General features: G+C 43.5%; 55 protein-coding genes and 1 tRNA gene (2 of these 56 cut by a window edge). 5 read left to right on the forward strand and 51 right to left on the reverse strand.

Translation table 11 applies throughout. The annotated features are described in order from the left end of the window. The 6 genes from OCV65_RS07220 to OCV65_RS07245 form a co-directional block, all read right to left on the reverse strand. Positions 1-446, reverse strand: the 5' portion of a protein-coding gene (locus tag OCV65_RS07220) for a potassium channel family protein (protein WP_262581495.1). 199 nt of this gene lie to the left of the window's left edge; the window shows 446 of its 645 coding nt (coding positions 1-446); the start codon lies at positions 444-446; its stop codon lies beyond the left edge, outside the window. Between the two features lie 16 nt (positions 447-462). Next, positions 463-1,845 (reverse strand): TrkH family potassium uptake protein, encoded by a 1,383-nt coding sequence (locus OCV65_RS07225; protein ID WP_262581496.1) that lies wholly within the window; start codon positions 1,843-1,845, stop codon positions 463-465. A gap of 87 nt (positions 1,846-1,932) precedes the next feature. Next, complete coding sequence (locus tag OCV65_RS07230) at positions 1,933-2,292, reverse strand: cupin domain-containing protein (RefSeq protein WP_262581497.1); 360 nt, start codon at positions 2,290-2,292, stop codon at positions 1,933-1,935. A 120-nt stretch (positions 2,293-2,412) separates the two neighbouring features. Then, positions 2,413-2,985, reverse strand: coding sequence for a cell wall hydrolase (locus OCV65_RS07235; protein ID WP_262581498.1), 573 nt, complete (start codon positions 2,983-2,985; stop codon positions 2,413-2,415). A 179-nt stretch (positions 2,986-3,164) separates the two neighbouring features. Then, positions 3,165-6,362 (reverse strand): carbamoyl-phosphate synthase large subunit, encoded by a 3,198-nt coding sequence (gene carB, locus OCV65_RS07240; RefSeq protein ID WP_262581499.1) that lies wholly within the window; start codon positions 6,360-6,362, stop codon positions 3,165-3,167. A 1-nt stretch (position 6,363) separates the two neighbouring features. Next, positions 6,364-7,440 (reverse strand): carbamoyl phosphate synthase small subunit, encoded by a 1,077-nt coding sequence (locus OCV65_RS07245; protein WP_262581500.1) that lies wholly within the window; start codon positions 7,438-7,440, stop codon positions 6,364-6,366. A 205-nt stretch (positions 7,441-7,645) separates the two neighbouring features. Here OCV65_RS07245 and OCV65_RS07250 point away from each other — a divergent pair, with 205 nt between their 5' ends. After that, on the forward strand, positions 7,646-8,926 hold the full coding sequence (locus tag OCV65_RS07250; RefSeq protein ID WP_262581501.1) for a peptidoglycan-binding protein: 1,281 nt from the start codon (positions 7,646-7,648) through the stop codon (positions 8,924-8,926). Positions 8,927-9,000: 74 nt separating this feature from the next. Here OCV65_RS07250 and OCV65_RS07255 read toward each other — a convergent pair whose 3' ends face one another. The 15 genes from OCV65_RS07255 to OCV65_RS07325 form a co-directional block, all read right to left on the reverse strand. Then, positions 9,001-9,525, reverse strand: a complete 525-nt coding sequence (locus OCV65_RS07255; RefSeq protein ID WP_262581502.1) for a nuclear transport factor 2 family protein — start codon at positions 9,523-9,525, stop codon at positions 9,001-9,003. A gap of 538 nt (positions 9,526-10,063) precedes the next feature. Beyond that, on the reverse strand, positions 10,064-11,095 hold the full coding sequence (gene rseP, locus OCV65_RS07260; RefSeq protein ID WP_262581503.1) for an RIP metalloprotease RseP: 1,032 nt from the start codon (positions 11,093-11,095) through the stop codon (positions 10,064-10,066). Positions 11,096-11,151: 56 nt separating this feature from the next. Beyond that, positions 11,152-11,952: a phosphatidate cytidylyltransferase gene (locus tag OCV65_RS07265; RefSeq protein ID WP_262581504.1), complete on the reverse strand. Its 801-nt coding sequence runs from the start codon at positions 11,950-11,952 to the stop codon at positions 11,152-11,154. Beyond that, positions 11,945-12,661 (reverse strand): isoprenyl transferase, encoded by a 717-nt coding sequence (locus OCV65_RS07270; RefSeq protein ID WP_262581505.1) that lies wholly within the window; start codon positions 12,659-12,661, stop codon positions 11,945-11,947. Before OCV65_RS07270 ends, OCV65_RS07265 begins: the two co-directional genes overlap by 8 nt. 73 nt (positions 12,662-12,734) lie before the next feature. After that, a complete protein-coding gene (gene frr, locus OCV65_RS07275) occupies positions 12,735-13,286 on the reverse strand; it encodes a ribosome recycling factor (protein WP_118384182.1) in 552 nt (183 codons plus the stop codon). Between the two features lie 19 nt (positions 13,287-13,305). Further along, positions 13,306-14,001 carry a UMP kinase gene (pyrH, locus tag OCV65_RS07280; protein WP_118384183.1) on the reverse strand — a complete coding sequence of 232 codons (696 nt, stop codon included), beginning with the start codon at positions 13,999-14,001 and terminating at the stop codon, positions 13,306-13,308. Between the two features lie 88 nt (positions 14,002-14,089). Beyond that, entirely contained in the window at positions 14,090-14,575 is a 486-nt protein-coding gene (locus tag OCV65_RS07285) for a cytidylate kinase-like family protein (protein ID WP_118384184.1), read from the reverse strand. Positions 14,576-14,647: 72 nt separating this feature from the next. Continuing rightward, positions 14,648-15,586, reverse strand: coding sequence for a tRNA dihydrouridine synthase (locus tag OCV65_RS07290; RefSeq protein ID WP_262581506.1), 939 nt, complete (start codon positions 15,584-15,586; stop codon positions 14,648-14,650). Between the two features lie 115 nt (positions 15,587-15,701). Then, a complete protein-coding gene (locus tag OCV65_RS07295) occupies positions 15,702-17,213 on the reverse strand; it encodes a CoA-transferase (RefSeq protein WP_118452041.1) in 1,512 nt (503 codons plus the stop codon). A 75-nt stretch (positions 17,214-17,288) separates the two neighbouring features. Further along, positions 17,289-18,185, reverse strand: a complete 897-nt coding sequence (locus OCV65_RS07300) for an ABC transporter permease (protein ID WP_262581507.1) — start codon at positions 18,183-18,185, stop codon at positions 17,289-17,291. Further along, complete coding sequence (locus OCV65_RS07305; RefSeq protein ID WP_262581508.1) at positions 18,182-19,096, reverse strand: ABC transporter ATP-binding protein; 915 nt, start codon at positions 19,094-19,096, stop codon at positions 18,182-18,184. The genes OCV65_RS07300 and OCV65_RS07305 overlap by 4 nt, the downstream gene beginning before the upstream one ends. A 382-nt stretch (positions 19,097-19,478) precedes the next feature. Then, positions 19,479-20,405 carry a translation elongation factor Ts gene (tsf, locus tag OCV65_RS07310; protein ID WP_262581509.1) on the reverse strand — a complete coding sequence of 309 codons (927 nt, stop codon included), beginning with the start codon at positions 20,403-20,405 and terminating at the stop codon, positions 19,479-19,481. Between the two features lie 30 nt (positions 20,406-20,435). Continuing rightward, on the reverse strand, positions 20,436-21,170 hold the full coding sequence (rpsB, locus tag OCV65_RS07315; protein ID WP_147590763.1) for a 30S ribosomal protein S2: 735 nt from the start codon (positions 21,168-21,170) through the stop codon (positions 20,436-20,438). A gap of 222 nt (positions 21,171-21,392) precedes the next feature. Then, positions 21,393-22,562, reverse strand: a complete 1,170-nt coding sequence (locus OCV65_RS07320; protein ID WP_262581510.1) for a C40 family peptidase — start codon at positions 22,560-22,562, stop codon at positions 21,393-21,395. 123 nt (positions 22,563-22,685) lie between these two features. Next, positions 22,686-23,618: a CPBP family intramembrane glutamic endopeptidase gene (locus OCV65_RS07325; protein WP_262581511.1), complete on the reverse strand. Its 933-nt coding sequence runs from the start codon at positions 23,616-23,618 to the stop codon at positions 22,686-22,688. A 172-nt stretch (positions 23,619-23,790) separates the two neighbouring features. Here OCV65_RS07325 and OCV65_RS07330 point away from each other — a divergent pair, with 172 nt between their 5' ends. Next, complete coding sequence (locus tag OCV65_RS07330) at positions 23,791-24,282, forward strand: prolyl-tRNA synthetase associated domain-containing protein (RefSeq protein ID WP_118382336.1); 492 nt, start codon at positions 23,791-23,793, stop codon at positions 24,280-24,282. On the opposite strand, the gene OCV65_RS07335 is transcribed toward OCV65_RS07330, so the two are convergent. After that, positions 24,266-25,414: an alanyl-tRNA editing protein gene (locus tag OCV65_RS07335; protein WP_262581512.1), complete on the reverse strand. Its 1,149-nt coding sequence runs from the start codon at positions 25,412-25,414 to the stop codon at positions 24,266-24,268. The two genes, OCV65_RS07330 and OCV65_RS07335, sit on opposite strands and share 17 nt — an antisense overlap. Positions 25,415-25,434: 20 nt before the next feature. Further along, the gene (argS, locus tag OCV65_RS07340; RefSeq protein WP_262581513.1) at positions 25,435-27,201 is read right to left on the reverse strand and encodes an arginine--tRNA ligase; all 1,767 of its coding nucleotides are present in this window, start codon (positions 27,199-27,201) and stop codon (positions 25,435-25,437) included. A gap of 118 nt (positions 27,202-27,319) precedes the next feature. Here argS and OCV65_RS07345 point away from each other — a divergent pair. Continuing rightward, positions 27,320-27,391, forward strand: a tRNA-Arg gene (locus OCV65_RS07345). Between the two features lie 42 nt (positions 27,392-27,433). Here OCV65_RS07345 and OCV65_RS07350 read toward each other — a convergent pair. The 16 genes from OCV65_RS07350 to OCV65_RS07425 form a co-directional block, all read right to left on the reverse strand. Next, a complete protein-coding gene (locus OCV65_RS07350; RefSeq protein ID WP_118452723.1) occupies positions 27,434-28,324 on the reverse strand; it encodes a DUF5688 family protein in 891 nt (296 codons plus the stop codon). Between the two features lie 175 nt (positions 28,325-28,499). Then, positions 28,500-29,066 (reverse strand): elongation factor P, encoded by a 567-nt coding sequence (gene efp, locus OCV65_RS07355; protein WP_262581514.1) that lies wholly within the window; start codon positions 29,064-29,066, stop codon positions 28,500-28,502. Between the two features lie 70 nt (positions 29,067-29,136). Further along, the gene (locus tag OCV65_RS07360; RefSeq protein ID WP_262581515.1) at positions 29,137-29,655 is read right to left on the reverse strand and encodes a YqeG family HAD IIIA-type phosphatase; all 519 of its coding nucleotides are present in this window, start codon (positions 29,653-29,655) and stop codon (positions 29,137-29,139) included. A gap of 2 nt (positions 29,656-29,657) precedes the next feature. Then, positions 29,658-30,440, reverse strand: a complete 783-nt coding sequence (locus OCV65_RS07365) for a shikimate kinase (protein ID WP_262581516.1) — start codon at positions 30,438-30,440, stop codon at positions 29,658-29,660. Positions 30,441-30,492: 52 nt separating this feature from the next. Then, positions 30,493-33,090, reverse strand: coding sequence for a cation-translocating P-type ATPase (locus OCV65_RS07370; RefSeq protein WP_262581517.1), 2,598 nt, complete (start codon positions 33,088-33,090; stop codon positions 30,493-30,495). A gap of 298 nt (positions 33,091-33,388) precedes the next feature. Further along, on the reverse strand, positions 33,389-34,087 hold the full coding sequence (locus tag OCV65_RS07375; protein WP_118382329.1) for a peptidoglycan recognition protein family protein: 699 nt from the start codon (positions 34,085-34,087) through the stop codon (positions 33,389-33,391). A gap of 111 nt (positions 34,088-34,198) precedes the next feature. Then, positions 34,199-35,224 carry an aldose epimerase family protein gene (locus OCV65_RS07380; RefSeq protein WP_262581518.1) on the reverse strand — a complete coding sequence of 342 codons (1,026 nt, stop codon included), beginning with the start codon at positions 35,222-35,224 and terminating at the stop codon, positions 34,199-34,201. A 70-nt stretch (positions 35,225-35,294) separates the two neighbouring features. Further along, positions 35,295-36,749, reverse strand: coding sequence for an IMP dehydrogenase (guaB, locus tag OCV65_RS07385; protein ID WP_118452717.1), 1,455 nt, complete (start codon positions 36,747-36,749; stop codon positions 35,295-35,297). 101 nt (positions 36,750-36,850) lie between these two features. Beyond that, positions 36,851-37,342 (reverse strand): DUF6106 family protein, encoded by a 492-nt coding sequence (locus OCV65_RS07390; protein ID WP_118382327.1) that lies wholly within the window; start codon positions 37,340-37,342, stop codon positions 36,851-36,853. A gap of 131 nt (positions 37,343-37,473) precedes the next feature. After that, the gene (groL, locus tag OCV65_RS07395; protein WP_118382326.1) at positions 37,474-39,096 is read right to left on the reverse strand and encodes a chaperonin GroEL; all 1,623 of its coding nucleotides are present in this window, start codon (positions 39,094-39,096) and stop codon (positions 37,474-37,476) included. Positions 39,097-39,109: 13 nt separating this feature from the next. After that, positions 39,110-39,394, reverse strand: a complete 285-nt coding sequence (locus OCV65_RS07400) for a co-chaperone GroES (protein WP_118382325.1) — start codon at positions 39,392-39,394, stop codon at positions 39,110-39,112. Between the two features lie 116 nt (positions 39,395-39,510). Then, positions 39,511-39,816 (reverse strand): hypothetical protein, encoded by a 306-nt coding sequence (locus OCV65_RS07405; protein ID WP_118382324.1) that lies wholly within the window; start codon positions 39,814-39,816, stop codon positions 39,511-39,513. Between the two features lie 61 nt (positions 39,817-39,877). Further along, entirely contained in the window at positions 39,878-40,660 is a 783-nt protein-coding gene (codY, locus tag OCV65_RS07410; RefSeq protein ID WP_118382323.1) for a GTP-sensing pleiotropic transcriptional regulator CodY, read from the reverse strand. Between the two features lie 122 nt (positions 40,661-40,782). Continuing rightward, positions 40,783-42,858 (reverse strand): type I DNA topoisomerase, encoded by a 2,076-nt coding sequence (gene topA / locus OCV65_RS07415; protein WP_262581519.1) that lies wholly within the window; start codon positions 42,856-42,858, stop codon positions 40,783-40,785. Between the two features lie 40 nt (positions 42,859-42,898). Next, positions 42,899-44,017 (reverse strand): DNA-processing protein DprA, encoded by a 1,119-nt coding sequence (gene dprA / locus OCV65_RS07420; RefSeq protein WP_262581520.1) that lies wholly within the window; start codon positions 44,015-44,017, stop codon positions 42,899-42,901. Next, complete coding sequence (locus OCV65_RS07425; RefSeq protein ID WP_317258798.1) at positions 44,014-45,558, reverse strand: YifB family Mg chelatase-like AAA ATPase; 1,545 nt, start codon at positions 45,556-45,558, stop codon at positions 44,014-44,016. The genes dprA and OCV65_RS07425 overlap by 4 nt, the downstream gene beginning before the upstream one ends. 415 nt (positions 45,559-45,973) lie before the next feature. Here OCV65_RS07425 and sigK point away from each other — a divergent pair, with 415 nt between their 5' ends. Continuing rightward, complete coding sequence (sigK, locus tag OCV65_RS07430; protein ID WP_262581522.1) at positions 45,974-46,591, forward strand: RNA polymerase sporulation sigma factor SigK; 618 nt, start codon at positions 45,974-45,976, stop codon at positions 46,589-46,591. A 19-nt stretch (positions 46,592-46,610) separates the two neighbouring features. Here the strand turns inward: sigK and OCV65_RS07435 are convergent, their stop codons facing one another. Genes OCV65_RS07435 through mtaB form a run of 8 tightly spaced genes read right to left on the reverse strand, consistent with a single transcriptional unit; the run spans position 46,611 to position 53,029 of the window. Further along, positions 46,611-47,837, reverse strand: coding sequence for a peptidase U32 family protein (locus OCV65_RS07435; protein WP_118452712.1), 1,227 nt, complete (start codon positions 47,835-47,837; stop codon positions 46,611-46,613). 31 nt (positions 47,838-47,868) lie between these two features. Further along, positions 47,869-48,525: an O-methyltransferase gene (locus OCV65_RS07440; protein ID WP_262581523.1), complete on the reverse strand. Its 657-nt coding sequence runs from the start codon at positions 48,523-48,525 to the stop codon at positions 47,869-47,871. An 8-nt stretch (positions 48,526-48,533) separates the two neighbouring features. Beyond that, positions 48,534-50,201, reverse strand: coding sequence for a ribonuclease J (locus OCV65_RS07445; protein ID WP_262581524.1), 1,668 nt, complete (start codon positions 50,199-50,201; stop codon positions 48,534-48,536). Between the two features lie 21 nt (positions 50,202-50,222). Next, positions 50,223-50,687: a Fur family transcriptional regulator gene (locus OCV65_RS07450; protein WP_262581525.1), complete on the reverse strand. Its 465-nt coding sequence runs from the start codon at positions 50,685-50,687 to the stop codon at positions 50,223-50,225. Between the two features lie 6 nt (positions 50,688-50,693). Further along, entirely contained in the window at positions 50,694-50,954 is a 261-nt protein-coding gene (locus OCV65_RS07455; RefSeq protein WP_118382316.1) for a DUF1292 domain-containing protein, read from the reverse strand. Positions 50,955-50,992: 38 nt separating this feature from the next. After that, positions 50,993-51,412, reverse strand: coding sequence for a Holliday junction resolvase RuvX (ruvX, locus tag OCV65_RS07460; RefSeq protein ID WP_118452710.1), 420 nt, complete (start codon positions 51,410-51,412; stop codon positions 50,993-50,995). A 3-nt stretch (positions 51,413-51,415) separates the two neighbouring features. Then, positions 51,416-51,682, reverse strand: coding sequence for an IreB family regulatory phosphoprotein (locus tag OCV65_RS07465; protein WP_118382314.1), 267 nt, complete (start codon positions 51,680-51,682; stop codon positions 51,416-51,418). Positions 51,683-51,739: 57 nt separating this feature from the next. Beyond that, positions 51,740-53,029: a tRNA (N(6)-L-threonylcarbamoyladenosine(37)-C(2))-methylthiotransferase MtaB gene (mtaB, locus tag OCV65_RS07470; RefSeq protein ID WP_262581526.1), complete on the reverse strand. Its 1,290-nt coding sequence runs from the start codon at positions 53,027-53,029 to the stop codon at positions 51,740-51,742. Between the two features lie 123 nt (positions 53,030-53,152). Between mtaB and OCV65_RS07475 the strand changes: the two genes are divergently transcribed. Then, entirely contained in the window at positions 53,153-53,389 is a 237-nt protein-coding gene (locus OCV65_RS07475; RefSeq protein ID WP_118452709.1) for an HPr family phosphocarrier protein, read from the forward strand. 164 nt (positions 53,390-53,553) lie between these two features. On the opposite strand, the gene thiI is transcribed toward OCV65_RS07475, so the two are convergent. The 4 genes in view from thiI to prmA are tightly spaced (at most 43 nt apart) and all read right to left on the reverse strand, a layout consistent with a single transcriptional unit that may run on beyond the window. Further along, a complete protein-coding gene (thiI, locus tag OCV65_RS07480; protein ID WP_262581527.1) occupies positions 53,554-54,741 on the reverse strand; it encodes a tRNA uracil 4-sulfurtransferase ThiI in 1,188 nt (395 codons plus the stop codon). 15 nt (positions 54,742-54,756) lie between these two features. Then, the gene (locus OCV65_RS07485; RefSeq protein WP_262581528.1) at positions 54,757-55,914 is read right to left on the reverse strand and encodes a cysteine desulfurase family protein; all 1,158 of its coding nucleotides are present in this window, start codon (positions 55,912-55,914) and stop codon (positions 54,757-54,759) included. 43 nt (positions 55,915-55,957) lie between these two features. Continuing rightward, positions 55,958-56,695, reverse strand: coding sequence for a 16S rRNA (uracil(1498)-N(3))-methyltransferase (locus OCV65_RS07490; RefSeq protein WP_262581529.1), 738 nt, complete (start codon positions 56,693-56,695; stop codon positions 55,958-55,960). A gap of 28 nt (positions 56,696-56,723) precedes the next feature. Then, a protein-coding gene (prmA, locus tag OCV65_RS07495) for a 50S ribosomal protein L11 methyltransferase (RefSeq protein ID WP_262581530.1) crosses the window boundary here: on the reverse strand, positions 56,724-57,671 show its 3' portion. Its footprint extends 6 nt past the window's final position; 948 of the gene's 954 nt are visible here — the last part of the coding sequence; the start codon falls outside the window, past its right edge; it ends in the stop codon at positions 56,724-56,726.

Raw genomic sequence — 57,671 nt, forward strand, 5'->3', positions numbered from 1 at the left:
ATACTGTAATCTGGCGACAGCGCAATCCAATCCGCAAAGCTTGCCTTCATTAGATTTCTTGCAAGCTTGATTCCTATTTCCTTTTCCGGGGAAATCACAGCATCTGCTCCAATCTTCTTAAGTATCTCTGCATGCCTTTCGTTCTTTGTCTTGACTACAACATACGGAACACCAATTTCCTTACAGATAACAGTCGCCATAATACTTGCTTCCAGATTAACCGATTCCGCAATGACCACACCGTCCAGATTACGGGTTCCGAGTGAATAGATAAAATCCGGATCACCAAAATCTGCCTGCATAGCATAAGATACGGAATCCGCAATGTGCTCTACCCGCTCCATATCCTTATCCACTGCTATTACTTCACAGCCCAGTCTCTGCAATTCCACAGCCACACTTTCGCCAAACTTTCCTACTCCAAATACTGCAAATTGTTTGTTCATCATTATCCTCCACGTATTATCCGATCATTATCCTCTCTGACGGCAGCGTTCTCAACTTTTCCTTCAAATTTACTTTTCCCGCAAATAAAAGTGCAATTGTCATAGGACCGACTCTTCCAATGTACATCAGGATCATCAGAACGATCTTACTTCCCGTATGTAATTTCGTCGTAAGATCTGCTGTCAGTCCAACTGTCGCAAATGCGGATGCCGTCTCATACATAATCCGTTGAAACCCTATATTATCAGGCTCAATCACTGCAATCGCCGTAGTTCCAATAATATATACTCCAAGTGCCAGCATGATCGCTACAAATCCCACTCGAAAATTGTTCTCGTCAATCTTTCTTCCAAAGCATTCAATATCATGACCACCACGTAGCATCGTAAGAAATGCTAAGAAAAGCATGGCAAATGTCGTTGTTTTTAATCCACCTGCGGTTCCGCCCGGAGAAGCCCCGATAAACATCAGGATCGTACTGAGAAATCCTGTTTCTTCATGCATTCCCGCCTGTGGAAACGTAAAGAATCCTGCTGTTCTTGTCGTTACCGACTGAAATGCAGAAGCCATAAACTTCTGTCCGATACTTAAGTTGCCAATCGTATCCGGATTATTATATTCCAATATAAATGTCAGGATCGTTCCCAATAAGAAAAGCACCAGTGAGGTGACCAATACTATCTTTGTATGAAGTCTCAGTCTTGTAAACCACCATTTCCGCGGCACTTCATGTCGCCGGATTCTCTTGCCATTGTCTACCACATCATACCATACGGTAAAGCCGATTCCGCCAAGCGTAATCAGAAGCATAGTAGTAATATTAATCAATGGATTCGTCACATATTTTGCAAGACTGTCTTCTCCAAGAATATCAATTCCGGCATTACAGAATGCTGAAACAGAATGAAACACACCATACCAGACTCCTTTTAGCAATCCAAAGTCCGGCACAAACTGAATTGCATACAATACCGCTCCTGCGCCCTCGACAACCAGTGTTCCAAGAAGTATCCTCCTGACCATCCCCACCAGTCCGCCAAGCGAATCCATGTTGTAAGTCTCCTGAATCACAATACGTTCTTTCAGAGTAATCTTGCGACGCATAATCATAAAAAAAGCAGCTACACATGCTACAATTCCCAATCCACCAATCTGGATCAGTAAAAGAAGCACCACTTTTCCAACAATCGTAAACTGATACTTCGGGACAATTGTGATAAGCCCTGTCACACAAACAGATGTCGTAGATGTAAACAACGCATCTAAGAAGCTGATCGGCTTCTCGTTACAGATTGGAAGCCACAAAAGCACAGCACCAATAAGAATTACCCCCAGGAACCCAACTGCCAATATTTTCATCGTATTCCATCTGAGATTTTTCTTTCCCTCTTGTCTCATTCATTTTTCCCTTCACAATAATATCCTATACAATTCCTGATTGAGCCAGAGACTGTATAGGATATTTTCAGCTTATTCTATATAGGACTATCTTTTCAGGATCACAGCCACCATGACGAGTTCTTCCTTACCATTGTTCTTCAGACCATGTCCATGTCCGTCTTCACAATAAGTCACATCACCTGCTTCCACTGCCACCGCTTCACCATCTTCTTCGTACATTCCGGTTCCCTCAAGAATGTAATACATCTCAGCTTCACCGTGATGCTCATGATGACCGATCTCACAGTTTGGCTTCAAAGTGATCCGATTCAGCAAACCGCAATGTTCACCGCGCTGTTCAGGCGTAATCAACTCTTCTTTCATGATAAATCCCGCACCGCCATTTACATGCTCTGCTATCTTTGTTACTCTGTCCTTAGCTGTTGTTTTAAGCATCTTCTCCATTGTGCTCTTCCTCCTCTCGTGTACTTTTGATTATACACGAATCCATTCTGTAATTCAACTTAGAAGCCTGTCTGTCAGACTATTCTGAAAATCATATGCCATCGGTCTCTCTGCATAAGCTTAATGAAAATAATGTGCACCAATCTGATAGCCATATCCTCCCTGGTCAAAATACAGGCAGTCACCGATCGGATTCTCTCCGGCAAGTGCTGCTTCCGCCGCCTGCATAGCCGATTCCGTATATCCATCCGTACTACGCACTCTGTCCAGCCATCCGCTTCCTGCCGGGCAGAACTGCCCCGGCTGATAAATCACTTCCTCCATGGTATCTGGATATGCTTCATTTGCCATACGATTCAATACCACAGCCCCCACTGCTACCTGTCCAGTAAAAGACTGGTTGCCGGCTTCACAGAAAATAATGGAAGCCAGAAGTTCCTCAGCTCTCTCTTCTTCTTTTAGTGTTTCTTCTATCTTTGATGTAAGCTTTGTCTGTAACTCGGTCTGAATTTTGTTTTTCTTAATACACTCTATTCCAGGCGCACTTTTGACAACCTGCCCGACAGTTAGAATTGCTGTGCTCTCCGGTGTACCTATTTGGTCAATCTCTGCCGCCTGGCTGCTAAACCCTATGCTTAGTGCCACGATCACTGCTAACGCCATACGCCATCTGCAATTATTTAATTTAAACATAATAAAATGATGCCCTCCTGTTACATATTTTATTTTGTTAATAAAGTATACTCATTTTTTTCGAGTTTATTACATTTATTACAAAATTGTTACATGCGATAACGAGGGCATCATAACATCTTTACTTATTCAATTCAATTACAGATGCATTCCAGAACTGGTAAAAATTGACTGGCTTGCTATAATTTTGCAATATCAATCAATGTCAGTTTCTGAATATCTGTGTTCTCCAGACTGGTGATCAGTGCCTTGGCTGTATCAATCGCAGTCAGTACATTGACTCCTGTCTCAATTGCGCTTCTGCGAATCACAAATCCATCCTTAGAGTGCTCTACTCCCTGTGGCGGTGTATCGATAACCAGATCGATCTTGTGTCCAAGGATCAGATCCATCAGGTTCGGAGATTCCTGTTCGATCTTATTGACAGCAATTGCCTTTACTCCGGCATTCTTCAGAGTCTCTGCTGTTCCTGCCGTAGCAAAAATTTTATATCCGATATTAGCAAATCTGCGTCCGATCTCAACAGCTTCTTCTTTATCTTCATCCTTTACTGTCATGATCATATTCTTAAACTTCGGAAGCTTGATTCCTGCACCAAGGAATGCCTTGTACAATGCCTCATCAAATGTCTTTGCAATACCCAGACACTCTCCGGTAGACTTCATCTCTGGTCCAAGGCTGATATCTGCATCACGGATCTTCTCAAAGGAGAATACAGGCATCTTCACTGCAAAGTAATCTGCTTCCGGCTGCAATCCCGGTGTATATCCAAGATCTTTGATCTTCTGTCCCATAATAACTTTTGATGCAAGCGGAACAATCGGAATACCGGTAACCTTACTGATATACGGTACGGTACGGCTGGATCTCGGGTTCACCTCAATTACATACACATCTTCTCCACATACAATGAACTGGATGTTAATCAGACCGATTACGTGCAGAGACTGTGCGAGTCTCTTTGTATACTCTTCAATCGTCTTCTTTGTCTTCTCTGTAATACTCTTTGCAGGATATACAGAAATACTGTCTCCGGAATGGATACCTGCTCTCTCAATATGTTCCATGATACCAGGGATCAGGATATCTTCGCCATCGCATACGGCATCAACCTCAATTTCCTTGCCTTGTAGATATTTATCTACCAGGATTGGATGATCCTGTGCGATACGGTTAATAATACCAATAAATTCATCCACATCGTGATCATCAATTGCAATCTGCATACCCTGTCCGCCAAGTACGTAAGACGGTCTTACCAGAACCGGGTATCCCAGACGGTTCGCAACTTCTTTTGCTTCCTCCGCTGTAAATACAGTACCGCCGGTCGGTCTCGGGATTTCACACTTCTCAAGGATCTCATCGAAGAGCTCTCTGTCCTCTGCTGCATCTACGTTCTCAGCAGATGTACCAAGGATCGGCACGCCCATCTTCATCAGAGACTCTGTCAGCTTGATCGCTGTCTGTCCACCAAACTGTACTACTGCTCCGTCCGGTTTTTCAAGATCTACAATGCTTTCTACATCTTCCGGTGTCAGAGGCTCAAAATACAGCTTGTCTGCAATGTCAAAGTCTGTACTTACCGTCTCCGGGTTATTATTTACGATAATTGTCTCATATCCTTCTTTTGCAAATGCCCAGGTACAGTGTACAGAACAGAAGTCAAATTCAATACCCTGACCGATACGGATCGGACCAGAACCGAGTACCAGAACCTTCTTACGGTCATTCGTCTCTGTCACTTCATTTTCACTGCCATATACAGAATAGTAATATGGAGTCTCTGCCGCGAACTCTGCCGCACAGGTATCTACCATCTTATATGCTGCAGTAATGCCATACTGATGGCGCATGTCATGAATCTCGCGCTCAGTGTGTCCTGTAATCTCAGCAATCACATTATCCGGGAACTCCATACGTTTCGCTTCGCGAAGCAGATCCTCATCCAGTGCGCTGCGCTTCATCTGAAGCTCTACCTCTACCAGATGTGCAATCTTATCGATAAACCATTTATCAATCTTGGTCACTCTGTGAATCTCGTCATAGCTGATACCCTGACGGATTGCTTCTGCAATCTTCCAGATACGTCTGTCATCTACAACTTTCAGTACTTCCAAAAGTTCCTCTCCTGTCAGATACGAATAATCATAAGACATCAGACTGTCCACATGCTGCTCCAGAGAACGGATAGCTTTCATCAGCGCTCCTTCAAAGTTATCACAGATACTCATAACCTCTCCGGTAGCTTTCATCTGAGTTGTCAGTGTTCTCTTGGCACTGATAAATTTATCAAATGGCAGACGCGGGATCTTAACTACACAGTAGTCCAGCATCGGCTCAAAACTTGCATAAGTCTTCTTAGTAACTGCGTTCTTGATCTCATCAAGTGTGTAACCGAGTGCAATTTTAGCAGCAACCTTAGCAATCGGATATCCTGTTGCCTTAGATGCCAGCGCAGAAGAACGGCTCACACGAGGGTTAACCTCGATTACACAGTATTCGAATGTATCCGGATGCAGCGCATACTGCACATTACATCCACCGGTAATATTCAGCTCACTGATGATATTCAGTGCAGATGTACGCAGCATCTGATACTCTTTATCACCCAGTGTCTGAGAAGGTGCTACTACGATACTGTCTCCGGTATGTACACCAACCGGGTCAATGTTTTCCATATTACATACGGTAATGCAGTTACCGTTGCTGTCACGCATTACCTCGTACTCAATCTCTTTCCATCCTGCGATGCATCGCTCTACCAGTACCTGACCAACACGAGACAGGCGAAGTCCGTTTTCCAGAATTTCCACCAACTGTACTCTGTCGTGAGCGATACCGCCGCCGCTTCCGCCCAGTGTATAAGCAGGTCTTAACACAACCGGATATCCGATGCTCTCAGCGAACTGGACGCCGTCTTCCACATTTTCAACGACCAGTGAAGCTGCACATGGCTCACCGATCTTCTCCATGGTCTTCTTGAATTCCAGACGGTCTTCGGCTTTCTTGATCGTCTCAGATGTAGTACCGATCAGACGTACGTTATTCTCTTTTAAGAAACCAGCTTCCTCAAGCTCCATAGCAAGGTTAAGCGCAGCCTGTCCGCCCAGTGTAGGAAGTACGCTGTCCGGCTTCTCTTTCTTTATCAGCTGCTCTACTACTTCTACGGTCAGCGGCTCGATATATACACGGTCTGCAATGTCCTTATCAGTCATAATAGTTGCAGGGTTAGAGTTCAGTAAGACAACCTCTACTCCCTCTTCTTTCAGAGAACGACATGCCTGTGTTCCTGCATAATCAAATTCTGCTGCCTGACCGATTACGATTGGTCCCGATCCGATTACAAGTACTTTTTTAATATCTTTTATCCTAGGCATCTTACTTCTCCTCCCTGTTGTTCATCATGTCAATAAAGCGGTCAAACAGATATCCGGAATCCTGTGGTCCAGGGCAAGCCTCCGGATGGAACTGTACAGTAAAAATATTCTTACCAATGTATGCAAGTCCTTCATTGGTTCCATCGTTAACATTTACAAATGCTTCTTTCGCCACATCCGCATCTACAGTTGATGCATCTACCGCATATCCATGGTTCTGCGAAGAAATGTATACACGGTTATTACTCAGGTCTTTTACCGGATGATTGCCTCCTCTGTGACCATATTTCAACTTGTATGTTTTAGCGCCATGAGCAAGGGCCATCAGCTGATGTCCCAGACAAATAGCAAATATTGGAATGTCTGTTTCGGACAATTTCTTGATCTCTTTGATAATAGATACGTTGGTCTCCGGATCCCCAGGGCCATTGGATAACATGATGCCGTCCGGATGGCTTTCGATAATCTCTTCCGCAGATGTATGTGCCGGATAGATCGTAACTTCACAGCCTCTGTTATTTAAAGATCTGGCAATATTATTCTTAGCACCAAAGTCCATCAACGCAACCTTCGGGCCATCGCCAGGAAGAACTTCTTTTTCTGAGCATGTAGTCACAGTAACTACATCTCCCACTCTATACTCTTTCAGCTTCGGAACAATCTCATCTACATTATAATTCTCATTCGTAGTGATCATACCGTTCATGGTTCCTTTTTCACGGAGTATCTTTGTCAATGCTCTTGTATCAATTCCTGCAATACCCGGAATATCCTGCTCCTTCAGGAAATCCTGAATCGTGCCTTCCGAGCGGAAGTTACTAGGTATTCTTGACAGCTCCCTTACAATATAACCATCCGGCCATGCCTTTTTTGACTCCATGTCTGATGTAATACCGTAATTGCCGATCAATGGATATGTCATTACCACGGCCTGTCCTGCATAAGAAGGATCTGTCAGCACCTCCAGATACCCCGTCATCGAAGTATTGAAAACAATCTCGCTGATTACATCCTTTGTCGAACCTATGCTGGTTCCGGTAAAAACTGTCCCATCTTCCAAGATAAGAAATGCTTTCATATGTCCACCTGTTCCCTTCCAATTTTGTCTTGTAAACTATAAATGTCCAAATTGTCGTAATTATACAACAAGTTTTAACATTTTTCAACCCTTATATTGTGCATAATCAAATGCATGCATGAAACGATAGCTTTTCTCATTATTCACATACGCTTCTTATACACATATATTATTGTAACAGAATTTGCGAGGTTATACAATTATCATGGCTCAAGTTATCAGTTCTCCTGACCACCCAGATATCGGTCGTCTGCAGATCAGCCTTACCTCTTCTATCACCGCTTATCCTATCGCAGACGCATCTATAAGCATCTCCTATACCGGAGTTCCAGAAAGCACGCTGGAACAACTCACAACCAACTCGTCCGGACAGACCGAAACCATCGATCTCCCGGCTCCGCCTGTCGAATACAGTACGAATCCCGAAAATGAAGTACAGCCCTATTCCGAATATACATTTCAAGTTACCGCAGAAGGCTATGAGCCAGTCACCATTGCCGGTGCAGAGATTCTGGCAGACGTAACTGCCCTGCAGAATATCGCTCTGAATCCTGTCACCGCACCTGCTTCTGAAGACGCCTCTCAGGAAGAGATCTTCGTTATTCCGGCACATACCCTTTACGGCAATTATCCTTCCAAAATCCCAGAATCTGAGATCAAGCCCATTCCCGAAAGCGGCGAAATCGTGCTCAGCCGTGTGGTTGTTCCGGAATACATTGTCGTTCACGACGGCAGTCCAAGGGACAGCACTGCAAAGAATTACTACGTCCGCTACAAAGACTATATTAAAAATGTAGCCTCCAGTGAGATCTACGCCACCTGGCCGGAGAATACCATCCGGGCAAATGTGCTTGCGATCATGTCCTTTACACTGAACCGTGTGTACACGGAATTCTATCGTAATCAGGGATATGACTTTACAATCACATCTTCTACAGCCTTCGACCACAAATGGATCCCGGAGCGCAACATCTTCGACACCATCTCTGTCATTGTAGACGAACTATTTGCCGACTATCTGTCCCGTCCGAATGTCCGCCAGCCAATCCTCACCCAGTACTGCGACGGCCGACAGGTACAGTGCACCAGCAACGGCTGGATGACGCAGTGGGGTTCCAAGTCCCTTGGCGATCAGGGCTACACACCGATTGAAATCCTGCGCTACTATTACGGCGATAACATGTACATCAACACTGCTGAAGCTATTTCCGGCATTCCATCCTCATGGCCCGGCTATGACCTTGAAATCGGTTCTTCCGGCAATAAAGTCCGCCAGATGCAGGAGCAGTTAAATGTGATCGCCGGTGCTTATCCGGCAATTCCAAAAATCAACGCAGACGGCATCTATGGTCCTGCCACAGCCGAAGCCGTTCGCGTATTCCAGTCCGTATTTGGGCTTCCTCAAACCGGTGTGACCGATTACTCCACCTGGTATAAAATTTCAGAAATCTATGTCGGCGTATCACGGATCGCAGAATTATCCTAAAAAGCAAAAGGCTCTGGGAATATTTGCCCGGAGCCCTGTTAAATCATACGTTCTTTTACTATATATATTATATATTACTCAAAATCTGCAAAGAATTTGTAAGATGGATCTTTTTTATTATTACGTTCTGTATTGTAATTCTCCAGATCCTGGCCAGGAACAACAATCATCGTATTATCTCCGGCAACTACTCTTTCTACAATCAGCCATTTGCCATCTCTGCATTCCCATTTATCAATATCACGACATCTTGCTTCTACGGTGAATGTAGATTTCTTGCCGCCTTTCAACTTTTTCGGGAATTTGCAAGCAGCATACATATAAGTCTCGCTTGCTGCCTTATTACCATCTACCTTAATCAAAATGTTGGTCATCATATGATGGGTAGATATCATATGACGATGCTGGTTCAGCATGTTATCAATAAACTGTCTTCCGGTTCCCTTCGGGAATGTTGGTCCATAGTTCACCTTGCTGTCTTCAGCAAACACACTGTAACCCAATTCATTGTCGATTCGATCCAGAGCACGGCAATATGTATAGATCTGATCGCGAATTGCCTCTTTTGCCAATAATGTTTCGATGTCTTTGTTCTCCATGTCTTTTGTCTCCTTTTTTATTATTTATTATAGATCTTAAATCATATAAGTACAGTATAGCACTTTGTTATTTTTTTAGTAGCTATTATCAGTTTTTTTGTAGACCTTTCTGAAGTTTTATTAACATTTTCAGATTTTAAATATTTTGCGCACACAAGTTTAAGCTCCTGTTGCTTTAAGCAGTACTTTGATGAATAGTGTTTTATCAACAAATAATAAATACTTTAAAATTTCATAATATTTTTGCGATATATTTTGCAACCAACCAGTAAGTTATGACAATATAAGAGTGTAAGGGTAATTAAGATTACCCAGGGAAGACGTCAGAAATGGGAGTTTTAATTTGAGATGAAGAAACAACAGCTGGAAAAACGACTTATAATCTCAGTCTATAATCATCGGAAGTGCCAAAAGGCACGTTCTGAGATTGGACGCGGTCGTCAAGGTCCTTAGCCAACTAGGACTTTGACTCATCGCGATACAAAAAAGATGTATCCACAGCATGTTCTTCAGACATGCCACAGATACATCCTCCTTATCACATAATTAATTTTCGAATATCGTTAAACAATACGACTACCATAAGTGCCATCAGCAGTGCAAATCCGATCAGATGCACATAGCCTTCTTTCTCAGGCGGTATCTTCTTTCTGCGGATTGCCTCTACAAATAGAAATACCAGGCGGCCTCCATCCAGTGCCGGAATCGGAAGCAGATTCATTACACCCAAGTTCGCCGACAGCAAAATTGCAATGTTCAGCATACTGGCGATCACAGTCGACACGCCATACTGAGACGATGCCTGATACGTTTCATCCACCACACCGACGATTCCGACAGGGCCTGACATCTGATCTATGCCCACCTGTCTCATAATTAACATCTTCAGACTGGATACTGTAGTACAGATCCAGTATTTCACCTCATACGTACCATACTGAAGCGACTTGAAAAATCCTGCTTTTTCATTCGCTCCTCTCGAAATTCCCAGACGGTAATACTGATTCTCTTCATCATATTTTGGCGTCAATGTAACCGTATGCTTCTCTCCATCGTGCTCATAGGTAACGTCAACCGTCTCCCCCTGATGGAACTGATTATAGGTCGAAATCTCGCGAAAGATATTGATCTTCTTATTTCCGATCCTGACAATCCTGTCTCCAGGCTGGATTCCTGCTTCCGCAGCCGGATAGCCATTCTCCACCTGTTCTGCTACCGGCTGGTCATAACCTACCATAGCAATCAGAATCACTGACAAAATAAATGCCAGAATAAAATTAAACACCGGACCTCCCGCAATCACTGCGATTCTCGCCCACACGGATTTGCTGTGGAAATTGCCTTCCGAACCGGTTGCCTCGTCATCCTCACCCATCATACAGGCACCGCCGATCGGCAGCAGTCTCAGGCAGTATCTCGTTCCTTTATATTCTTTTGAGAACAAAAGTGGTCCCATGCCTAGTGCAAACTCTTCCACCTCTATACCATTTGCTTTTGCAATCAGAAAATGTCCCATCTCGTGAAAGATCACGATAAAGCTGAACAATAATATTGCTATGATAATCCCCAATTTATGCCTCCCTGAATTAGTAAGTATAACCTCATATCCTTATCGTTCTGCATCTGTTATTTGATCAGCCACAATGTCAGATAATAGATAATCGGTGCGGTAAAGATCACACTGTCAAAACGGTCTAAGATACCGCCATGACCAGGAATCAGCTTACCGTAATCTTTAATCTCATGATTTCTCTTAATCGCAGATGCTGACAGATCGCCAATCTGAGAGATCGCACCGCCGACGCCACAGATCACTGCACAGAGTACTGGACTTACATCTGCACTTGCGAAATGATTCATACATGCCGCAAAAATCGCACCGAGAAGTGCTGCACCTACGACTCCGCCAACTCCGCCTTCAACAGATTTCTTCGGACTGAGGATCGGTGCCATCTTATGCTTGCCAATCAGCATACCAACACAGTATGCACAGGTATCGCATCCCCAGGAACTTAAGAATATCAGCCATACCATGACCATTCCGTCCGGCAGGCATCTGGTCTGATATACAAATGACAGCATTACTGCTACATAGAGCACACCAAAAAACACCGTCATAACCTGCTCAGCCACAAACTTAGGATATGCAAATACATACACTGCCATCGCAAGCATCAATACTAGGATGATAAGCGGCATTATATATTCCATTTTATTCTGATACATTAAGATATAATACCCGATCGCACCCAAATATCCTACTACACCAAGTGCCTGATTCTGCACCTTAACAGTTCTGTATAATTCCATCAGACCGATCAGGCTGGCTGCCAGAAGCACAGTATACAGCACAGGACCTCCCATGCCGACCGTGAGGATCAGTACTGCAACCAGTACAATTCCGCTTAACAGTCTTGTCTTAAACATTTTGCTCCTCCTTCACACCACCAAAGCGTCTGTCCCGCTTATTATACTGCTCGATCGCTTTAATAAGTTCTTCTTTCGTAAATGCCGGCCAATGCACATCGGTAAAGTAAAACTCCGTATATGCAAGTTGCCACAGCAGGAAATTTGAAAGTCTCTGTTCCCCGCTGGTACGGATCAGAAGATCCGGATCCGGAATCCCATAGGTATCCAGATAGCGTTCGATCACGGCTTCCGTAATCTCTGCCGGATCCTGCTTGTTATCTACACAATCCTGCGCAAGTCTGCGGATACCTCGCACGAGTTCATCCCTGCTTCCATAATTGATTGCGATCTGGAAATTCAGTCCACCATTATTCTTTGTTGCCTCTTCCAGCTCCAGAATACGGCTTCTGATATCTTCATCCAGTCTGGTAATATCTCCGATCACACGGACTTTCATATCATTTTTCGCAGCCGTTGTAAGGCATGTCTTCATATAACGACGCAACAGATTCATCAGTGCATCGACTTCATCCTGCGGACGATTCCAGTTCTCTGTGGAAAATGCATACACGGTCAGATACTTAATTCCCAATCTCCACGCCTCTTCACAGATTCTCTCCACATTCTTACTTCCCTGTGCATGCCCATAATTACGCGGCATGCCTTTGGACTTTGCCCACCGGCCATTTCCATCCAGAATTATTGCCACATGCTGTGGTACATTCATATCTTATCCTCCTGACTCATTGCAATGCAAAGGGAGACGAGACACACGCCCCGCCCCCGATATTGCGATGTTCCTAAACTGTCATTACCTCTTTAGACTTCTCATCAACAGCTTTATCTACTTCTTTGATGTATTTATCTGTAACCTTCTGAAGTTCTGTCTCCAGATCCTTGATCTCATCCTCTGATACATCACTGCCCTTCAGTTTCTTGAATGCATCATTACCATCGCGTCGGATATTTCTGACAGCAACTTTTGCCTGCTCGCCTTTTTTCTTAACGTCCTTCACCAGTTCTTTTCTTCGATCCTCAGTAAGTTCCGGGAATACCAGACGTACAACCTGTCCATCATTGGTAGGGTTGATGCCGATATCTGACATGTTGATCGCTTTTTCAATCTCTTTGATCATGCTCTTCTCCCATGGCTGGATCACGATCATACGAGCCTCCGGAACAGAAATGTTACCAACCTGCTGAATCGGTGTAGGTGTTCCATAATAATCTACTGTCAGCTTGTTCAAGATATTAGGATTGGCACGTCCTGCACGGATTGTCATCAGTTCTGACTCCAGACTTGCCAGTGTCTTTTTCATCTTACTTTCGTATACGCTTACCTGTTCACTCATTCTAAAATCCTCCTCAATACTATACGGTTACTTTCGTACCGTTAAACTTACCTGATACGGTATTGACAATACTGTTCTCTTCATTCAGACCAAATACAAGCATCGGCATCTTATTCTCCAGACAGAGGATCGATGCTGTCAGGTCTATCGCCGCCAGTTTCTGATCAATAATGTCCTGAATAGAAAGCTCATCATACTTCTTCGCCTCCGGATTCACCTTCGGATCACTGTCATAGATACCGTCAATCGCCTTGGCAAGCAGCATCGTATCTGCTTCGATCTCGATGGCACGAAGAACAGCTCCTGTATCCGTTGAGAAATACGGATGACCTGTACCACCTGCGAAAAAGATTACCTTACCTTCATCCAATGCTTTCAGAGCACTGTCCTTCGAAAACAGTGTAGTAAATGCGCCACATACAAAAGGTGTAAACACCTCAGTCTTCATACCTACATGACGAAAAATATCAGATACATAGATACAGTTCATTACTGTTGCCAGCATACCGATCTGATCTGCCTTGGTACGGTCGATTGTCTCACTGGTACGTCCTCTCCAGAAGTTCCCCCCTCCTGTAACGATCGCCACCTGCATACCGTCGTCCACAAGCTGCTTTACCTGTTTGGCAACGCCGATACAGGTTGCTTCATCAAATCCTGTTTTCTTATCCCCTGCAAGGGCCTCTCCACTTAATTTTAATAACACTCTTTTCATAAGTCTGCTCCTTGTTCTTCATTTGTCTGCAAAGCACTGCATACTTAATAGTAAGTATAGCACAGATCTGTGCAGATTAGCAATTTATCTATATAATTTCTTTCTGTTCAAAATACCGGATCAGTGCATCTGCACAGCGGTCTACTCCAATATCGGAAGTATTAAGGATCATATGGTAGTTATTCACATCTCCCCATGCTTTGCCTGTATGTTCATAATAATACTCAGAACGCTCTGCATCCGTTGTATCCAGCTTCTTCGCAGCCTCTTCTTCGGATATATTCTCCTTCTTCATAATCCGCGCGATACGATCCTTACGGTCTGCACACACATATATATTAAATACATTCTTCTGATCCTTCAGAATCTCAGAAGCACATCTTCCCAGTATAATGCACGGCTTCATAGCCAGTTCCTTAATAACTGCTGCCTCTGAATCATAGGAATTACTGCACATTTTTTCTTCCACATGTGTCTTATCATACACAGGAATCCCAAGTTGCTCAGACAACTCTCCTGCTATCTGGCTTGCACCGGTTCCGTATCTTCTGCTTATTGTAATTACAAGTTTCATAAGCCTGTCCTCCTTTGTAATGTCCAAAACACAAGCCCATTATAACATATCCTTTTCAAAATGGAATAGAAATTATGACACAAAGTCCTGCTCCGCAAATAACGCATTGACTGCTGATTCGTACACCGGAAGCCGCTCTGCCTTACGGATCTTCTTCGCATATTTTGCAGAATCAGTAAAATGCTGTGCCAGATAATACCATAATTCTTTCATCTTAAAGAGCACCACGCGGTCGCCCGGCATATGCTCTCTGTAAACCTCATACATCCGGTCATGATATTCCCGGATCTGCTCTTTGGACGGCGCAGCTTTCCCTTTCAGCATTCCTGCCAGTCCGGGATTCACAAGCAATCCTCTTCCAATCATGACTTTAATCGTATCCGGATATGCCTTCATAAATGTCTTATAAGACGTCACATCTGTAATATCTCCGTTATAGCAAAGTGGTGCTTTTCCATGCTCCACAGCGTATGTATACCACTCCATATTCGGATGATTCCGATAATAATCTTTCTGTGTACGCGGATGCACAATCAGTTCCTTTAACGGATATTTGTTGTAGATTTCCAACAGTCTCTCAAATTCTTCCCCATCTTCTACTCCGATCCTTGTCTTCAGTGAAATCTCACATTCTGTTCTGGCAAATACCTCTTCCAGAAAATGATCCAGTTCCTCCGGTTTTGCTAAAAATCCCGAGCCACGATACTTAGTCACAACAGTCTTAGACGGACAGCCAAGATTCAGATTCAATTCCGTATATCCATATTCCCGTAGTGTCCGTTCTACCGCCAGAAAGCAGTCTGCCTGATTCGTCAAAATCTGTGGGATCACATACATTCCTTTATTATGATCCGGCAAAATGTCATTCTTTTCTTTGGTACTAAGCTTCCCCTTCTGATTGGCCGCAATAAACGGTGTCATATATTTATCAATATCCGGAAATACTGCCCGACTCACATTTCGATGCAGATATCCGGTAATTCCTTCCATTGGTGCATAATATAATTCCATTTTCTCTCCTGTTATCCCAGCTGCAGTTTTGTCTTACACGACTTACTGCCAAAAAACGCAGGAGCATTTTCCTGCGTTTTATCTTGATTTTATCTTAACACTTATTTTCGCTTTCTTAAATCTCCACATCAAACGGAAGTAAATCCAAAATATCTTTCTGCTGATCCACACCCGGATATACTTCGATCAGTTTCAGTCCCTTCGGTGTCAAACGGAACACACAACGCTCTGTCACATACAGAACTTTCTGACCGTTCTCGATCGCACGTTTGGCTGAGAAGCTGACGCTGTTCACTTTATCTACAAACTTCGGAACAGAGCCTTCCTTCTCGATCGTTACAACGCCTTTCTTCTGTGCCACTTCCAGTCCTTTGGCATTGAATGTCATGCAGAACACAACCGTCGGTGTCTTAGCCGTAATATTAGCAAATCCTCCAATTCCGGCAAATGCTCCCGGTCCTCTGTGAGCATTAACATTCCCCTGCTTATCTACTTCCAGCGCACCCATAAAGCAGATGTCCAGACCACCATTATCATACAGGTCAAACTGGTTCGCCATATCATATACGGATGCTGCACCGATCATCGCTCCAAAAGCTTCTCCTGACACCGGGAATCCTCCGATACCGCCTGACTCGACAGTCAGTGTGATCATATCCAGAATTCCATTTTTTCTCGCATATCTGGATACCATCTCCGGCAGACCAATTCCGATATTTACAATGTCGTCTACCCGAAGTTCCTTAGCTGCTCTTCTGCCAATAATATTGCCAGCTACACTGTTCTTAGAATGCTTCGAAGATACCGTATCAATCTTTTCATTCCAGGTATTCCACTCTTCATATGGAATCTCGAAGCTTCCGGTCAATGCCGTATATGCTTCGTTACGCTTCTCCGGTTCTGCTACTACGATCGCATCTACCAGACACCCCGGAATGATCGCATTACGCGGACGAGACGGCGTATCCACCAGACGGTCTACCTGCACAATAACCTTACCGCGGTTCGCTTTAACGGCCTGACAAATAGACAGTGCGTCTCCTGACATAAACATATCATCGAATGTAATATTTCCCTTGCGGTCTGCTGCTGTACCCTTGATCAATGCTACTGTGATCTTCGGCAGTTTATAATAAAGGAATTCATCTCCATCCACCTCTACATGCTTCACCAGAGAATCATCGATCGAGATGCGGTTGATTCCAGGACCTCCTTTTCTAGGATCCACAAAGATATCCAGTCCGACTTTAGACAATGCTCCAGGAAGTCCGCCTGCCTGCGCACGGATTGCATGAGAAATGCATCCAAGAGGCAGATTATATGCTTCAAAGCGATCTTCTAATACTAATTTCTTAGTACTCATCATGGCGCCAAAATGCCCACATATCAGACGATCCACAGCACCTTCGCGAATATATCTCTCTGCATTATGATCCTCGTCCCAGACGCCAAATCCGGCACTGGATATTATCGTCAAATGGGTCGGTGACTGCATTCTCTCGTATCTGCGGTAAATCGCCTCATGCAATTCAACCGGGTTCTCGATGCCAACAAATGAATTCACGCAGATGCAGTCCCCATCTCGGATCAGACGGATTGCCTCATCCGAACTCATAATTTCATACATAAATCTTTCTCCTGTTCCATATTCTGATTACGTCGTATCTTTTTTATTTTAACTGATTCATGTATGTAAGTCCAGTTATTTCTTACGTTCTGCAAGTGTTGTAACTGCAAGATAGACCATTCCAAGTAGCACAATACTTCCAATTAACACTGCGATCATTTCAGATGTGCTCACCACGTGCCCGCGAAAGACCGGATTACAATCCAGTGTACCTGCAATTGCTGTCACTGCATCATCCGGAAACTTCTGATCTTTCATTTCTTCAAATACACCCCGGAGCATATGATTCTTCAGCAAAGAGGTACCATAGGTTCCCGGGAGATATGACAGAAATTTCTGCAGACCACTGCTAAAATTAGACATAGGCATATAGGCACCGCAGACAAATCCATATCCTGCACTCACGATCGTTCCGACAGCTGACAGCTGTCCCTGCGTCTTCAGCGGATAACAGATGATACTGGACAGCACTGCGCCAAATAATACTAACAGAATCACATCCAGAATGATCCAGGCAATATCTGTTCCGTTCAGATACCATCCCATATGCTTCACATAGATCAGGCACATCACTACTGCCAGAAAATTAACCATAAGCGAGTTCAACACCGTTGAGCAGAAATATCCAATATAAAGTGTCGGTCTGTGCACCGGTGATACATCAAAATCTTTTCTAGCTCCACTTGCTTTATCCTGTATCATCGTCAGATTCACGCAGAAAGTCACAGTCACACAGCTGACTGCCAGCAGTGCCGCTGCAAGCTGTCCGGCTACCGTACCGTTCACCAGCTTTTCTGATACATTCATCACCCCTGGCAGAGCTGATTGCAAGGAATCCTTATATACATTCTGCAGAAATGTCGCATATAACACAATCAGAATGATCGGTGTGATCAGAGACGAAATCAGCATTCCCTTATCTCGGAAAAATAATTGACGGTTACGCTTAATCAATGCAAATACTGTTCTCATTTCTCATCACCTCCCAACGACTTACCTGTGACCGTCAAAAAGACATCATCCATGCCACCTTTTACCACTTCAAAATCACGAAACATCTCCCTGTTATCCGCGATCAGTTTCGCCGCTTCTGTCGTTGATGCTACCGTTAACTGGTAACCGTCCCGGATCTCTTTATATTTCTTGCCCAACGACTTCACTTCATCTTCCGTCACTCCATACAGTAAAATGTAATCTTCCACGTACTTTTCTTTCAACTCGTGAGGTGTTCCTTCCGTCACAATACTTCCACTGTCCAGGATCACCACATAATCTGCTGTTGCCGCCTCTTCCATATAGTGGGTTGTTAGGAATACCGTCATCTGCTCCTTTTCACGCAGTTCTTCAATCACGCTCCAGATCACCTTTCGGGTCTGCGGATCAAGTCCGGTCGTCGGCTCATCCAGGATCAGAATCTCCGGTCTGTGAAGCAGTGCTCTCGCGATGTCAATTCTTCTCCTCTGTCCACCGGATAGCTTTCCAACCGGCCGATTCAGATAATCATCAAACCTCAGCAACTCAATCAATTCTTTCAATCGATCATCAAATGCTTTCCCGGTAATACCGTATAATGCTGCCCTGCTTTTCAGATTCTCCTTCACAGTCAACGGTTTGTCCAGTACACTGTCCTGGAACACAAGTCCCAGCAGATACCGTTTATCCAATCCTGCTTTCGTGCTGTCTGCACCGTGGATCTGCACCTCGCCGCTGTCCTTGCCAAGTTGTCCGCAGAGGATGGATATTGTCGTACTCTTTCCTGCTCCATTTACTCCCAGAAATGCAAACAACTCACCTCGCTTCACCCGGAAGCTTAAGTCCTTCACTGCATGTACATTGCCAAAAGATTTATTCAGCTCTCTTACTTCAATTACATTCTTATTCATAATGCTCTCCAATCATCTCATTCCCAGTTACAATTCTATTGTAGCAGATATTATTAAAAAGAAATGTTAAATCTTTTTTTGCTGTCACATATGCAACGCCTGCCGGAGCCTGTATATGATTCTTGCAAAACAGCTTACCTTTAACCAAACAATGCTATTACAGCTGCACCATTGGCTGATTTTCATCTGGAATTCTCGCAACTTCACTAAAATAATTATCCTTATAAAATTGAATCAATTTTTCTTTGTCTATATTATATGAAAATCCGCTTAACATATCAATTCATTTTCCCTTGAGTTTCCATAAAAATAACCCTCACAAACAGTGTCGTCACCATTTGCAAGGGTTATCATCATTTCAGAAATCTAACACAATATTCAATTATGCGTTCATCTGAGCTGCAACTTCAGCTGCGAAGTCTTCGTTCTTCTTCTCAAGACCTTCACCTGTCTCGAAACGAACGAACTTCTTAACTGTCAGGTTAGCACCTGTCTCTTTTGCAACTTTCTCTACATACTTAGCAACTGTAAGATCTCCGTCCTGAACGTATACCTGATCCAGCAGACAGATCTCTTTCATCTCTTTGTTAAGACGTCCGATCAGCATCTTCTCGATAATGTTATCTGGCTTGTTAGCATTCTTAGGATCGTTCTTAGCCTGAGCAAGAAGAATCTCTTTCTCTTTGTCAAGGAACTCCTGAGATACTTCATCACGAGATACATACTTCGGAGACATAGCTGCAACCTGCATAGCTACGTTCTTCAGGCATGCCTTAACTTCATCGTTGACAACATCTGTATCAGCCTCTACGAGAACACCGATACGTCCGCCACCGTGAATATAAGCAACGATACATCCGTCAGACTCAAGCTTCTCGAATCTTCTGATGTTAAGGTTCTCACCGATTACAGCGATCTTCTCTGTCAGAGCATCTTTAACTGTCTTAGATGCATCCTCATTCCAAGCCTCAGCCATGAATGAATCCATATCTTTAGAATCAGAACCGATTGCCTGATTAACAACAGCCTTAACAAATCCCTGGAACTCAGCGTTCTTTGCTACGAAGTCTGTCTCAGAGTTAACTTCAACGATTGCTGCTGTCTTGTCATCACGAACTTCAGCCATAACAATACCTTCTGCTGCGATACGTCCAGCTTTTTTAACAGCCTTAGCTTCTCCGTTCTTTCTCAGAAACTCGATTGCTTCTTCCATGTTACCGTTTGTCTCGTTCAGAGCCTTCTTACAGTCCATCATTCCGGCACCGGTCAGTTCTCTTAACTCTTTTACCATACTAGCTGTGATTGCCATCTTTCATTTCCTCCTGTCGCTTGATACTTATTACTCTTCAACTGCCTCTGCAGCTTCTTCTACGTTCTCTTCGTATCCTGCTTCACCCTGTCTTGCTTCGATAACAGCATCTGCCATCTTAGAAACAATCAGTTTTACAGCGCGGATAGCGTCATCGTTTCCAGGAATTACATAGTCCAGTTCTTCCGGATCACAGTTAGTATCTGCGATTCCGATAAGTGGAATACCAAGTGTGTGTGCTTCCTGAACACAGATTCTTTCTTTCTTAGGATCTACGATAAAGATAGCATCTGGGAGCTTCTTCATATCTTTGATACCGCCAAGGTTCTTCTCAAGTTTCTCCCACTCTTTCTTAAGCTGGATAACTTCTTTCTTAGGCAGTACATCGAATGTTCCGTCTTCAGACATTCTCTCGATATCTTTCAGGCGTGCGATTCTGCTCTTGATTGTCTTGAAGTTTGTAAGCATACCTCCAAGCCATCTCTCATTTACATAAAACATTCCGCAACGTTCAGCTTCTACTTTGATAGCATCCTGAGCCTGTTTCTTAGTTCCTACAAAAAGAATGTTTCCACCCTCTGCTGCGATATCAGCTACTGCTTTGTATGCATCGTCAACCATTCCTACTGATTTCTGCAGGTCGATGATGTAGATACCGTTACGCTCTGTGTAGATATACGGAGCCATTTTAGGATTCCATCTTCTTGTCTGATGTCCGAAATGAACACCTGCTTCTAAAAGTTGCTTCATTGAAATAACGCTCATGTTTCTTTCCTCCATTTGGTTTTTTACTTCCGCGCCTCTCATGTCCTATGAAACCGGTTTTCTTTGAAAACTTAGGCACCTTCACAGGTATCGTTGCGCGTGTTTTTTTGCGACCTTTAAATTTTATCATAAAAAATGCGTAAATGCAAGGTATTTCCCGCATTTACGCAACTTTTATGCAACATTCTGCATTTGTTAATTTTCACTATTCCTATATCTGCCTTACAGCACTCTTCGAACACACCTCAACGTACGATACTGGCAGTTAGAAAACTCTACAATACCTACACCTGGTGAAGAGGCATGGATAATACCGCCTGATCCGTTATATATACCAACATGACCGTAATAACACAGAAGGTCTCCCGCCTTTGCCTGCGATAACGGAATCTCTACACCACACAATGCCTGTGCGGAATCTACTCTTGGAAGTGATACTCCAAATGCTGCATAGATCTGCTGAGTGAATCCGGAACAGTCAATTCCATTCGTCAGGCTGTTACCACCGTATACATACGGATTACCGATAAACTGCCTTGCATACGCCACTACTGCTGCTCCGTCTCTTCCCTGTGGCGGCACATAACTGCTGTTATTAGACGATGAATTGTTGGAACTATTATTTCCACTGTTGCTGGAATTATTATTGGAATTCGAATTACCTGAATTACTATTGCTGTTCGAATTATTATTACTCTGCTGTGTATTATTCTGAGTCGTATTCGTCTGTGTATTCGGAGCAGCCGCTGCTGCCTGCGCAGCTTCTTCCTGCGCTTTCCGCTCAGCTTCCTGTCTTGCAGCTATCGCATCCTGAATACTCTGATCCAACTGTGCGATCTCAGACTGCTTATCTTCCAGTGTAGCTGTAAGAGAGGCTTTCTCGCCCTCCAACTCGGTCTGCATCGTCTGCATCTGCTCATATTCATCCTGCAGATCATTCTTCATAGTCTCGACCTGCTTGGTGGTTGCTTCGTATTCACTCAGCTTATCCCTGTCATAGGAATGTACTTCTGCCACATATTCTGCTTTATTCAAAAGATCTGTAAAACTGGTGGATGAAAATAATGTCTCAAGCAGACTGCTATTCCCCTCTTCGTACATATACTTAATACGAAGCTTCATTGACTCATACTGCTCAGTCTGCTTTGCAGCAGCTTCCTCTAAATCATCTCCCGCCTTTTCAACCTCTTCCTGCTTCTTATCCAGATCAGCTTCAAGTGTATCAATCTTATCCAGAGTCTGTGTCAACTGTTCCTGAAGAGAACTAGCTTCCGTCTCTGCCTGATCTTTGTTCTTTTGCATATCTTCCAATGTAGTAGCAAAAACAGGTGACACGATCATGGAACTGATCAACAACGCGGTTAACAACGCCTGTACAATTCTATTCTTCATATCTATCCCTCTTATTCTGTTCTTATACTTAAATTACCCCTACTATACTTTTATAGCATACTACATTTTGCAGGTCATTTCAATGTATATTTCGTGTTTTGTAATACTTTTGTAACATTTTTATTAAGATATTTCTTTGTTCTCACTATATCCCGTCGGTTTTTCATCAATCTGCTTGATCTGCAAATAAATAATTGCCGCAATTGTTGCCGCTCCTACCGTAACCATACCGATCACACGAATATCTGCCATCATGCGGTCAAATATCTGATACTTCGTAGCAAAAAGTGCAAGCAGATTCGCCGTAACATGGGCAACAATCGGCGCAAGCACGGAACCGTATTTTTCACACAGCCATGCAAACATCAGTCCCATCAGGAATCCATATAACATCTGTACAAAATTGCCGTGAAAAATGCCAAATACTACTGATGTATAGATGATTGCCAGCTTCGCACCAGTATCTTCCCGCATTCTTCGGAACATCAGGCCACGAAACACCAACTCTTCAGCAATCGGTGATAAAATTGCAAGGCATACAATCTGTACTGCAAATGGCGCACTGTACATTGATGTAGCTGTAGTCTCATACGTAGCACTCAATGCACTCAGATTACCGATCAAAATCAAATTATTCAGCGCAAGGCTTGCGCCTCCTGCAAATACTACTACCAGTACGTATTTCCAAAGCGGTGCTTTCTTATTCGTTGCAACTCCATAGTATTTTTCACGGTTTCTGTCACGATGATACAGAAACAGCATCACCGGTATTACAACCAATGCTGTTGCACCACTAATGATGGTTGTGTATTTCTGCATCATATTCATTAATTTCGTAGCAAACTGCATCATAGCTGCCTGATTCTCATATGCTGCCACCACTTCCTTCGTATGTGCATTCATATACTGGTACATCACTACCACTGCCGCCACCATACTAACAGCAATCTGAATGCCCCATTCTATAATGAAAGGGCCCCATATGCGCCAGAACCTCTGGCCATAACTGAGGCGCGGCATATGCCCCGGTCTCTGTTGATTATTCTGATTATCCATAATGTATCTCTCTTTCTAAGCTGTTCTTTTATAAACATCTTTATCAAACTCTTCTTATTCTACTTCGCATAGCACAAATGTGCAATTAAAAATTTATAAACTCTTCATTGCTTTACATTCCCTGACATCTGAAATATAATAAAATAAAACGGCAGTAAAGGAGTATACAGTTATGGAAAATCAAAAGCAACGCGTATATGACGCATTAGACAAACTTGGTATTAAATATGAAGTCGTAGAGCATGAACCCGTTCATACCATGGAGGATATGGACAGACTCGGACTACCTGAAAAAGGAACCCTCTGTAAGAATCTGTTTCTCCGCGATTCCAAAGGCAAGCGCCACTTCTTAGTGACCGCTGATGAAAAGACTAAGATTGATCTCAAAGCACTGGGTCGTACCCTTGGAGCAGGAACTTTAAGTTTTGCTTCTGAAGAACGTCTGGAAAAATATCTCGGACTAAAACAGGGCAGTGTATCTCCTTTTGGACTGATGAACGATACTGATCATGCAGTAGAATTCTTCATTGACAAGAGCCTGAGCCGTTGCAAGAGCCTCGGTATCCATCCTTTGGAGAATACAGCTACCGTATTTCTGTCATTTAAAGATCTAGACAAGTTCCTCTGGAATTTTGATGTAGATGTAATTAAAATAAAGCTTTAATTTCCATTTCGGTGCCTGTGAGGCTTCCCTGAACCATTTCCGGTTTACCACCTCCGCGAGCACCGAATTTTTCTTTCAACTTCTGATTGAGCAGTCTCACATCTTCCGTTTTGCTTCCGATTACATATCGATAGCCATCCTGATCCGTTCCACCAAATGCGCCGCACACAGATGCACCTCTTTCCAGCAACAGATTCACTATCTCTCTCAGGTCATCCCCGACAAGCTTCTCGTCAAAAACGCATACCGCACCGTCACCAACCTCTACTTCTGCTGCTTTATACTGAAGCCGCTCTTTTTGCATAGATGCCAGTTCCAGTTTCAGACCACTCTGTTCTGTCTTCAGCCGTTCCACGCCTTCTGCTATCTTTTCTTCTTTCTCACACAGCAGTGCACTGATCTGTTTTACAGACTGATGTTTTCTCTGATAATCTGCAAGTACTCTTGCTCCACTCAGCATATGAATGCGCTCTCCACCTTTATAATTTGCCATGCCGACCAGCTTGATCAGGCCAATCTGTCCAGTGTATGCCACATGCGGTGCACAGCACGCGCAGAGATCCACACCCGGGATCTCAATAATGCGCACCTGTCCCTCAATCTCAATCTTGCTGCGATAATCCAGTTCATGCAATTCTTCTTTTGCAGGATACAGCACATTTACCGGAAAATTATGGAATATTGCCTGATTGGCTTCATTCTCAATCTCAAGAAGCTGTTCTTTTGTGATTGGTCCATCAAAGTCCATCGTACAGTAGTCGTCCGCCAGATGGAATCCCACATTGTTATATCCAAATCTGTGATGTACAATTCCTGACACAATGTGCTCACCACTATGCTGCTGCATCCGGTCAAACCGCTTCTCCCAATCCAGTTTACCATGCGCACTTTTTCCAGCTTCTATTGGTGCATCTATTATATGGAATATCACTCCATCTTTCTCTTTTGTATCTGTAACCCGGATCTCATCAAGATATCCGGTATCTCCATATTGTCCGCCGCCCTCAGGAAAAAAGGCAGTTCTGTCAAGAACCGCCTTGTATCCGTCTTTATATGGTTCACAGGACAATACTGTTGCATCAAACTCTGCCATAAAAGCATCTTCGTAAAACAATTTCACAGTATTTTCCATCATCTTCTCCTACCTTTTTCTTACATACGCTCCGGTGCTTCAAATCCCAGCACATCAATACAAGACTCCAGCACTTCCTTTGTAAGTGTTAACAGTGCAATATAACCTGCTTTCTTAGCCTCATCCTCTTCCGCAAGAATCTTGGTCTCATGATAGAAACGGTTAAATACATTGGCCAGATCATAAATGTATGCGCAAATCTTGTGCGGAGCAGTCTCCATAGCGGCTGTCTTCATCACTGCATTATATTTGCCAACTTCCAGCATAAGTGCTTTTTCACAGTCTGCTGATGGAATATTGCAATGAATATCTTCCGTCACACCACCATTTTCTTTATATTTGTTCAGAATTGATTTAATACGAACGATGGTATACAGAATATACGGTCCTGTATTTCCTTCAAACGAAGTAAATCTGTCGATATCGAACACATAATCCTTGCCGGCCTGGTTAGACAGATCACCATACTTCAGCGCAGCAAGTCCCACTTTCTGTGCTACTTCTTCAGCTTCCGCTCCCTCGATGGTGCGGTTATCTGTGATCTTCTGATACATTTTCTGATTAATCTCTGCAATCAGATTCTCCAGACGCATAACTCCACCTTCTCTGGTCTTAAACGGCTTACCGTCTTTACCGTTCATCGTACCAAATCCGATAAACTTAAGCTCTGTTGAAGCTGGAACAATACCAGTCTTCTTAGCGGCACGGAATACCTGTGTAAAATGCATCTCCTGACGCTTATCAGCAAGATAGACTACGCGGTTCGGCTTGTAATCTTCTTCTCTCTGGATCAAAGTTGCAAGGTCTGTTGTTCCGTACAGTGATGCTCCGTCCGATTTCTGGATCAGACATGGTGGAATCTCTTTGGTATCAGTCTCTTCTTTGACATCAATAACCAGGGCTCCATCATCTAAGCGTGCGAATCCATCTTTCTTGAACTGCTCCAACATATCCGGAATATACTTCTGCGCATCAGACTCACCTTTCCAGAGATCAAACTCTACATTCAGTCTCTGATAATTCTTCTTAATATCGTCAACAGAAATATTAACAATATGATTCCAGAGTGCACGATATCCTCTATGTCCATTCTGAAGCAGATAGGTCGCATGAAGCGCTTCTTCACGGTAATCTTCATGTTCTTTTGCATATCCGCTGGCTGTCGGATAGATCTCTTCCAGCTCACTGATGGTAAATGGTGCTTCTTCCGGATAATCTCCTGTATAAGACTCATCATAATACGGCAGCTCAGGTTTGCGCTTTTTAAGCTCAGTAATGATCAGACCCATCTGATATCCCCAGTCACCCAGATGAATATCGCCAAGCACCTTATGTCCCATCTTACGGAACATACGCTTTACACTTTCACCGATTACTGCTGAACGCAGATGTCCTACGTGAAGCGGCTTCGCTACATTAGGTCCGCCATAATCGATCACGATCATCTCCGGATTCTCTGCCTGTTCCAGTCCAAGATTATCATCCTCAGCCATCTGATTCACGTAATCGGCCACAAATTCTTCCTTAAGATTCAGATTGATGAATCCCGGCTTAACTGCCTCTGCTTTTGCAAAGCAGTCACTGCCCTGAAGATGTGCTACCACATCTTCTGCAATCATGATTGGTGCTTTATGATAAGTCTTGGCTCCCGCCATAGCGCCGTTGCACTGATATTCACACAGATCCGGACGGTTAGAAATGGTAACTTTTGCAAGTTCTTTTCCATATCCAGCCTGTTCAAATGCTTTCGCAATTTCCAATTCAATGAGCTCTATTATCTGCTTCATTCCTTTTCCTCCATTCGTATCGTCTAACTCTTCATATCATACCCACAATATCCCCGAAAGTCAAGGTGTGCACATTTCTCCGTTGCATTTTCCGAATGAATGTGCTAATATACTAGATGTCTCTGTAGCTCAGTGGATAGAGCGCCGCCCTCCGGAGGCGGGTGCGCCAGTTCGATTCTGGTCAGAGACGGTTTACAGGTATCGCATATGCGGTACCTGTTTTATTCTACAATCACATCACACATTTTCTCACTCTGTCATAATAATACGCATGATCCGACAGATATTCCTCTGCATTTACCTGGCTTCCATTAATTTCCTGAATCACGGCATTCAGTTCTTCTTTCGGAAGTGCTCCGCTCTCTGGCAATATGATCATCTCATGAACGCTGCTCGGCAAAATATAGAAGTTCTCTTTCAGATACAACGCAAGCATCTCCAGACGTCCTGGATATAACACTGCTGCCGCTCCAAAACTTCGCATTTGATTCGTCAACACATACATGCTTTCTTCTGCTGTCAGATGATCTTCTATCTCCTCCACACCAAGCATTTCCGTAAGCAATGCATACATATTGGTCAACTCATACGGCAATAACTTTTCTGTATTAAGCATTGCATTCTGATACAGATCTTCTGTACTTGTATTCCACCACTCAAGCTGTTCTTTTTTAATCAGCATCGCTGCCTGCTGCATCTGATGTTCATCCATTTCCAGCAACAAATAAAATACGATTGCCAGATCCTTCCACGGCATATACGGAACCTCACTGAGAAGCTTTTTGTTCTTCTCACGATTGATCAGACGATATACGATTTTATTTTTCACACCAGGAAATTCATAGATCCAGTCTTCTTTCCACGAATGCTCAATGCGTACCTTCTGATAGATCTTCATGATCTGCTCCGCTAATGTATGCATATCAGTCCCATATTGATACTTTTCATAAAATTCTTCCAGATAAATGGTTGGGGATATATTGATATTCTTCTCAGACAAACGGATACCACATCTTAAATATCCGTTATTCTTCAGAGTCTTCTGGACCGATACCAGCAGATTATCACTCACAAGACTCTTTAGTTCCAGTTCCATTCCGCTCACAAACTCTTCGTATGACATACAAACTCCTTTCACCCTGTTCCAGGCAGATTGCGCCATAATCATGGACTGCATTGTTCTACGCGAAATCGACTGTATAGATTTGAACAGCCGGCGATGCCGGCAAAATATTATGGTAAACTGATTATAAAAAAGCCCTGCACAAAATGCAAGGCTTTTTTTGATTCTTTTTTAATTAGTTAGCACGTGACAGATATTCACCTGTACGAGTATCGATCTTAATTTTTTCTCCCTGATCTACGAACAGCGGTACCATAACCTGAGCTCCTGTCTCTACGATAGCCGGCTTCGTAGCTCCTGTAGCTGTGTTACCCTTAACACCCGGCTCAGATTCTGTGATCACAAGCTCTACGGTGATCGGTGGCTCGATTGCAAATGCATTACCCTGGTAGAAGCTTACTGTAACTTCTTCGTTCTCCTTAACGAACTTCATAGACTCTCCGGCTTCCTCAGCGCTGATCATAATCTGCTCATATGTCTCATTGTCCATGTAGTTATAGAACTCACCGTCATTGTACAGGTACTGCATTTTCTTTCTCTCGATGTGAGCCTGCTCAAATGTCTCTGTAGGACGGAATGTTGTCTCTACTACACCACCGTTAATGATATCTTTCATCTTAACACGAACAAATGCTGCTCCTTTACCCGGTTTAACATGCATAAAGTCGATAACCTGACATACCTTTCCATTCACTTCAATAGTAATACCATTACGGATATCTCCTGCTGATACTTTAGCCATTACATAATCCTCCTTAAATTGCGCACTGCGCTTACGTTCTCAATCTTTTACCATTTTATAATACATATCATCATTTTTCAACCTTTTTTTCCCTAGCAAGGCTACGCTTGTAGAAAAAGAGCACAATCCTTTCAAGATATCGCTTTAAAACGATCTGTATCTCTTCCTTGGGGTTCATTGGTTTAACTAAAATGCTCGGAATACCGCTACGTTTTGCACCCCACACATCTGTAAATAACTGATCTCCAATAAATACAGTTGAAGAACGATCTGTTCCCATGATCTCCATTGCCTTAATGTAATTCTTCTTAGACGGCTTATGTGCATTATACACATAAGCTACCTGAATCTTTTCATTAAACATCTTTACACGCGGTTCCTTATTATTGGAAATCAGACAACACTGAAAACCAATCTTTTTCAATCGTTCAAACAGTCGGATTGCTCGATCATCTGCCGGTGCTCCATGCGGTACCAGCGTATTATCAATGTCGAAAATCAGACCTCTGTATCCTTTTTTATATAATTCTTCAAAATCGATTACATATGCAGAAACCGTATATCGATCTGGATAAAATGCACGAAACATACTTATATCTCCGCTCTTGTCAGCTTCTGAACCAGTTCTTCACAAATTGTAAGCACATCCTTATCATCTGTATTCACTACGATATCAGCTGCTGCCTCATATTTTTCTCTGCGCTGTTCCATCAATTCAGATATACCAGCTACATTCTTACGCCCCTGCAAAACCGGACGATCATTGTTATCCTTTACACGCTCATAAATCGTTTCCGGACTCGCCGTAAGAAGAACTACCTTGCCATTCTTCTTCATTTCCTCAACATTGCGCTCGCGCATTGCTACACCACCGCCACAGGAAATGACCACATTTTTCTTATCCTGCATCTCAATCAGGAGATTTGTCTCCAGATTACGGAAATATTCTTCACCATAAGTAGCAAAAATATCCGGAATACTCATCTCTTCTCTGTCAGCAATTAACTGATCCATCTCAACGATTTCCATATCGAATACAGTGCTGAGATAATCTGAAATTGTGGACTTACCTGCTCCCATGAATCCAATCAGCACGATATTATAATCAAAAAGCTTTCTTGCCTGAATACGCTTACTGTTACGGCGAATACGACGGAATACATCTTCAATCTCTTCACTGTATTTGTTGCCATCCAGCTTAATCTCAAGCTGTCTTTCCTGCTTTTCTTCCTGCTTTGGCTGTATGATAGACATGCCATACTCTTCCTTGTACGCCATGATCTTTTCTATGATTGAATTTCTCTCAACCAAAGCGTCAATGATCTTATCATCGCACAATGCAAGCTGCTCTCTGTATAATTCCAAATCATTCATTGCTACTATGTCTCCTTCTGTTATTTTCTCTTTCGTCTAAAAGCCTGAATTTTCAGTTTTTAATTATATCAATTTTGTCACTGATACGCAACAAAAACTTACTCCTTATCCATTTCAAGAGCTGAATCATCAACAGATTTGCAAACGCAAGCACGCACATCCATGTTAAACACTTTGGATTCAGTGATACTGTCTGAAACATTCCGGATAATCCCGGTACATAGATTACTGCCAGAAGCATTACACTTCCCAACACAAACGCACCTGTAAGAAATGGATTATTCCAAAATCTTTTCGTAAATATTACAGTGTGGTCAGATTTACAATTGTATCCATGTACTAGCCGTCCAAGGCACAGTGTACCGAAAGCCAATGTTTTTGCGAGGATTACATTACCTGTTCCTGTTGTATTTTCACCTAGTCCAATTGTAAATGCAATAGATGTCATCACACCAATACATAAGCCTTCTACACCGATTTTCAACAAATTCTCCCCCTCCAGCAATGAGTTGCTGCGCTTCTCCGGTTTCATTTTCATCGATGCCGGATCCTGCGGTTCCAGTCCAAGTGCGATAGCTGGAAGACTGTCCGTTAGCAGATTGATAAATAACAGGTGCACCGGAGCAAATGGTACCGGAAGTCCGGCAAGCGATGCATAAAGTACCGTCAATATAGCACCTAAATTTCCTGAAAGCAGGAATCCAATGGAATGGCGTATATTTTCAAAAATACTACGTCCACGTTCCACAGCCTTTATGATAGTAGCAAAATTATCATCCGCAAGTACAATAGCCGCCGCTTCTTTCGCCACATCTGTTCCTGTAATTCCCATTGCCACACCAACATCTGCCTGTTTAAGTGCTGGGGCATCATTCACTCCATCACCTGTCATAGCTACGATATTGCCTTTCCGCTGCCATGCTTTTACAATTCGAATCTTGTGTTCAGGTGCCACTCTGGCATAGACTGATACTCGTTCCACATATTCTTCCAGATCTTCATCTGACATCCCATCAATATCTGCGCCTTCACACACCAGATCACCTTCCTGTAAAATGCCAATTCGCTTAGCGATTGCTGCTGCTGTAATTTTATGGTCACCGGTAATCATTACCGGACGGATACCTGCTTCGATGCAGGACTGTACCGCCGCTTTCGATTCTTCTCTAGGTGGATCCATCATCGCCGTCATCCCCAGGAACACCAGATTCTCTTCTTCATTCTCATCCAAATCAGAATTCGAGTCTAATATACGATACCCAAACGCCAGTACTCGCAAACCATTTTCAGCATATGTCTGATTCTGCTGTTCAATTTTTCTTCTATCTGACTCTGAAATTTTATATTCCATTCCATCACGTGCAATTTTTTTCATAAGTGGCAGCATTCTGTCAACTGCGCCCTTTACAATCATTACCCGCTCTGCACCAGTATCATGAACTGTGGTCATCATTTTACGCGTACTGTCGAATGGTCTCTCACCAATTCTCGGATTCTGCCTTCTCACAGTCTCCGCATCTATGCCTGCTTTTGCTGCCATATTAATTAAGGAAGTCTCCGTTGGATCCCCAATTTCTTTTTCCTCTGTACAGACCGCATCATTACATAACACACTATATATCATTAATTTTTGAAATTCCGGCAGTTGTCTAGTCTTCTCGTATTCTAATGACATATCTTTTCCATCTGCATAGCAGGCTTCTACCGTCATTTTATTCTGGGTAAGTGTTCCTGTTTTGTCTGAACAGATTACAGATACTCTGCCAAGACCTTCTACTGCATGAAGTTTTCGGACAATGGCATGTTCTTTTGCCATCTCGCCTGTTCCCATAGATAACACAATTGTCACAATAGAACTTAACGCTTCCGGTATCGCAGCCACTGCCAATGCTACTGCAAAAAGAAATGCATCTGCAATCCCCTCTCCACGCCATACACTGACGCCAAACAAGATGCCACAGAACACAAGAATTACTACAGACAGCTTCTTTCCAAATTCATCAAGACTTTTCTGCAACGGACTTTTTTTCTCTGCCGCTTCATCCAAAAGTCCAGCAATCTTTCCCATTTCAGTCTGCATACCAATTCCTGTCACCAGAAATGTTCCTCTTCCAGCTGTAACAAAACTTCCGGCAAATACACGGTCGGTCTGATCTCCCAGTGAATTCCCAATCGCAGCTTTATCCAGAGTTTTTTCTGCCGGAAGACTTTCTCCCGTCAACATACTCTCATCAATCTTTAGATCCATGCATCTCAGAAGTCTTCCGTCTGCCGGAACTCTGTCACCGGCCTCCAAAATCACCTCGTCCTCCATTGTTACTTCCGACGCCGGGATTTTGTTTACCTCACCGTCCCGAAAAACGGTTGCCTCTGGTGCAGAAAGTTCAGCAAGGCTATTGATTGACTGTTCTGCTTTGATTGTCTGTACAGTTCCCAGAATCGCATTCATTGTAATCACCACGAGAATCACGATACTGCTCTTAATATCACCCAGAAGTCCTGATATAGCTGCAGATACGATCAGAATGATTACCAGAAAATCTTTATACTGTTCCAGAAACACTCGCGGAATACTAAGTTTCTTTTTTTCTCTGATTTCGTTCATACCATACCTTTTCTGATTTTCCTGTGCTTGTTTTGATGTAAGCATAGTCTGTCTCCTTTCTCTGTCTGTCCAAAGCATGTGCATCCTCACAAAGATTTAAACATTTCTCCTGTAAACTCGCCATAATAATCGAGTAGGTACGATTCATGGCGGTTTATTGTACAAAAAAAGAGACTTTTATTGCACAACAACTGTACAATAAAAGTCTCACTATTTCATTGCGATACGGATGCTCTGCATCGTACTGACGACATCGCAAACATATCTGTCATAACAACTACTGCAACAAACAGATATGTCAGTTACTCCCTTTTACATATTTTCAGTATATCCTTTGTCAGGCTTATTTGTCAAGAACGGCTTTGATATCTTTTCGAAATGTCTTCCACGCATCTTCATTTTCTACAAAATATTTTGGACAGTTCTTTCCTGTCACATCATAATGTCGGATCACATCATTCTCATTCAAGTCAAATTTCAAACATAACCACGCACAGAGCTGAACCATAGAGCGATATGTCGCATCATTGAACTTTCCTGTATCATCCGGATGGCAGCACTCAATCGATACCGTATCATGATTCCTGGAGTTAGACGCATACGCTACTTCCCAGGTAGGCACACACTGTACAATCTCACCATCCAGTCCTACCACAAAATTACTACTTGCTTTCGTAATATGACTGTCCTTCAGTCCTTCAAAATAATTACGGTTATCCATTGCAGTAGATCCCGGATTAGCCGTATAGTGCACCACAATTCCCGTAATCTGGTCTGTTGCAGTACCTGGTCTGGAATAAGGGTTCTCTGTAAGAAGTTCCACATCTATATCAGGCTTCACTGCTTCAATATCCTCTCCCGCATTTTCACTATAAGCTCTTTTGAATGGATTTACGCCTGTAACCCGCAGTACAACCAATGCCACGCAGAGGATGCCAAGTACTGCCATCCCCAGTTTCATATACTTTCTGAGACGGTTCTGCCTCTGTCTCGGGGTACACTGACGTTTCTTATAACTTCTCTTTCGTCTCTTAAACTTCATGTTTCTTCTCCTGTATACTCATAGTAACACATGTTTCGAAACATTTTATAAATTACTGCTTATGATTTTCTTATCTTTTACGTTCTCTACATAGCACCACAAGCTGTTATCTTATAAAAAACGATACATCGATGATGTTTTTAAAACCTCACCTTTCAAAAGCACCGGGTTTGGAAATTCACTGTGATGAATGGCATCCGGATAATTCTGTGTTTCAAAACAGATGCCACTTCGCTTACCGTAGATTGCTCCCGCTTTTCCCTGCTCATCATTCAGGTAATTACCTGCATATACCTGCACTCCCGGACGATCTGTATAGACTTCCATCGTAATTCCACTCTCATTACCGGTAAGTTCTGCCGCTTTGCGAAAACCGTCACCATTAATCGTCCAATTGTGATCATATCCATTGCCATCAACCAATGCTTTATAATTTTCTTCAATATCTCGCCCAATTACCTTTTTTACACGAAAATCCATCGGAGTTCCTTCCACTGGAATGATTCTTCCAGTCGGAATGGATCCCTCGTCTGTTTCTGTATATCCATCCGCATTTACCAGAAGTTCATGTGCAAGAATCGTGCCTGACTCATGACCGTTCAAATTAAAATATGCATGATTAGTCATATTCCAGATAGTGTCAGCATCACTCTCTGCACAATAAGAGATATAGAGACCATTATCCTCTTTCAGTTCATAAGTCACTCTCACGTTCATAGCTCCCGGATATCCCTGATCTCCATCTGGGCTATGCAATTCAAAAACGACATGTCTGTCATCCGCTTCCAAGGCCTTCCAGAGGCGTTTCTGGTACACATCAGGACCGCTATGAAGATTATCATTTCCCTTGTTTTTGCTGAGATGATATACATTTCCATTCAATTCAAATTCTGCTCCACCGGTACGGTTTGCTACTCGACCTACGGTTGCGCCAATGGCTTCACCGCCAGCCTCATAGCCTGCCGCATTATCATATCCCAGCAGAACATCTCTGACTTTTCCATTGGCATCTGGGACCAGTGCCGCTACCCAGGACGCACCATAATCAGACACATGCATCTCCAACCCATTATCATTCTTCAATACATATAATGACGTACCTTTACCATCTTTTATTACTCCAAAATCCTTTTTCATACTTTTCTCCTAATATTCGTAATATTAAAGAAACGGTGGGAATATCCCACCGTTTCCTGTAATCTGATTCTTATGCATCCACGCTGTAGTTTGGTGCTTCTTTTGTAATATGAATATCATGTGGATGACTTTCTTTCAGGGATGCCGCTGAAATCTTCACGAACTGCCCGTTCTGTTTCAGTGCTTCGATGGTAGGTGCTCCGCAATATCCCATACCAGAACGCAGACCACCGAGCAGCTGGAATACAGTATCTTCTACAGATCCCTTATATGCCACACGACCTTCTACACCTTCCGGTACCAGCTTTTTCGCATCTGTCTGGAAGTAACGGTCTTTGCTTCCATTCTCCATAGCTGCTATGGATCCCATACCACGATATACTTTGTACTTTCTTCCCTGATAAAGTTCGAATGTTCCAGGGCTCTCATCGCATCCGGCAAACATGCTTCCCATCATACATGCATTGGCACCTGCTGCGATTGCCTTCGTGATATCTCCCGAGAACTTGATACCTCCATCTGCAATGATCGGGATGCCATATTTATCAGCCACTTCATAGCAATTCATGATTGCCGAAATCTGTGGTACACCGATACCTGCTACGATACGTGTTGTACAGATAGAGCCAGGTCCGATACCAACCTTGACCGCATCTACGCCTGCCTTAATCAGCGCTTCAGCAGCTGCGCCTGTTGCCACATTACCGGCAATAACCTGAAGATCCGGGAACTTAGACTTAACCATATCAACAGTACGGATAACATTTGCAGAATGCCCATGTGCGGAATCCATAACCACTACATCAACCTTTGCATTCACAAGTTCCTGTGCACGCTCCAGACAATTTGCAGTAATACCAATAGCCGCTCCGCAGAGCAGACGTCCCTGATCATCCTTTGCAGAATCCGGATATTTAATCTGCTTCTCAATATCTTTAATCGTAATGAGACCTTTTAACTTAAAGTTGTCATCAACGATCGGAAGCTTCTCCTTTCTTGCCTTTGCAAGAATCTTCTTAGCTTCTTCAAGAGTAATGCCTTCTTTGGCTGTAATCAGTCCTTCAGACGTCATAGACTCTTTAATCTTCTTAGAAAAGTCTTCTTCAAATTTCAAATCACGGTTCGTAATAATACCAACTAACTTGCCATTCTCTGTGATCGGAACTCCGGAAATACGGAACTTGGCCATCAGATCATTGGCATCTGCCAATGTATGCTCTGGTGACAGATAAAATGGGTCTGTAATAACTCCATTCTCTGATCGCTTAACCTTATCTACTTCCTCTGCCTGTTCCTGAATAGACATATTCTTATGAATGATTCCGATACCGCCCTGACGTGCCATAGCAATTGCCATACGGTGTTCTGTAACTGTGTCCATACCAGCACTCATCATCGGAATATTCAAACGAATCTTCTTAGTCAGGTATGTGGACAAATCCACTTGGTTTGGAATCACCTCTGAATATGCAGGCACAAGTAACACATCATCAAATGTAATCCCTTCTCCAATAATTGTTCCCATGATTAAACCTCACTTTCTCTTTATGTGTTAACAGTCATATTACAAAAAACATGACCAATTTGTCAACTACTTTTGCAAAAAAGTACAATCTGACTGAGATTTTATTGTTTCACTACCTTTCCCGGTACCTGTGATGCAATTCCGGCTAACATCTCTTCTCCCGGCTCAAACAATACTTTCTTCATTATGCCTTCCTCGGAAAATATCATGCCATATACTGGTTCATTAGAATATCCACTGGTAAAGTCACAAACTTTTACATTAGAATATCTCTTCAATACTTCTGCTGATTCCGGAGCCAGTATCACCAGATTCACCATATTTGCCTCAAATATATTCTTTCTGTGCTCTTTGTGAAAAATCTTGTCCACGTCAAAATATCCGTTAATATACTGATATTCATATTCCACATCGCAGATCCTCATCACCAGAAGTCCCAGCAACACAAACAGCAATACCAAAGCCAGAAATATCGGACTTTGCAAACTCATCACAGCTGAAAATACAACAAGCAGAACACACAGTGCAATCCTGGCAAAATCCTTTCCGTCTCGTTTCTTTTTAACCATTTTTTCTACAAATATGTCTGCCATCTATTTCCTCCTGTCAGGTACTCTATCACAAGACACATAGAAAATCTTGAATAATTAGTTATATTCTACCACGTTATATATAAAAAGAAAACTCCCCTAAGGGAGTTTTCCTCACACAGAATCATCCGTGATTACATCATACCCATTCCGCCAGGTGCTGCCGGCATAGCCGGAGTATCTTCTTTGATGTTAGCTACAACAGATTCTGTTGTCAGCAGTGTAGATGCTACACTTGTAGCATTCTGCAGAGCACTTCTTGTAACCTTAGCCGGATCAAGGATTCCTTCCTTAACCATATCTACATACTCTTCTTTGTATGCATCGAATCCAATACCTGGCTCCTGCTCTCTTACTTTATTAATGATAACTGCGCCTTCGAGTCCTGCATTAGCGGAAATGTGGAACAGCGGTGCTTCAAGAGCTTTCAGGATAATGTTAGCTCCTGTCTTCTCATCACCTGCCAGAGTCTCTGCAAGCTTAGCAACCTTCTTAGAAGCGTGAATGTAAGCAGATCCGCCACCTGCGATAATTCCTTCTTCTACTGCTGCCTTTGTAGCTGCAAGAGCATCTTCCATACGAAGCTTAGCTTCTTTCATCTCTGTTTCTGTAGCAGCTCCAACACGGATAACAGCTACGCCACCTGCAAGTTTTGCAAGTCTTTCCTGTAATTTTTCTCTGTCGAAATCAGATGTAGTCTCTTCAATCTGAGTTCTGATCTGAGCAACTCGAGCCTCAATTGCATCTTTCTCGCCCATACCATCTACAATAACTGTGCTTTCTTTTTCAACCTTAACAGACTTAGCGCGACCAAGCTGATCGATCGTAGCATCTTTCAGATCAAGTCCTAATTCTTCAGAAATCACCTGACCACCTGTCAGTGTAGCGATATCTTTCAGCATCTCTTTTCTTCTGTCACCATAACCCGGAGCCTTAACACCTACAACGCTGAATGTACCACGCAGTTTGTTAACGATCAGAGTTGTAAGAGCCTCTCCTTCGATATCTTCTGCGATGATAAGCAGTTTAGCACCAGACTGTACGATCTGCTCAAGTAATGGTAAAATATCCTGAATGTTTGTAATCTTCTTATCTGTAATCAGAATGTATGGATCATCCAGTGTAGCAATCATCTTCTCCATATCATTAGCCATGTAAGCTGAAATATATCCACGATCGAACTGCATACCTTCTACCAGGTCAAGCTCTGTATGCATTGTCTTAGACTCTTCAATTGTGATAACGCCATCGTTAGATACCTTTTCCATAGCGTCTGCAACCATCTGTCCTACTTCATCATCACAAGAAGAAACAGCTGCAACTCTCGCAATCTGCTGCTTATCTGTAACCTTGCTTGACATCTCTTTGATAGCTTCTACTGCTACATCAGTTGCTTTCTTCATACCTTTACGAAGTACGATCGGATTAGCACCTGCTGCCAGGTTCTTCATACCTTCGTTAACCATTGCCTGTGCAAGTACAGTAGCTGTAGTAGTACCGTCACCTGCTACGTCATTAGTCTTAGATGCGACTTCACGAATGAGCTGCGCACCCATGTTCTCGAATTCATCTTCCAGTTCAATATCTTTTGCGATCGTAACACCATCATTTGTAATGAGCGGCGCGCCAAAAGACTTACCAAGTACTACGTTACGTCCTTTTGGTCCTAATGTTACTCTTACTGTATCAGCCAGCTGATTCACACCAGCTTCCAGTGCCGTTCTGGCGTCATGTCCATATTTGATTTCCTTTGCCATGATTAATTCCTCCTTATTCTACAATTGCAAGAATATCGCTCTGTTTAACGATAATATATGTTTCTTCATCTACTTCTACATCTGTGCCTGCATATTTAGAATAAATAACCTTCTGTCCAGGCTCTACATGCATCTCAACTTCTTTGCCATCTATAACTCCACCAGGTCCTACTGCAATAATCTCTGCCTGCTGCGGTTTCTCTTTTGTCTGTCCCGGTAATACGATACCTGACTTTGTAGTCTCTTCTGCAACCAGCTGCTTCAACACAACTCTGTCTCCTAATGGTACTAACTTCATTTTATATTCCTCCTTCAATAAAGTTCATTTATCTGTTAGCACTCACAAAAAGAGAGTGCTAAAAACTTTCTAGATATAAAATAGCACTCTCTCTTTATTTTGTCAACACACTTTATTTAGTTTAGACTATTTTTATAAAATCCATTTTCAATCTGAAATATCAGAATATTCCCTTCATCCCCCAGATAGCGTTCCAGGACCATGCCATCGCATTCTTCTACATTCTCACCATCGGTTAGCTTGCAGTTATATACTGCATCCAGAGAAATCACATCTACCTCTTCGCCTCGGAGAAGCATCTTTAACGTCTCCTGATCTTCATTACCGAATAATACTTTACAGTAATGTATCCGATCTTCCATCACTCCGTCTTCGAGGATCATCTGCTTCATCTGGAGCTCTGCTGAGCATCCTTCACACATCTCTCTGCCGCCTCCTTTTCCAGAAACAGTAAAAGGTATCAGTTGCCCGATACCCTTATACTTATTTTTCTTTTTCAGCTTTTATACGTTCCAGTTCTGAAAATACATGATCATTCACAACTTTGATGTAAGTACCTTTCATGCCTGATGAACGAGACTCGATCACGCCCGCACTTTCAAACTTACGAAGTGCATTAACGATAACTGATCTGGTAATCCCCACTCTGTCAGCAATCTTACTTGCTACCAGAATACCTTCGGTTCCATCCAATTCTTCAAAAATATGAATAATAGCTTCCAGTTCCGAGAAAGACAGTGTACTGATCGCAGACTGTACAATCTGTTCCTTTCTGCTTTCCTCTGCACTCTCCTCGTTTACAGAACGGAGCATCTCCAAACCTACAACTGTAGTACCATACTCACTGAGAATAATGTCATCAATCTCATACTCTGATTCCTGTTTGTATATAAACAGGGTTCCAAGTCTCTCACCGGCAATTTCGATTGGTGTGATCAATGCCTGATAACTCTTCGCCACTTCTTCAGAAAATCCAAGAGTCTCCAGATTGACATTCTCTTTGGTAGACAGGATGCCTAGAAGTCTCTCATTCAGCATCTCGTCAATAAACGCTCCCACTTCTCCGCGAAGAAGCTCCGTGATGATACCAACACCCTTGCAACATCCGATACCAAGCACTTTGCCCTTTTTACTGATTACCAGTGCATTGGAATCCAGAATATCTGTCAATACGCGGCAGATATCATTAAAGACCACTTTACTGGAGTTATTATTGTGCAGTAATTTGTTAATCTTTCTAGTTTTATCTAGCAATTGCACGCCCATTCATATCACCTTCCTTATATTGGATATAGTAGCACACAATTGTATCAATTTCAACTATAAAGAGTTGTAATTTGTATATTTTTCTGAATTTTCGGAATTAAACTAAAGTCTACTGAAAATTACTAGTTATCACTACTTTTTTGTTCTACATAGCCGCACTGTTCATCCGCACAGACAAGCTTATTGCCTTTTTCCAGCATGTACCCTCCACACTTCGGACATTTTTTCTCAGATGGTTTCTGCCATGACATAAAATCGCATTCCGGATAACCTTCGCATCCGTAATATCGTCTGCCTTTTTTTGTCTTGCGGTATACAATCTCCTTACCACATTTCGGACATGCAACACCCACCTTTTCCAGATAAGGTTTCGTATTGCGGCAATCCGGGAACCCAGGACACGCCAGAAATTTACCGTGTGGCCCATATTTGACTACCATATTACGACCACATTCTTCACAGATTACATCCGTAACTTCATCCTCTATCTTGACGCTTTCCAGTTCCTTTTCAGCCTTCTTAACGGCTGCTTCCAGATCTGGATAGAAATTCTCGATAACAGATTTCCATTCCACTTTTCCTTCAGCCACGCAGTCCAACAGACCTTCCATATTGGCTGTGAAATTCACATCCACAATTGCCGGGAAGGACTCTTTCATAATATTATTGACCACTTCACCGATCTCTGTCATATACAGATTCTTACCTTCTTTTGCCACATATCTTCTGGCAATAATGGTAGAAATGGTTGGCGCATAGGTACTTGGGCGTCCGATACCGAGTTCTTCCAGCTTGCGTACCAGGGATGCCTCTGTATAATGTGCCGGCGGCTGCGTGAAATGCTGCTTCTTATCAAAATGGTCACAAGACAGCTCTGAATCCTTATCCAATGACTTGAGTAGTACATTATTTTCAGGTTTTTCTTCTCCGGACTCTACATATACCGAACGGAATCCTTCAAATACAATCCGAGATGCAGCTACCGTAAACCGATATTTCCCTGCGCCAATCTTAACCGAAGTAGTTTCATATTTTGCTGCCTTCATGCGGCTTGCCACAAATCGTTTCCAGATCAGCTGATAAAGTCGGAACTGGTCTCTTGACAATGACTCTTTTACCATAGCAGGTGTTCTGGTAATATCTGTTGGTCGGATAGCCTCATGCGCATCCTGAATCTTCTTATCATCTTTTGCTGTTGTGCTGCCGCTTCCAACATATTCTTCTCCGTAATTCTCAGCAATATAAGACTTTGCAAGTGCATCTGCCTCTTCTGAAATACGGGTAGAATCCGTACGAAGATATGTGATCAGACCTACGGTTCCACTGCCTTTGATCGTAATACCTTCGTATAGCTGCTGCGCAATGCGCATGGTCTTCTGAGTGGCAAAGTTCAACGCATTCGAAGCTTCCTGCTGCATCGTACTTGTGGTAAACGGAACCGGTGCTTTCTTCAGACGTTCTCCCTTTTTAACATTTTCCACATAATAATCTTCATGTTCAAGCTCCGCAAGGATCTGATTCACTTCTTGTTCCGAATGAATGGTCATCTTCTCATCAGCAGTGCCATAGAACTTGGCTGTAAGCGGCTTACGCTCGCCTTTCACCTTAAGACAGGCATCAAGACTCCAGTACTCTTCCGGGATAAATGCGTTAATCTCTTCCTCACGATCGGCAATGATACGAAGTGCAACTGACTGCACACGTCCCGCACTCAAGCCCCTTTTCACTTTTGCCCACAGAAGCGGACTGATGCGGTAACCTACCACACGGTCAAGAGCACGGCGTGCCTGCTGTGCATCTACCAGATTCATATCAATCTCACGTGCATTCTTAATAGAAGACTTAACCGCATTTTTCGTAATCTCATTAAATGTAATACGATATGTCTTTTTATTCTCTAATTTCAGCGCATGCATTAGATGCCATGAAATAGCTTCTCCCTCGCGGTCCGGGTCAGTTGCGAGATATACTTTATCTGCTTTCTTTACTTCTTTACGAAGCTCTGCCAATATCTCCCCCTTACCACGGATTGTAATATACTTCGGCTCATAGTCATGCTCCACATCAATACCAAGCTGACTCTTTGGCAGGTCTCTTACATGTCCGTTTGATGCCATAACTGTATAATTGCTTCCAAGGAATTTTTTAATTGTTTTAACCTTTGTAGGCGACTCCACAATTACCAAATAATGCGCCATATTATCTATACTCCTTTAATTTCATGCGTTCAGAACGCTTTTATGCTTTTACAAAATGATTTCTGGATATCTCTCTGATATATCCTTTCATTTCCAAAGACACAAGGGCATGAACCATATCTGTTCGTTTCATCCCGCTTTCCGCCTGCAATGTATCCAGGCTCTTTGGAAACAAACCAACGGTAGCATACAACAATTTTTCTGGACTTTCAAGCACTTTTTCATTTTTCACCCGATCAGAAGGTGAATTTGTATGATTTTTTAACAATTTAAGGTCTTCCTGTTCCAGCAGGTATTTCGGGCTCAGAAGCGGAACTGCACCGTCACTGATGATCCTGTTACACCCTTTACTGAGCTCACTGGTAACCGGTCCCGGAAGTGCATAAATCGTCTTTCCCTGATCCAATGCAAATGCTGCCGTGATAAGAGATCCGCTCTTTTCTTTTGCCTCCATTACCAATATCATGTCCGCAAGCCCGCTGATCATGCGATTTCTGGCTGGAAAATATTCCCGCAGCGGTGCTGTCCCCGGTGGAAGCTCTGACAGAATGCCCCCATGCTTCTGCAGATCTATGTAAAGTCCTTTATTCTCTTTCGGATAGCATACGTCCACGCCGCATCCAAGCACGCCATAAGACTCTCCCCCTGCCTCAATGGCTGCACGTTGCGAGATACTGTCTACCCCTCTTGCCATACCGCTGATCACCTGCACTCCGGCAAGCGCCAGATTCTCTGCATGGATGATCGACAATTCTTCCCCATAAGGCGTACATCTCCTGGCACCCACGATGGCTGCTGTCGGTCTGTCTTCCGCCGGTAGCTTTCCCTTTACGTAGATTCCATAAGGCATCTTGATCAGATTTTTGAGTCTCTTCGGATACGCTTCGTCAAACCAGGTAACAAGGCGTACTCCAAGTCTCTGACCCTGTTCATAAAGTTCCTCTACATCCTGCGTTCTTGCCCAGTTCTGCAAACGGTCAATCTCCTCTGCTTTCAAAAAATGAAGCTGCTTTTTCTGTCTTTCTTCTATATAATATATCCCATTATACACTTCTCTGGCACTGCCCCAGTGTTCCACCAGCGCACGCTTCTTATCATCCGTTAATGGGCGCATTCCAGCAAGCCACCATTCATACTTATATTCTTCCGTATCTCTCATACTCTTCCCCAATACTTCTTATCCATACTTCGGTAAACAAGTGCCTCCTGCAAATGCGCTATCCCTATGCGTTCTTCTCCTTCCAAATCTGCAATTGTACGTGCCACCTTTAATACTTTATGATAGGTTCTCGCATTTAATGAAAATCTGTCATAAGCCTGTCTCATCATTCTCTTTTCTTCTCTTCCAAGCTCACAATCTCTTAACAGACGTTCCCCGGAAAGCTCTGCATTATACACAAACTCTCCGTTCTTCGCTCGATCCATCTGACGTTTTCTTGCTTTTTCAATCCTTCGTCGAATAGCTGCCGAGCTTTCTGCCAGTTCTTCCCTCTCCAGATCTTCATAAGCCACACCCTGTACCTCTGCACAGATATCCATCCTACCAAGGAACGGATAGCTGATTTTCCCCTGATACTGTCGAATCTGGGATATCGTACATGTGCACTTATTCAGGTCAGAAAAATATCCGCAGGGACACGGATTCATGGCTGCCACCAGCATCACATCTGCCGGATAAATGATCACGCCATGATTTCTGACAATCCGCACTTCCCGTTCCTCCAATGGCTGACGCAACACCTCAAGTACAGATCGCTTAAATTCCGCCAGCTCATCCAAAAACAGCACACCTCCACTGGCGAGTGTAAGTTCACCGGGTTTGGGCCAGGCTCCTCCCCCTAACAATGCCGCCTTTGTCACTGTCTGATTCACCTCACGAAACGGACGTTCCATGACCAATGGCTGCTCTGACTTAATCATCCCTGCCACACTATATACTTTGGTAATCCTAAGGCTCTCTTCTCTGGTAAGCGCCGGAAATATCGTAGGAATTCTTTTGGCTATCATAGACTTGCCACTGCCCGGTGGTCCCACCATCAACAGATTATGTCTGCCGGCCACTGCGATCTCTGCAGCGCGCTTCATGCCAGACTGTCCGGAAATGTCCGCAAAATCTCCCTGTCCTGCAACCACTTCTCTCTCGAATAGTGTATCTGTCTTTTTGATACATCCAATGGTTTCACCTTGAAGCAATTGTCGAAATATCTCGCCCAGAGATTTAATACCACAGACGCACACTCCTTCCACAAGCCTTGCTTCCCGTTCATTGGCAGACGGAACAACCAGACATCTCACCTGCTGTTCCTTCGCCTTTGCAGCAATTGCAAGCACCCCAGGAATCCCCTGCACACTGCCGTCTAAGCCCAGTTCGCCCACTGCCATCACTTGTTCCAGACATTCCTGCTGTAATAAACCTGCCGCAGCTAACACCGCCAGTGCGATCGGCAGATCATACGATGTCCCACGCTTTCTCACATTGCCCGGCGACAGATTAATCACCATTCGTTTGGGTGGCAAAGCAGCACAGGCATTCTGGATTGCTGTACGTACACGCTCCTCTGCTTCTCGCACTTCCGCTCCCAGATAACCGACCATATGAAACAACGGCAGTCCGTTACTCACGTCAGCCTCTACCTGCACCGGTATGACTTCCATGCCACACATTGCCGCCGATAATACTCTACTGAAACTCAATCGCATCTCTCCTTCTATATTTTACCGTTTTTCGAGTTGTCATAATCAGTATTCGTAGTTACATTTATACTATTCTTACGTTAACTCGTCAATATGATTTTTAGAAAAAACAAAATTTCAGTAGATTTGCATAACAAATCGCCCCACGGCAACCTGGTCAGATCACCACAGAGCGATTTATTTTATCTCGTATTTTTCTAAAATGCTTCAAATGCCGTTAATACATTCTCTAAAGAATTATACTCAGATATTCCAATTTCACATACATAATCATCTTTCACGCAATAGATACATGTATACACGCTCCTAATAACAGCTTTCCCTTAGCAAAATATTCTACACCACTTATCTTTTTATGGAAAAGCACAAATCCTCCCATTTCCACATAAACTGTAAGTAAAAATGCGGTCAGGTGCTCACTGTGAAATCTTTTCCTCCTCCCCTAACAGCTGCCGAAGAACAGTATTATCTGCAAAAATATACAGAAGGAGACCTTGAAGCCAAGCACATCCTGATCGAGCATAATCTCCGGCTGGTTGCGCATATCGTCAAAAAGTATCAGACGCTTGGCGAAGACACCGAAGATCTTCTATCCATCGGTACAATCGGTCTGATCAAATCTGTGGTTACCTTCAATTCCGGCAAAAATGTCAGGCTTGGAACCTACGCTGCAAGGTGTATCGAAAATGAAATTCTGATGCACCTTAGAAGCAAGAAGAAATACTTTCGTGACATTTCCCTGTATGAGCCAATCGGCATCGACCGGGAAGGTAACGAAATCCGTATCTTTGATATTATCGATTCTCATACCGATGATGCTTACAAAAAAGCCGTCCTCAAGGACGATATCAAACTTCTTTATTCCAAGCTGGAATCTCAGCTTTCTCCCAGAGAACGGACAGTACTGAAAATGCGATATGGACTCTATAACGAGGCTGAATATACACAGCGGGAAATTGCTGCAGAGCTTGGCATCTCTCGTTCCTACGTCTCCCGCATCGAAAAAAGCGCAATAGAAAAGCTGCGGCCCTATTTCTAGGACCGCAGCGTTATCTGCGTTAGTCTTCTTTTCTTCTCAGGATATCATACTGGTCAGCATGACCTCCCAGATCAATATACAGCACCTGCTTTGGATGTGGTGCACTCTCCTGCTCATTGCCATCCTCGTCTACGATCTTCTTCACCGTCACTTCGATGTTATCTCCGTTTGGCTTCATCAGCTCGATTGTCTCTCCTACCGAGAACTTGTTGCGCTGTTCGATGCGGTACATGCCGTCACGCTCTCCACCGATGATACCCAGATACGTATACTCTCTTACATAGGTATTGCTGTCGTAAATTTGTGCTTCATCATCCGGTCTGCCAAAGTAGAATCCGGTTGTGAACTGTCTGTACGTACAATTACTGATCTGATCCAGATACCATGGCATATTCTTGCGGTAAAGTTCCGGATCTTCCAGATAATCATCAATCGCTTTGCGATAAGTTCTCGCAACAGTCGCCACATAAAGAGCTGTCTTCATACGGCCTTCAATCTTAAAACTGTCGATTCCTGCATCGATCAATTCCGGTATGTGCTCGATCATACACAGATCCTTAGAATTGAAAATGTAGGTGCCGCGCTCATTTTCATAGACAGGCATATATTCGCCAGGTCTTGTCTCCTCTACGACCGCATATTTCCAGCGGCACGGATGGGTACAGGCTCCCTGGTTGGCGTCCCTTCCGGTAAAATAATTACTCAGCAGACATCTTCCGGAATAGGAAATACACATCGCTCCATGAATAAAGCTTTCAATCTCCATTTCTTCCGGGATATTGGCACGGATCTCTTTGATCTCTGCCAATGACAGTTCTCTGGCAGATACCACACGCTTTGCGCCCTGTTTCCACCAGAACTGATAAGTTCCATAGTTCGTATTATTCGCCTGTGTGCTGACATGGCGCTCGATCTCCGGACAGATCTCCTTTGCCATCTCAAAGATTGCCGGATCTGCAATGATCAATGCATCCGGTCCTAACTCTTTCAGTTCTTTCAGATATTCCCGCACACCCTCAAGATCCCGGTTATGCGCCAGAATATTGACCGTTACATGGACACGCACGCCATGCTCGTGTGCAAATGCAATTCCTTCTTTCATATCGTCATGGCTGAAATTCTTCGCCTTAGCACGCAGTCCAAAGACTTCTCCGCCGATATATACCGCATCAGCACCAAATATAACTGCTGTTTTTAATACTTCCAGACTGCTGGCTGGAATCAATAATTCCGGATGTCTGCTCATTTTTCTTTCCTCACTGTACTATCTGTATCTGTTACTTCTCGGATGTTCTGCGCTTCACACTGAGTGCGATTCCGTCTCCCAACGGAAGGATAGATGTCTCATAGATATCACTGTGTTTCAGCTCAAATAAATATTCACGCATGCGGCTGTGGATCGTCCGGTTTCTGCGTTCAACCGCATATCTGGACTCGATCACATCTCCATCCTGGAGCACATTATCAGAGACTAGCACGCCGCCCTCTGCAAGAAGTCTTGTGACCTCTGGGAGATAATGGATATACTGTCCCTTTGCCGCATCCATAAATACAAAGTCATAGGGGCCCGCAAGCCCCTTCATAACTTCCAGCGCATCCCCCTCTAACAAGGTAATGTCCGATTCTTTCCCTGCCCTCTTAAAATTCTCGCGGGCAATCGGGATTCGTTTATCATAATTCTCAATTGTAGTAATCTTACATCCCACCGGAGCATATTCACTCATTACAAGTGCCGAGAAACCAACTGCCGTGCCGACTTCCAATATATTCATCGGACGGTTCATGGTAATCAGTGTCTTCAAAAAGCTCTTCGTTTCTTTCCGGATGATCGGCACATAGGTATCCAGTGCCTTTTTCTCAATCTCCTCCAGCAGAGGATTCTCCGGCGTCTCCAGCGAATGGATATAAGTCACCATTCTTTCATCTACTATCATTTTATACTCTATACATCCATAATGATCGGAAGGATCATCGGTCTTCTCTTGGTACGCTTCCAGATAAATTCATTCATCGTATCACGGACAACAAGCTTGATCTTGCTCCAGTCTGCATTCTTCTGACGTCCCAGATAATTGCCAACTGCTTCTTCCAGTACATGTCTGGCGTCTTCCATCAGACCTTCTGATTCTCTAACATATACGAAACCTCTGGATACAATATCCGGTCCTGCAAGCAACTGATTGGTACCCTTTTCCAGCGTCATCACAACAATCAGGATACCATCTTCTGCCAGATGCTGACGATCACGCAATACGATATTACCAACATCACCGACTCCAAGTCCGTCTACCAGAACCTCGCCTGTGTGTACCTTATCTACAACCTTAGCCTCTTCTTCGCTTACTTCCAGCACATCACCGGACTGCAGCATAAAGATATTCTCCTTCGGAATGCCAAGCGATTCAGCCAGTTTGGCATTCGCCTTTCTATGACGGTATTCACCATGGATCGGTACTGCATATTTCGGTTTTACCAGAGAATAGATCAGCTTCAGTTCTTCCTGACAGGCATGTCCGGATACATGTGCATCCTGGAAAATGACATTCGCACCTTTTTCTGACAGCTCGTTGATGACACGGGAAACTGATTTCTCATTACCCGGTATCGGATTGGAACTGAAGATAACTGTATCATTCGGCATAATGGTAATCTTGCGGTGAATATCCGCCGCCATTCTGGACAGCGCGGCCATAGACTCACCCTGGCTTCCGGTTGTAATCAATACCGTCTTCTCCGGCGGATAATTCTTAAGCTGATCGATCTCGATCAAAGTTCTATCCGGAACCTTGAGATAGCCAAGTTCCTGTGCCGTAGCAATGATATTAACCATGCTTCGTCCTTCGACTACAACCTTACGTCCGTATTTGTAAGCAGAGTTGATGATCTGCTGCACACGGTCTACGTTGGATGCAAATGTCGCGATAATAATACGGGTATCCTTATACTCCGCAAATAAATGATCAAAGGTATATCCCACGGTACGCTCAGACTGCGTGAAGCCCTTTCGCTCTGCATTGGTACTGTCTGACATAAGTGCCAGTACGCCTTTCTTACCGATCTCAGCAAAACGCTGCAGATCGATCGCATCACCAAATACCGGTGTGTAATCTACCTTAAAGTCTCCTGTATGAATGACAATACCTGCCGGTGAGTAGATTGCAAGTGCTGATGCATCCTGAATACTGTGGTTTGTCTTAATAAATTCAATACGAAACTGTCCCAACATAATAGACTGTCCGTGCTTTACTACCTTTCTGCGGGTAGAGCGGAGCAGATTATGCTCAGCCAGTTTCTTTTCGATAATACCCATAGTAAGCTTTGTCGCATAGATTGGCAGGTTAATTTCTTTCAATACATACGACAATGCGCCAATGTGGTCTTCGTGTCCATGGGTGATCACAAAGCCCTTAACTTTCTTAATGTTGTCTTTCAGATAAGTAATATCCGGGATTACCAGATCAATTCCCAGCATATCGTCCTCCGGGAATGCCAGTCCGCAATCCACAACAACAATACTGTCTCCGAATTCGAAGGCAGTGATGTTCATTCCGATCTTCTCAAGACCTCCGAGCGGAATGATTCGCAATTTTCCGTTTTTCCCTTTCTTCAAACTTTACACCTCCATGTGTTATTACATCTGATCCTGATCTTTCTTCAGACATTCTTTACACTGGCCGTAAAATTTTAATTCATGATCTAACACATGAAATCCCGTCTCTTCCTCGATCTGACGCTCCAAATCGTCCAAAAGGTCATGTCGAAACGGAAGAACCTTTCCACATGTCTTACATATCAGATGATGATGGTGATGCTTTAATTCCCCGTTCAGCTGGTCACCAATCTCATATCTGATACATCCGTCATCCAAATTAATACGATCCACTAACTGCATATTCAGCAGCAACTGTAATGTCCGGTAGATCGTTGCAAGACCGATCTCCGGATAGTCTTCCTTTACCAGGTCATAAATGTCCTCTGCAGTCATATGAGTGTCACGATGATCCGCAAGTACTTCTAATACAAGCAACCTCTGATTGGTCACTTTTAACCCTTTTTCTTTCAGTAGTTTCTTAAACTCTTCCTGACTTATCGCCATAGCACGCTACCTTTCGATGTCTACGTCCTCCAACAACTCCTCGAATATCTTAAATACAGCGTTCATTTCCACGTCGTCTTCTACAAATTCAAACACGCAGTCCTTATCCTCTGCATCGGATGTATCCTTTAATATCGTACATTCCGCATCCCCATATTCAGAATCTGTCACCAGAATGTATGTCACTCCATTAACCTTTGTCTGTTCCAGTACATAAAATTCCAGTTCTTCACCATTCTCATCTGATAACATCGTAATCTTTTCCATCCGACACTTCACCTCTGTTCTAATTATCTTATTGAAAATTATCCAATCGAATCCAGGTATCCCTGCAAAATAAAAACCGCGGCAATCTTATCAATATACTGCTTACGGTTCTCACGTCTTACATTATTCTCGATCAAAGTACGCTCTGCTTCTACTGTCGTGAGACGCTCGTCCCACATCACGACTTCCAGCCCTGTACGGCGCTTCACCATCTCTCCGAACGCGAGAGCCTTCTGTGCTCTCTCTCCCAGATCATTATTCATGTGCTTCGGAAGTCCGAGAACAATCCGCTCCACCTCATACTCACTGATCAGTTCTTCAATCCGCGCACAGGTTTTGCGCAGCTTATTCTCATCCTTCCTCCAGATCGTCTCGACCGCCTGTGCCGTGATTCCAAGCGGATCGCTCATAGCGACACCAACCGTCTTCGATCCGTAATCAAGCCCCATAATTCTCATATACTATTCTTCCCATCCGAAATGCTTGATATACGTCTTCAGCATCTCTTCTACTAACTCGTCCCGCTCCATCTTCATAATCAGGCTTCTGGCTCCATTATAACTTGTGATATAAGTAGGATCTCCTGACATAATATATCCTACGATCTGATTCACAGGATTATAGCCTTTCTCGCTCAGTGCTTCATACACGATCTCAAGAATATCTTTTGCCTGAATCTGCGGACCGCTTTCTACCTGAAAAAACTGTGTGTTGGTTAAATCTTTCATATACTCACGTCCTCTCGAAATACTTCAACTTTATTCTACATGAATCCATTATAAAATTCAATCAATTATTTGCGAACGATTTTCGATTTCTACATTTATTAACTGATTTGTAAGATTTTCTTCCGTTTTTCGTCCAACTTTCACATACTCTCTCGTATGTCCGATCTGCCACGTCTCACTGTCGCGCTGAATCTCCTCTTCCATAAGGACTTCTACTGTCTGTCCGATCAAGCGGTCTTCAAATGCCTTTTTATTTACCTTGCCAAGAGCGATCAGCTGATTGCTGCGCTCAGTCTTCACAGGCTCCGGTACCTGATCTTTCATCTCGGCTGCCTTAGTGCCCTGACGTCTGGAATATTTGAAAATGTGTGTCTCATAGAAGTTCACTTTCTCCAGAAATGCCTTTGACTCCCGGAACTCTTCTTCCGTCTCACCCGGGAATCCTACGATCACATCAGTTGTAAGCGCAGGATGATCAAAAACCTCTCTCAACAGTTCGCATTTTTCATAGTATTCTTCTGCTGTATATCTGCGGTTCATCCGCTTCAAAGTTGTATTACATCCACTCTGCAAAGACAGATGGAAATGCGGACACATCTTCGGAAGTGCCGCTATCCCCTCTGCGAATTCTCTGGTAATAATACGCGGCTCCAACGAACCCAGACGAATACGCAGGATTCCTTCCACCTGATGTACGGCACGGAGCAGTTCCAGCAGATTTTCCCCGGTATCAATACCGTAAGAACTGAGATGAATTCCGGTCAATACGATCTCCTGATATCCATTGGACGCCAGTGTGTGTACCTCCGCAAGCACGTCCTCCATCTTACGGCTGCGCACCCGTCCTCTGGCATACGGGATAATGCAGTAAGAACAGAACTGGTTGCATCCGTCCTGTACCTTTACATTGGCTCTGGTATGTTCTGCCTGTCTGGACACACGCATTTCCTCATATTCATGAGTATGTGCAATGTCAATCAACTCTACCTGTGGTTCTTTTTCTTCTATTTTAGCAAAATGCTCATCCAGGATTGCGATGAGATCTTTCTTTTTATTATTACCGATGATGATATCAATACAGTCATCCGCTTTCGCGCCCTGCGCCTGCACATAACAACCCGCAGCTACGACTACTGCATTCGGATTCATTTTTCTGGCTCTGTGGAGCATCTGTCTGGATTTGCGGTCAGCCATGTTGGTAACCGTACAGGTATTGATCACATACACATCTGCGCCCTCTGCAAAAGGCACGATCTCATAACCGTTCTGCTCCAGCATCTCCTGCATTGCCTCGGTTTCATAAGCATTCACCTTGCATCCAAGGTTATGAAGTGCTGCTTTTCTCATAATTAGTTTCTCCTTGACTTTTCTACTGACGCCTTTTAATATGTTTATAGAATGTCAGATGTCACAGATAAAACATCTATGACATTTTCTCGACATTTCCACATACAAAAGGAGGTAACAAGAATGAAAACTGTACAGATTTCTTTCGATACAGATACTCTTGCAAAGGTGAAATCATTTGTCAATGAAGTCACCAAGTTTGATAATGAATTCGATCTGGTTTCCGGAAGATATGTCGTTGACGCTAAATCTATCATGGGTATCTTCAGTTTGGACTTAACCAAGCCGATCACACTGAACATCCACACAGATGAGAACGTGGACAAGATCCTCGACACTCTGAAAGATTATCTCATCTAATCCATTATCATGTTGTTATAATAATATTATAATTAGATGCCAGGGTCCCAATATGAGCCTAAAAGTGGGATGCTAATCCCACGATATGCGAATAATTGGGAGGATTGTGGGAGTGCATAGCACGGAACAATCCGCAGGCATGGCATTTTTAAGAAGTGCGCCGTCTAAGAACGACGCACTTCTATTACTTCTACAGTATCAATTGCCGTCTGAACAAGCTCATCGATCTTCTCAGCAAGCTTCTCCTCTGACTTCTTGATAATATTGATATTCGGTTTGGTTACCGGATGTTTCGCCACAAAGATAGTACAGCAGTCCTCGAACGGCTGGATCGATGTCCCATAAGTTCCGATCTTCTCAGACACTTCTACGATCTCCTGTTTATCAAATCCGATCAGCGGACGATATACCGGCATCGTACATACTTCATTGGTAGCCGCAAGACTCTGCATGGTCTGGCTTGCTACCTGACCGATACTCTCACCTGTGATCAGTCCCAGACATCCGCTTTCTTCTGCAAAATGCTGTGCGATCTTCATCATATAACGACGCATGATAATGGTCAGCTCATCATGTGGACACTGATCGTAAATATATAACTGAATATCCGTAAAGTTAACCACATTCAGTTTGATCGGTCCGGCATATCTTGCCACGATTGCTGCCAGGTCTACAACCTTCTGTTTAGCACGTTCACTGGTGTACGGCGGTGCATGGAAATAAGTTGCTTCCAGTCCTACGCCTCGTTTTGAGATCATATATCCTGCTACCGGGCTGTCGATTCCACCAGATAACAGCAGCATTGCTTTTCCGTTGGTTCCAACCGGCATTCCACCCGGTCCCGGAATGATCTGCGAATAAATATAAATCTCATTGCGCACTTCAATGTGAAGCAGTACATCTGGCTTGTGTACATCCACACGGATCTCCGGAAATGCATCCAGCACCGCTTCTCCTGCTTTGCAGTTAATCTCCATAGAGTTCAATGGATAACTCTTTCTGCTTCTTCTCGCTTCTACCTTAAATGTGATATTCTTGTCCGGATACATCTCATCCATGAATGCAACCACATCTTTTTTCAGCTGTTCAAATCCCTGATCTGCCTTGCGCACAACCGGACAGATACCTACCAGTCCGAATACTGTCTGCAGACGTTCGATTACTTCATCACTGTCGTATGCGCCTTCGCAATCTACATAAATTCTTGCCTGTGACTTGTGTACTTCAAATTCTCCGTCCAGATCCTTGAGTGCGTAACGCACCTGACGCACCAACGCATCCTCAAAAAGATGACGGTTCTTACCTTTAATTCCAATTTCTCCGTATTTTAATAAAAATGTCTGAAATGTCATAGTATTTCCTTTCTCTTAATGTCTCGTATATCTTCTAAGCATCGGCACCAGTTCCTGCAGTGCCTGAAGTGTATAGTCCATCTCTTCTTCCGTTGTCATCTCTGACATACTGAAGCGGATCGTCGCATCCAGATATTCTTTCTTCGCACCAATTCCTTTCAGCACTCCGCTGATAGCAGGATGGTTTGATGCACACGCAGAACCCGCGGATACACAGATACCTTTGTCTTCCAGTGCATGCAGAAGCACTTCACTTCTTACGCCTGCAAATCCTACACTGATAATGTGTGGTGCACTGGTCTCATCATAGAGGCCATGAACAACTGTATCAGGCATCTTCAGTACTTCTTCTACAAAATGCGACTTCATCTGACGCATATGCTCCACCTTTTCTTCCAGATGATCGTAGCACATGGATGCCGCCAGCGCCATGCCTGCAATTCCCGGTACATTGTCTGTACCGGAGCGCATATTCTTCTGCTGTCCTCCGCCGTATATGATCGGACGAATCTTCACATGCTCATCAATGTACAAAAAGCCCACACCTTTCGGACCATGAATCTTATGACCACTGACCGAAAGCATATCGACTTTTAACTTTTTCGGATAAATGCGGTATTTTCCAAATCCCTGTACTGCATCCACATGGAACAGAATATCTTTATTATAAGCCTTTACAATACTTGCTGCTTCCTGGATCGGCTGTACAGATCCAACTTCGTTATTCACATACATAATAGATACCAGGATGGTCTCCGGACACAATGCCTCCTGCAATGCATCCAGCTTCACTCTTCCGTAAGCATCCACCGGAAGATAAGTCACACGATACCCTTCCTCCTCTTCCAGAAAACGCAGTGTATTAAGAATCGCCGGGTGTTCTATAGACGACGCGATCAGATGCTTTCCTGCTCGTTTGTTAGCTCTTGCAGCCCCGATCAGCGCCCAGTTATCACTCTCTGTTCCTCCTGAAGTAAAGAAAATCTCTTTTTGCTGTACTTTCAGAATCTTCGCTAACGTATCTTTTGCTTCTTTTATATATTGTTCCGATTCCACTCCACGGTAATGCATGGAAGATGGATTACCGAAATCTTCACACAACACTTTGCGTACAAGATCGCCAACTTCATCATACGCTCTGGTAGTACCCGAATTATCCAGATATACTTTCATGATCTGTTCCTTTCCATATAATCTTCTACTATATAAAATATGATTACTTTTCTAAATGGTACATCAGGATCGATAATGCGGTAAGCCCTGCAGTCTCTGTCCGAAGGATGCGTTTGCCAAGTGTAATCTCACTTGCACCTGCCTCTTTTGCCTGCTCGACTTCCTCTTTTTCAAAACCGCCTTCCGGTCCGATAAAAATGCCTACTGACTGTCCCGGTCTCACGGACTGCATGATCTGTTTCGTCTGTTCCATGCCTTCTGCCAGTTCATAAGGAATCATGACCACATCCAGCTCTTTGGATAGCATCAGTGCTTCATCGTATTTCAATACGCCTCCGACCTTCGGTACAATACCTCTTCCTGACTGCTTCGCTGCACTTCTCGCAATCTCGCCCCAGCGCTCTACCTTTTTTGCTGCCTTCTTATCATCCAGACGTACAACACAGCGCTTCATCGCTACCGGAACGATCTTATATACACCAAGTTCTACTGCTTTCTGCACGATCAGTTCCATCTTGTCCCCCTTTGGCAGACCCTGGAAAAGATAGATCTTAGACGGTAATTCCGTATCTACACTCTCCTCCTCCAGAATTGTTAGAACTGCCTGTGCATCCTCGTATTTTTCTACCTGACAGATATAATGGTGATTATTGCCATCACTGATGCCAAGCTTCTCACCCGGACGCATCCGAAGCACATTCTTCATATGGTTAACATCAGTTCCTTCTATGTAAATTTGATTTTCCTGTACCTGATCCGCTGTCACAAAAAACTGCTGCATGACTTCCTCCTGCTCTCCGCCTGTATGATTAATTCTTTCTGGCGGTTACTGATACCCATTCACCCTGATGGTTTACTTCCAGTACTTCAAGACCTGCTGCCTTCACTGCTTCTACCACAGTCTCTTCCTTCTCTTCGATAATACCGCTTGTAATGTAAATTCCACCAGTCTTCAGATGATTCAGGATAACCGGAGTCAGTGGAACCAATACATCTGCAAGGATATTAGCAGCCACGATATCATAACGGTCATATCCAACCTGATCCTGTACCTCTTTGTCATCGATAATATTACCGATCATAACACGGTACTGGTCACGGCTGATTCCATTTACGTCCATATTCTCATGTGTCGCATCGATTGCACACGGATCTAAGTCTGTACCTGTTGAATGCTTTGCACCAAACTTCAATGCCAGCATACCAAGAATACCACTTCCGCATCCCACATCCAGAATCTCTGTATCTTCTGTTACGTATTTTTTAATCTGACGGATGCAGAGCTGTGTCGTTTCATGCATACCTGTGCCAAAGGCTGTACCCGGATCTATATGAATGATCATCTTATCCTCATCCTCCGGCTGTACATCTTCCCAAGAAGGGATGATCAGTACATCATCAATAGTAAACTGATGGAAATATTGCTTCCAGTTATTTACCCAGTCTACATCTTCCGTCTGAGACTCTTCGATCTCCATACTTCCGACATTCACATAGGTACCGATCTCTTTCAGTTCCTCACGGACTGCCTGAAGCATCTTCTCCTTGTCCTCATCCTCTTCCAGATAGAAGCTGATATAAGCCACGCCGTCATCCACATCGATCTCCGGCAGGATGTCCACAAACATCTGCTCCTTCTCTCTCTGGGTAAGCGGAATCTTGTCTTCTACTTCCACACCCTGTACACCGAGATCCATCAGACTGCTGCAGACAATATCCTCTGCTTCTGTCGTTGTTTTAATTCTAAATTTATTCCA

Origin of the sequence: Dorea ammoniilytica (assembly GCF_025567415.1) — a bacterium.
Taxonomy (GTDB): Bacteria; Bacillota; Clostridia; order Lachnospirales; family Lachnospiraceae; genus Claveliimonas; species Claveliimonas ammoniilytica.

What these genes read in the sequence shown, in the direction of transcription:
- codY (WP_118382323.1), bottom strand. Translation starts at nt 40,660, where the DNA reads ATGGGCGTGCAATTGCTAGATAAAACTAGAAAGATTAACAAATTACTG.
- OCV65_RS07475 (WP_118452709.1), top strand. Translation starts at nt 53,153, where the DNA reads ATGAAAACTGTACAGATTTCTTTCGATACAGATACTCTTGCAAAGGTG.
- OCV65_RS07265 (WP_262581504.1), bottom strand. Translation starts at nt 11,952, where the DNA reads ATGTTTAAGACAAGACTGTTAAGCGGAATTGTACTGGTTGCAGTACTG.
- OCV65_RS07360 (WP_262581515.1), bottom strand. Translation starts at nt 29,655, where the DNA reads ATGTTTCGTGCATTTTATCCAGATCGATATACGGTTTCTGCATATGTA.
- OCV65_RS07235 (WP_262581498.1), bottom strand. Translation starts at nt 2,985, where the DNA reads ATGTTTAAATTAAATAATTGCAGATGGCGTATGGCGTTAGCAGTGATC.
- OCV65_RS07330 (WP_118382336.1), top strand. Translation starts at nt 23,791, where the DNA reads ATGGAAAATCAAAAGCAACGCGTATATGACGCATTAGACAAACTTGGT.
- dprA (WP_262581520.1), bottom strand. Translation starts at nt 44,017, where the DNA reads ATGAGAGATACGGAAGAATATAAGTATGAATGGTGGCTTGCTGGAATG.
- OCV65_RS07390 (WP_118382327.1), bottom strand. Translation starts at nt 37,342, where the DNA reads ATGGCAGACATATTTGTAGAAAAAATGGTTAAAAAGAAACGAGACGGA.
- OCV65_RS07325 (WP_262581511.1), bottom strand. Translation starts at nt 23,618, where the DNA reads ATGGATAATCAGAATAATCAACAGAGACCGGGGCATATGCCGCGCCTC.
- OCV65_RS07350 (WP_118452723.1), bottom strand. Translation starts at nt 28,324, where the DNA reads ATGTCATACGAAGAGTTTGTGAGCGGAATGGAACTGGAACTAAAGAGT.
- OCV65_RS07440 (WP_262581523.1), bottom strand. Translation starts at nt 48,525, where the DNA reads ATGATAGTAGATGAAAGAATGGTGACTTATATCCATTCGCTGGAGACG.
- OCV65_RS07455 (WP_118382316.1), bottom strand. Translation starts at nt 50,954, where the DNA reads ATGGAAAAGATTACGATGTTATCAGATGAGAATGGTGAAGAACTGGAA.
- OCV65_RS07370 (WP_262581517.1), bottom strand. Translation starts at nt 33,090, where the DNA reads ATGCTTACATCAAAACAAGCACAGGAAAATCAGAAAAGGTATGGTATG.
- OCV65_RS07365 (WP_262581516.1), bottom strand. Translation starts at nt 30,440, where the DNA reads ATGAATGATTTGGAATTATACAGAGAGCAGCTTGCATTGTGCGATGAT.
- rpsB (WP_147590763.1), bottom strand. Translation starts at nt 21,170, where the DNA reads ATGAGCGTTATTTCAATGAAGCAACTTTTAGAAGCAGGTGTTCATTTC.
- OCV65_RS07400 (WP_118382325.1), bottom strand. Translation starts at nt 39,394, where the DNA reads ATGAAGTTAGTACCATTAGGAGACAGAGTTGTGTTGAAGCAGCTGGTT.
- OCV65_RS07335 (WP_262581512.1), bottom strand. Translation starts at nt 25,414, where the DNA reads ATGGAAAATACTGTGAAATTGTTTTACGAAGATGCTTTTATGGCAGAG.
- thiI (WP_262581527.1), bottom strand. Translation starts at nt 54,741, where the DNA reads ATGACATTTCAGACATTTTTATTAAAATACGGAGAAATTGGAATTAAA.
- carB (WP_262581499.1), bottom strand. Translation starts at nt 6,362, where the DNA reads ATGCCTAGGATAAAAGATATTAAAAAAGTACTTGTAATCGGATCGGGA.
- OCV65_RS07230 (WP_262581497.1), bottom strand. Translation starts at nt 2,292, where the DNA reads ATGGAGAAGATGCTTAAAACAACAGCTAAGGACAGAGTAACAAAGATA.
- ruvX (WP_118452710.1), bottom strand. Translation starts at nt 51,412, where the DNA reads ATGAGAATTATGGGGCTTGATTACGGATCGAAGACGGTTGGTGTCGCT.
- OCV65_RS07485 (WP_262581528.1), bottom strand. Translation starts at nt 55,914, where the DNA reads ATGAAAGTATATCTGGATAATTCGGGTACTACCAGAGCGTATGATGAA.
- groL (WP_118382326.1), bottom strand. Translation starts at nt 39,096, where the DNA reads ATGGCAAAGGAAATCAAATATGGACATGACGCCAGAACGGCACTGGAA.
- OCV65_RS07320 (WP_262581510.1), bottom strand. Translation starts at nt 22,562, where the DNA reads ATGAAGAATAGAATTGTACAGGCGTTGTTAACCGCGTTGTTGATCAGT.
- OCV65_RS07250 (WP_262581501.1), top strand. Translation starts at nt 7,646, where the DNA reads ATGGCTCAAGTTATCAGTTCTCCTGACCACCCAGATATCGGTCGTCTG.
- mtaB (WP_262581526.1), bottom strand. Translation starts at nt 53,029, where the DNA reads ATGAGAAAAGCAGCACTTCATAACCTTGGATGCAAGGTGAATGCTTAT.
- frr (WP_118384182.1), bottom strand. Translation starts at nt 13,286, where the DNA reads ATGAGTGAACAGGTAAGCGTATACGAAAGTAAGATGAAAAAGACACTG.
- OCV65_RS07245 (WP_262581500.1), bottom strand. Translation starts at nt 7,440, where the DNA reads ATGAAAGCATTTCTTATCTTGGAAGATGGGACAGTTTTTACCGGAACC.
- OCV65_RS07270 (WP_262581505.1), bottom strand. Translation starts at nt 12,661, where the DNA reads ATGAATGTACCACAGCATGTGGCAATAATTCTGGATGGAAATGGCCGG.
- OCV65_RS07285 (WP_118384184.1), bottom strand. Translation starts at nt 14,575, where the DNA reads ATGAAACTTGTAATTACAATAAGCAGAAGATACGGAACCGGTGCAAGC.
- OCV65_RS07490 (WP_262581529.1), bottom strand. Translation starts at nt 56,695, where the DNA reads ATGCAGCAGTTTTTTGTGACAGCGGATCAGGTACAGGAAAATCAAATT.
- tsf (WP_262581509.1), bottom strand. Translation starts at nt 20,405, where the DNA reads ATGGCAATCACAGCTAGTATGGTAAAAGAGTTAAGAGAACTGACCGGT.
- argS (WP_262581513.1), bottom strand. Translation starts at nt 27,201, where the DNA reads ATGAAGCAGATAATAGAGCTCATTGAATTGGAAATTGCGAAAGCATTT.
- OCV65_RS07450 (WP_262581525.1), bottom strand. Translation starts at nt 50,687, where the DNA reads ATGGCGATAAGTCAGGAAGAGTTTAAGAAACTACTGAAAGAAAAAGGG.
- pyrH (WP_118384183.1), bottom strand. Translation starts at nt 14,001, where the DNA reads ATGAAAAGAGTGTTATTAAAATTAAGTGGAGAGGCCCTTGCAGGGGAT.
- OCV65_RS07255 (WP_262581502.1), bottom strand. Translation starts at nt 9,525, where the DNA reads ATGGAGAACAAAGACATCGAAACATTATTGGCAAAAGAGGCAATTCGC.
- OCV65_RS07435 (WP_118452712.1), bottom strand. Translation starts at nt 47,837, where the DNA reads ATGAGCAGACATCCGGAATTATTGATTCCAGCCAGCAGTCTGGAAGTA.
- topA (WP_262581519.1), bottom strand. Translation starts at nt 42,858, where the DNA reads ATGGCGCATTATTTGGTAATTGTGGAGTCGCCTACAAAGGTTAAAACA.
- OCV65_RS07225 (WP_262581496.1), bottom strand. Translation starts at nt 1,845, where the DNA reads ATGAGACAAGAGGGAAAGAAAAATCTCAGATGGAATACGATGAAAATA.
- guaB (WP_118452717.1), bottom strand. Translation starts at nt 36,749, where the DNA reads ATGGGAACAATTATTGGAGAAGGGATTACATTTGATGATGTGTTACTT.
- OCV65_RS07465 (WP_118382314.1), bottom strand. Translation starts at nt 51,682, where the DNA reads ATGAAAGATTTAACCAACACACAGTTTTTTCAGGTAGAAAGCGGTCCG.
- OCV65_RS07300 (WP_262581507.1), bottom strand. Translation starts at nt 18,185, where the DNA reads ATGAGAACAGTATTTGCATTGATTAAGCGTAACCGTCAATTATTTTTC.
- efp (WP_262581514.1), bottom strand. Translation starts at nt 29,066, where the DNA reads ATGGCTAAAGTATCAGCAGGAGATATCCGTAATGGTATTACTATTGAA.
- OCV65_RS07290 (WP_262581506.1), bottom strand. Translation starts at nt 15,586, where the DNA reads ATGGAATTATATTATGCACCAATGGAAGGAATTACCGGATATCTGCAT.
- OCV65_RS07425 (WP_317258798.1), bottom strand. Translation starts at nt 45,558, where the DNA reads ATGCGATTGAGTTTCAGTAGAGTATTATCGGCGGCAATGTGTGGCATG.
- OCV65_RS07380 (WP_262581518.1), bottom strand. Translation starts at nt 35,224, where the DNA reads ATGAAAAAGGATTTTGGAGTAATAAAAGATGGTAAAGGTACGTCATTA.
- OCV65_RS07305 (WP_262581508.1), bottom strand. Translation starts at nt 19,096, where the DNA reads ATGAATAAGAATGTAATTGAAGTAAGAGAGCTGAATAAATCTTTTGGC.
- OCV65_RS07405 (WP_118382324.1), bottom strand. Translation starts at nt 39,816, where the DNA reads ATGTGTGAAGGATGCTCAGCAGAGCTCCAGATGAAGCAGATGATCCTC.
- OCV65_RS07295 (WP_118452041.1), bottom strand. Translation starts at nt 17,213, where the DNA reads ATGTATGAAATTATGAGTTCGGATGAGGCAATCCGTCTGATCCGAGAT.
- OCV65_RS07375 (WP_118382329.1), bottom strand. Translation starts at nt 34,087, where the DNA reads ATGAAGTTTAAGAGACGAAAGAGAAGTTATAAGAAACGTCAGTGTACC.